Source organism: Robiginitalea sediminis, assembly GCF_002198115.1.
In the GTDB taxonomy this organism is placed as follows: Bacteria; Bacteroidota; Bacteroidia; order Flavobacteriales; family Flavobacteriaceae; genus Robiginitalea; species Robiginitalea sediminis.
The window spans coordinates 57,306-114,302 of sequence record NZ_NGNR01000003.1 but is presented as its reverse complement, the minus strand read 5'-3'; the positions used below and the strand labels follow the sequence as shown (position 1 = coordinate 114,302).

The 56,997-nt window shown below is 56.0% G+C and carries 53 protein-coding genes and 1 tRNA gene (2 of these 54 running past the window's edge); 27 read left to right on the top strand and 27 right to left on the bottom strand.

Translation table 11 applies throughout. The annotated features are described in order from the left end of the window. The 3 genes in view from fusA to rpsL are tightly spaced (at most 21 nt apart) and all read right to left on the bottom strand, a layout consistent with a single transcriptional unit that may run on beyond the window. Positions 1–92: the start of an elongation factor G gene (gene fusA / locus CA832_RS10275; RefSeq protein WP_088341535.1), read on the bottom strand. Its footprint begins 2,038 nt before the window's first position; only the first 92 of its 2,130 coding nucleotides appear in the window; it begins with the start codon at positions 90–92; its stop codon lies beyond the left edge, outside the window. 5 nt (positions 93–97) lie between these two features. Further along, entirely contained in the window at positions 98–574 is a 477-nt protein-coding gene (gene rpsG, locus CA832_RS10270) for a 30S ribosomal protein S7 (protein ID WP_088341534.1), read from the bottom strand. A gap of 21 nt (positions 575–595) precedes the next feature. Then, positions 596–970 carry a 30S ribosomal protein S12 gene (rpsL, locus tag CA832_RS10265; protein ID WP_013305196.1) on the bottom strand — a complete coding sequence of 125 codons (375 nt, stop codon included), beginning with the start codon at positions 968–970 and terminating at the stop codon, positions 596–598. 464 nt (positions 971–1,434) lie between these two features. Here rpsL and CA832_RS10260 point away from each other — a divergent pair, with 464 nt between their 5' ends. From CA832_RS10260 to rlmB, 8 genes are all read left to right on the top strand, one after another. Continuing rightward, the gene (locus tag CA832_RS10260; RefSeq protein WP_088341533.1) at positions 1,435–4,671 is read left to right on the top strand and encodes a SusC/RagA family TonB-linked outer membrane protein; all 3,237 of its coding nucleotides are present in this window, start codon (positions 1,435–1,437) and stop codon (positions 4,669–4,671) included. A gap of 27 nt (positions 4,672–4,698) precedes the next feature. Next, positions 4,699–6,369, top strand: a complete 1,671-nt coding sequence (locus CA832_RS10255; protein WP_088341532.1) for a SusD/RagB family nutrient-binding outer membrane lipoprotein — start codon at positions 4,699–4,701, stop codon at positions 6,367–6,369. Between the two features lie 12 nt (positions 6,370–6,381). Beyond that, positions 6,382–7,344 (top strand): hypothetical protein, encoded by a 963-nt coding sequence (locus CA832_RS10250; RefSeq protein WP_088341531.1) that lies wholly within the window; start codon positions 6,382–6,384, stop codon positions 7,342–7,344. A gap of 165 nt (positions 7,345–7,509) precedes the next feature. Further along, entirely contained in the window at positions 7,510–8,454 is a 945-nt protein-coding gene (locus CA832_RS10245; protein ID WP_088341530.1) for a hypothetical protein, read from the top strand. Positions 8,455–8,614: 160 nt separating this feature from the next. Then, entirely contained in the window at positions 8,615–12,013 is a 3,399-nt protein-coding gene (locus tag CA832_RS10240) for a VCBS repeat-containing protein (protein ID WP_158211917.1), read from the top strand. A gap of 30 nt (positions 12,014–12,043) precedes the next feature. Beyond that, on the top strand, positions 12,044–12,787 hold the full coding sequence (locus CA832_RS10235) for a hypothetical protein (RefSeq protein ID WP_088341528.1): 744 nt from the start codon (positions 12,044–12,046) through the stop codon (positions 12,785–12,787). Between the two features lie 73 nt (positions 12,788–12,860). Beyond that, positions 12,861–14,213, top strand: coding sequence for an aryl-sulfate sulfotransferase (locus CA832_RS10230; RefSeq protein WP_088341527.1), 1,353 nt, complete (start codon positions 12,861–12,863; stop codon positions 14,211–14,213). 56 nt (positions 14,214–14,269) lie between these two features. Next, the gene (gene rlmB / locus CA832_RS10225; protein WP_088341526.1) at positions 14,270–15,007 is read left to right on the top strand and encodes a 23S rRNA (guanosine(2251)-2'-O)-methyltransferase RlmB; all 738 of its coding nucleotides are present in this window, start codon (positions 14,270–14,272) and stop codon (positions 15,005–15,007) included. On the opposite strand, the gene CA832_RS10220 is transcribed toward rlmB, so the two are convergent. Next, positions 15,001–15,741 carry a rhomboid family intramembrane serine protease gene (locus tag CA832_RS10220; protein WP_088341525.1) on the bottom strand — a complete coding sequence of 247 codons (741 nt, stop codon included), beginning with the start codon at positions 15,739–15,741 and terminating at the stop codon, positions 15,001–15,003. The genes rlmB and CA832_RS10220 overlap by 7 nt on opposite strands. 93 nt (positions 15,742–15,834) lie before the next feature. Between CA832_RS10220 and CA832_RS10215 the strand changes: the two genes are divergently transcribed. Next, complete coding sequence (locus tag CA832_RS10215; RefSeq protein ID WP_088341524.1) at positions 15,835–17,112, top strand: replication-associated recombination protein A; 1,278 nt, start codon at positions 15,835–15,837, stop codon at positions 17,110–17,112. Here the strand turns inward: CA832_RS10215 and CA832_RS10210 are convergent. The 6 genes from CA832_RS10210 to radC all read right to left on the bottom strand — a co-directional run bounded on the left by CA832_RS10210 (position 17,109) and on the right by radC (position 22,680). Next, on the bottom strand, positions 17,109–17,921 hold the full coding sequence (locus tag CA832_RS10210; RefSeq protein ID WP_088341523.1) for a hypothetical protein: 813 nt from the start codon (positions 17,919–17,921) through the stop codon (positions 17,109–17,111). The genes CA832_RS10215 and CA832_RS10210 overlap by 4 nt on opposite strands. A 12-nt stretch (positions 17,922–17,933) precedes the next feature. After that, the gene (locus CA832_RS10205; protein ID WP_088341522.1) at positions 17,934–19,379 is read right to left on the bottom strand and encodes a DUF5723 family protein; all 1,446 of its coding nucleotides are present in this window, start codon (positions 19,377–19,379) and stop codon (positions 17,934–17,936) included. After that, the gene (locus tag CA832_RS10200) at positions 19,376–19,924 is read right to left on the bottom strand and encodes a hypothetical protein (protein WP_088341521.1); all 549 of its coding nucleotides are present in this window, start codon (positions 19,922–19,924) and stop codon (positions 19,376–19,378) included. Before CA832_RS10200 ends, CA832_RS10205 begins: the two co-directional genes overlap by 4 nt. A gap of 71 nt (positions 19,925–19,995) precedes the next feature. Beyond that, positions 19,996–20,685 carry a YjjG family noncanonical pyrimidine nucleotidase gene (locus CA832_RS10195; protein WP_088341520.1) on the bottom strand — a complete coding sequence of 230 codons (690 nt, stop codon included), beginning with the start codon at positions 20,683–20,685 and terminating at the stop codon, positions 19,996–19,998. After that, positions 20,678–21,979, bottom strand: coding sequence for a polysaccharide deacetylase family protein (locus CA832_RS10190; RefSeq protein ID WP_233131785.1), 1,302 nt, complete (start codon positions 21,977–21,979; stop codon positions 20,678–20,680). Before CA832_RS10190 ends, CA832_RS10195 begins: the two co-directional genes overlap by 8 nt. Positions 21,980–21,981: 2 nt before the next feature. Next, positions 21,982–22,680 (bottom strand): RadC family protein, encoded by a 699-nt coding sequence (gene radC, locus CA832_RS10185; protein ID WP_088341519.1) that lies wholly within the window; start codon positions 22,678–22,680, stop codon positions 21,982–21,984. A 78-nt stretch (positions 22,681–22,758) separates the two neighbouring features. Between radC and CA832_RS10180 the strand changes: the two genes are divergently transcribed. Next, the gene (locus CA832_RS10180; RefSeq protein WP_088341518.1) at positions 22,759–23,202 is read left to right on the top strand and encodes a DUF1569 domain-containing protein; all 444 of its coding nucleotides are present in this window, start codon (positions 22,759–22,761) and stop codon (positions 23,200–23,202) included. On the opposite strand, the gene CA832_RS10175 is transcribed toward CA832_RS10180, so the two are convergent. Then, entirely contained in the window at positions 23,203–24,558 is a 1,356-nt protein-coding gene (locus tag CA832_RS10175; RefSeq protein WP_088341517.1) for a UDP-N-acetylmuramate--L-alanine ligase, read from the bottom strand. Between the two features lie 123 nt (positions 24,559–24,681). Between CA832_RS10175 and CA832_RS10170 the strand changes: the two genes are divergently transcribed. Together CA832_RS10170 and CA832_RS10165 are read left to right on the top strand one after the other, a co-directional pair. Beyond that, positions 24,682–24,999, top strand: coding sequence for a cupin domain-containing protein (locus CA832_RS10170; RefSeq protein ID WP_088341516.1), 318 nt, complete (start codon positions 24,682–24,684; stop codon positions 24,997–24,999). A gap of 10 nt (positions 25,000–25,009) precedes the next feature. Further along, the gene (locus CA832_RS10165) at positions 25,010–25,795 is read left to right on the top strand and encodes an SDR family oxidoreductase (RefSeq protein ID WP_088341515.1); all 786 of its coding nucleotides are present in this window, start codon (positions 25,010–25,012) and stop codon (positions 25,793–25,795) included. An 85-nt stretch (positions 25,796–25,880) separates the two neighbouring features. Here the strand turns inward: CA832_RS10165 and CA832_RS10160 are convergent, their stop codons facing one another. The 3 genes from CA832_RS10160 to CA832_RS10150 are packed head-to-tail and all read right to left on the bottom strand — an operon-like array spanning position 25,881 to position 28,619. After that, on the bottom strand, positions 25,881–26,408 hold the full coding sequence (locus CA832_RS10160) for a DUF4136 domain-containing protein (RefSeq protein ID WP_088341514.1): 528 nt from the start codon (positions 26,406–26,408) through the stop codon (positions 25,881–25,883). 48 nt (positions 26,409–26,456) lie between these two features. After that, complete coding sequence (obgE, locus tag CA832_RS10155) at positions 26,457–27,458, bottom strand: GTPase ObgE (protein ID WP_088341513.1); 1,002 nt, start codon at positions 27,456–27,458, stop codon at positions 26,457–26,459. A 45-nt stretch (positions 27,459–27,503) separates the two neighbouring features. After that, complete coding sequence (locus CA832_RS10150; protein ID WP_088341512.1) at positions 27,504–28,619, bottom strand: adenylate kinase; 1,116 nt, start codon at positions 28,617–28,619, stop codon at positions 27,504–27,506. A 111-nt stretch (positions 28,620–28,730) separates the two neighbouring features. On the opposite strand from CA832_RS10150, the gene CA832_RS10145 reads away from it, so the two are divergent. Genes CA832_RS10145 through CA832_RS10135 form a run of 3 tightly spaced genes read left to right on the top strand, consistent with a single transcriptional unit; the run spans position 28,731 to position 32,467 of the window. After that, on the top strand, positions 28,731–29,909 hold the full coding sequence (locus CA832_RS10145) for a 5-(carboxyamino)imidazole ribonucleotide synthase (protein ID WP_088341511.1): 1,179 nt from the start codon (positions 28,731–28,733) through the stop codon (positions 29,907–29,909). After that, positions 29,906–30,406, top strand: a complete 501-nt coding sequence (gene purE / locus CA832_RS10140; protein ID WP_088341510.1) for a 5-(carboxyamino)imidazole ribonucleotide mutase — start codon at positions 29,906–29,908, stop codon at positions 30,404–30,406. The genes CA832_RS10145 and purE overlap by 4 nt, the downstream gene beginning before the upstream one ends. A gap of 27 nt (positions 30,407–30,433) precedes the next feature. Beyond that, positions 30,434–32,467, top strand: a complete 2,034-nt coding sequence (locus tag CA832_RS10135) for a M3 family metallopeptidase (protein ID WP_088341509.1) — start codon at positions 30,434–30,436, stop codon at positions 32,465–32,467. A 4-nt stretch (positions 32,468–32,471) separates the two neighbouring features. Here CA832_RS10135 and CA832_RS10130 read toward each other — a convergent pair whose 3' ends face one another. Then, positions 32,472–32,837, bottom strand: coding sequence for a rhodanese-like domain-containing protein (locus CA832_RS10130; RefSeq protein WP_088341508.1), 366 nt, complete (start codon positions 32,835–32,837; stop codon positions 32,472–32,474). 72 nt (positions 32,838–32,909) lie between these two features. Here CA832_RS10130 and CA832_RS10125 point away from each other — a divergent pair, with 72 nt between their 5' ends. Together CA832_RS10125 and CA832_RS10120 are read left to right on the top strand one after the other, a co-directional pair. Then, positions 32,910–33,467: a sigma-70 family RNA polymerase sigma factor gene (locus tag CA832_RS10125; RefSeq protein ID WP_088341948.1), complete on the top strand. Its 558-nt coding sequence runs from the start codon at positions 32,910–32,912 to the stop codon at positions 33,465–33,467. Positions 33,468–33,469: 2 nt separating this feature from the next. Continuing rightward, positions 33,470–33,700: a zf-HC2 domain-containing protein gene (locus CA832_RS10120; protein WP_088341507.1), complete on the top strand. Its 231-nt coding sequence runs from the start codon at positions 33,470–33,472 to the stop codon at positions 33,698–33,700. On the opposite strand, the gene CA832_RS10115 is transcribed toward CA832_RS10120, so the two are convergent. After that, positions 33,697–34,521, bottom strand: a complete 825-nt coding sequence (locus tag CA832_RS10115) for a hypothetical protein (RefSeq protein ID WP_088341506.1) — start codon at positions 34,519–34,521, stop codon at positions 33,697–33,699. The two genes, CA832_RS10120 and CA832_RS10115, sit on opposite strands and share 4 nt — an antisense overlap. Positions 34,522–34,659: 138 nt before the next feature. Between CA832_RS10115 and gcvP the strand changes: the two genes are divergently transcribed. The 3 genes from gcvP to CA832_RS10100 are packed head-to-tail and all read left to right on the top strand — an operon-like array spanning position 34,660 to position 38,923. Further along, a complete protein-coding gene (gene gcvP / locus CA832_RS10110) occupies positions 34,660–37,512 on the top strand; it encodes an aminomethyl-transferring glycine dehydrogenase (protein WP_088341505.1) in 2,853 nt (950 codons plus the stop codon). Between the two features lie 3 nt (positions 37,513–37,515). Next, positions 37,516–38,055 carry a methyltransferase domain-containing protein gene (locus CA832_RS10105; protein WP_088341504.1) on the top strand — a complete coding sequence of 180 codons (540 nt, stop codon included), beginning with the start codon at positions 37,516–37,518 and terminating at the stop codon, positions 38,053–38,055. A 4-nt stretch (positions 38,056–38,059) separates the two neighbouring features. After that, positions 38,060–38,923, top strand: coding sequence for a glycosyltransferase family 2 protein (locus tag CA832_RS10100; protein WP_088341503.1), 864 nt, complete (start codon positions 38,060–38,062; stop codon positions 38,921–38,923). Here CA832_RS10100 and pafA read toward each other — a convergent pair. Further along, the gene (gene pafA, locus CA832_RS10095) at positions 38,915–40,594 is read right to left on the bottom strand and encodes an alkaline phosphatase PafA (RefSeq protein WP_233131784.1); all 1,680 of its coding nucleotides are present in this window, start codon (positions 40,592–40,594) and stop codon (positions 38,915–38,917) included. The two genes, CA832_RS10100 and pafA, sit on opposite strands and share 9 nt — an antisense overlap. Before the next feature lie 118 nt (positions 40,595–40,712). Between pafA and CA832_RS10090 the strand changes: the two genes are divergently transcribed. Together CA832_RS10090 and CA832_RS10085 are read left to right on the top strand one after the other, a co-directional pair. Further along, entirely contained in the window at positions 40,713–41,450 is a 738-nt protein-coding gene (locus CA832_RS10090) for an MlaE family ABC transporter permease (protein ID WP_088341502.1), read from the top strand. Continuing rightward, positions 41,450–42,217, top strand: a complete 768-nt coding sequence (locus tag CA832_RS10085) for an ABC transporter ATP-binding protein (protein WP_088341501.1) — start codon at positions 41,450–41,452, stop codon at positions 42,215–42,217. The genes CA832_RS10090 and CA832_RS10085 overlap by 1 nt, the downstream gene beginning before the upstream one ends. Here the strand turns inward: CA832_RS10085 and CA832_RS10080 are convergent. Genes CA832_RS10080 through CA832_RS10070 form a run of 3 tightly spaced genes read right to left on the bottom strand, consistent with a single transcriptional unit; the run spans position 42,214 to position 45,379 of the window. Next, complete coding sequence (locus CA832_RS10080) at positions 42,214–43,680, bottom strand: DUF389 domain-containing protein (RefSeq protein ID WP_088341500.1); 1,467 nt, start codon at positions 43,678–43,680, stop codon at positions 42,214–42,216. The genes CA832_RS10085 and CA832_RS10080 overlap by 4 nt on opposite strands. Positions 43,681–43,684: 4 nt before the next feature. After that, positions 43,685–44,773, bottom strand: a complete 1,089-nt coding sequence (locus CA832_RS10075; protein WP_088341499.1) for a mannose-1-phosphate guanylyltransferase — start codon at positions 44,771–44,773, stop codon at positions 43,685–43,687. Further along, a complete protein-coding gene (locus CA832_RS10070; RefSeq protein WP_088341498.1) occupies positions 44,774–45,379 on the bottom strand; it encodes a SprT-like domain-containing protein in 606 nt (201 codons plus the stop codon). An 89-nt stretch (positions 45,380–45,468) separates the two neighbouring features. On the opposite strand from CA832_RS10070, the gene CA832_RS10065 reads away from it, so the two are divergent. Next, on the top strand, positions 45,469–45,882 hold the full coding sequence (locus CA832_RS10065; protein ID WP_088341497.1) for a hypothetical protein: 414 nt from the start codon (positions 45,469–45,471) through the stop codon (positions 45,880–45,882). Here CA832_RS10065 and CA832_RS10060 read toward each other — a convergent pair. The 6 genes from CA832_RS10060 to porV form a co-directional block, all read right to left on the bottom strand. Further along, entirely contained in the window at positions 45,872–46,552 is a 681-nt protein-coding gene (locus CA832_RS10060; RefSeq protein WP_088341496.1) for an SDR family NAD(P)-dependent oxidoreductase, read from the bottom strand. The genes CA832_RS10065 and CA832_RS10060 overlap by 11 nt on opposite strands. Then, a complete protein-coding gene (locus CA832_RS10055) occupies positions 46,552–47,538 on the bottom strand; it encodes a M28 family metallopeptidase (protein WP_088341495.1) in 987 nt (328 codons plus the stop codon). Before CA832_RS10055 ends, CA832_RS10060 begins: the two co-directional genes overlap by 1 nt. After that, positions 47,538–49,151, bottom strand: coding sequence for a pyruvate dehydrogenase complex dihydrolipoamide acetyltransferase (locus CA832_RS10050; protein ID WP_088341494.1), 1,614 nt, complete (start codon positions 49,149–49,151; stop codon positions 47,538–47,540). Before CA832_RS10050 ends, CA832_RS10055 begins: the two co-directional genes overlap by 1 nt. 11 nt (positions 49,152–49,162) lie before the next feature. Then, positions 49,163–50,161 (bottom strand): pyruvate dehydrogenase (acetyl-transferring) E1 component subunit alpha, encoded by a 999-nt coding sequence (gene pdhA, locus CA832_RS10045; protein ID WP_088341493.1) that lies wholly within the window; start codon positions 50,159–50,161, stop codon positions 49,163–49,165. Between the two features lie 133 nt (positions 50,162–50,294). After that, a complete protein-coding gene (locus CA832_RS10040) occupies positions 50,295–50,780 on the bottom strand; it encodes a cytidine deaminase (RefSeq protein WP_088341492.1) in 486 nt (161 codons plus the stop codon). An 82-nt stretch (positions 50,781–50,862) separates the two neighbouring features. Next, on the bottom strand, positions 50,863–52,008 hold the full coding sequence (gene porV, locus CA832_RS10035) for a type IX secretion system outer membrane channel protein PorV (RefSeq protein WP_088341491.1): 1,146 nt from the start codon (positions 52,006–52,008) through the stop codon (positions 50,863–50,865). 431 nt (positions 52,009–52,439) lie between these two features. Between porV and gldJ the strand changes: the two genes are divergently transcribed. The 3 genes from gldJ to CA832_RS10020 all read left to right on the top strand — a co-directional run bounded on the left by gldJ (position 52,440) and on the right by CA832_RS10020 (position 56,079). Then, positions 52,440–54,110 carry a gliding motility lipoprotein GldJ gene (gldJ, locus tag CA832_RS10030; RefSeq protein WP_088341490.1) on the top strand — a complete coding sequence of 557 codons (1,671 nt, stop codon included), beginning with the start codon at positions 52,440–52,442 and terminating at the stop codon, positions 54,108–54,110. Positions 54,111–54,171: 61 nt separating this feature from the next. Beyond that, complete coding sequence (locus CA832_RS10025) at positions 54,172–55,449, top strand: UDP-N-acetylmuramoyl-tripeptide--D-alanyl-D-alanine ligase (RefSeq protein WP_088341489.1); 1,278 nt, start codon at positions 54,172–54,174, stop codon at positions 55,447–55,449. A gap of 105 nt (positions 55,450–55,554) precedes the next feature. Continuing rightward, the gene (locus CA832_RS10020; protein WP_143542369.1) at positions 55,555–56,079 is read left to right on the top strand and encodes a hypothetical protein; all 525 of its coding nucleotides are present in this window, start codon (positions 55,555–55,557) and stop codon (positions 56,077–56,079) included. A gap of 333 nt (positions 56,080–56,412) precedes the next feature. Here CA832_RS10020 and CA832_RS10015 read toward each other — a convergent pair. Further along, positions 56,413–56,487 (bottom strand) — tRNA-Val (locus tag CA832_RS10015). A 171-nt stretch (positions 56,488–56,658) separates the two neighbouring features. Here CA832_RS10015 and CA832_RS10010 point away from each other — a divergent pair. Next, positions 56,659–56,997: the 5' portion of an Hsp20/alpha crystallin family protein gene (locus CA832_RS10010; protein WP_088341487.1), read on the top strand. The gene runs 123 nt beyond the window's last position; only the first 339 of its 462 coding nucleotides appear in the window; it begins with the start codon at positions 56,659–56,661; its stop codon lies off the right edge, out of view.

Below are 56,997 nucleotides of genomic sequence, written 5' to 3'. Positions count from 1 at the left end.
TAGAAAAGGATACGCTCTGTTGTGGTGGTTTTTCCGGCATCGATGTGCGCGGCAATCCCGATATTCCTTGTGTATTTTAAATCTCTCGCCATTTCGCTTAGAATCTGTAGTGAGAAAATGCCCGGTTAGCTTCCGCCATCTTGTGGGTATCCACACGCTTTTTAACCGCGGCGCCTTCTTCCTTGGCTGCAGCGATGATCTCCCCGGCCAGTTTCTGGGCCATGGATTTCTCATTCCGTTTGCGGGAGAAGCTGATCAGCCACTTCATAGCTGTGGAAATCTTGCGATCCGGACGGATCTGCATGGGGATCTGGAATGTGGCACCCCCTACGCGGCGGCTGCGCACCTCTACGTGGGGCATCACATTGGAAAGGGCTTCCTTCCAGATTTCGAGGGCGGACTTCTCTTCGTCCGTCTTCTTTTGCTCTACAATGTCCATTGCATCGTAGAAGATCTTGAATGCCAGGGACTTCTTACCGTCCCACATCATCATATTCACAAAGCGCGTTACCAGCTGGTCGTTATACCTCGGGTCCGGTAGCAACGGGCGCTTTTTAGCCTGCTTTTTTCTCATTGCTCTTGCTTAGTCGTAATCTTACTTTTTGGGGCGTTTTGCACCGTACTTAGACCTGCGCTGGGTGCGGCCGGCAACACCTGCCGTATCCAAAGCCCCGCGCACAATGTGGTATCTAACTCCAGGCAAATCCTTCACCCTTCCGCCTCTTACCAATACTATCGAGTGCTCTTGTAAATTGTGACCCTCTCCGGGGATGTACGCGTTCACCTCCTTACCATTGGTAAGACGAACCCGGGCAACCTTCCGCATGGCGGAATTCGGTTTCTTCGGGGTGGTGGTATATACCCGCGTGCACACGCCTCTACGCTGAGGACACGAATCCAAAGCAGCCGATTTACTCTTCTTGGTAATTGTGGCCCTTCCTTTTCGTACTAATTGTGAAATTGTTGGCATATAAATCTTAAAAATATCGGTCTACCCTCGTTTAAGGGCTGGCAAATGTAGTAATTATTCCCTTTAATTCAAATCCATACACATTAATTTTCAGGCAAATTTCGAACAGACTTTTCCAAAGGATCACGTCCGCACCCCGAACCTGTCAGCATGATCTTCAGACGTAGGGTCATGCGATCCACACCCCAACGCATCAGACTCGTTTTCCGACACATTTATACCTTATATATATAGGCGCCAGGAATACGCGGGTAACCATTATAATGCCGAAGCGCCAACCCCCTGCCTCCATTTTGATGATTTCTCAGGCAACGCCGGGGTCAAATACACATCTTATAATCAAACCCACGGACAAATTCGGACATGGCAGAATGCCGGAGTCGGTTAAAGTTTTATAAAAATAAGTTTGGATTATTAACAGTAAATTAGGATTTTCGCAGGTAGCTAATTCAAATAATTTAAAAATGAGAACGAAATTAAATGGAATCTTGACGCTATTATTGGCGTTTGTTGTGCAGATTTCCTTTGCACAAGAAAAGACGATTTCAGGTACGGTTACAGACTCTGACGGTCTGCCGTTGCCTGGTGTAAACATCGTTGTTGAGGGCACCGCCACCGGTACCCAGTCCGATTTCGACGGTAACTATGCCCTGCAAGCCAGCCCCGGACAGGTGTTGGTTTTCACCTACCTGGGTATGAGCGCCGAGCGCCGGACTGTTGGAGCCAGTGATACGGTAAATGTCCAAATGCTGGAGGATGCCCAAGCCCTTGAGGAGGTTGTAGTAACCGCCCAGGGTATTAAAAGGGAAAAGAAAGCACTGGGTTATGCGGTGTCTTCTGTAGGCTCCGAGGAACTGGAGCAACGCGCCGAAGGTGATGTTGCACGGGTCCTGACCGGTAAGGCTTCCGGGGTTCAGATCACCTCTGCGGGTGGTATGTCCGGATCTGGTACCAACATTACCGTCCGGGGTCTCAGCTCCTTTAGCGGAAGTAACCAGGCGCTGTTTATCGTAGACGGGGTTCCGTTTAGTAACGATACCAACGCCCAGGGTAACTTTATCGGTGGTAACACCGGTTCTTCCCGTTTCCTGGACCTCGACCCGAACAACATCGAAAGCGTGGAAGTACTGAAAGGTCTGGCTGCCGCCACCCTCTACGGTACACAAGGTAAGAACGGGGTTATCCTCATCACCACCAAGGCCGGAGCGGCCAGCGGCGGTGCCAAGAAAACAGAGGTAACCGTGGCTCAGTCCTTCTTCCACAACGAGATGGCTTCTGTACCGGATTACCAGGACCAGTACGGTAACGGTTTCGACCAGAGCTTTGGATGGTTCTTCTCCAACTGGGGGCCTAGCTTCGACCGCGACGGCGTTTCCGGATGGGGGAACCAACCCGCCATTGACGACAATGGTACCCTGGAGCACCCCTATTCCACTACATCTGTTGCTTCTACCCGTGCCGCCTTCCCTGAACTGCAGGGTGCCCGCTACGACTGGAGGCCTTACGACAGCGTGGAAGAGTTCTTCCGCCCGGGTTATGTAACCAACACCAACGTGAACATCGCTGGTGGTACTCAGGACGGTAGCACCAACTTCAACGTGAACCTGGGTTACCTGAACGATAAGGGCTTTACTCCCGGTAACTCCCTGAACCGTGTTAACTTCTCCGTTGGTGGACGTTCTCAGCTGACCAATAAAATCACAGTTAGTGCCACTATGAACTATGCGCGCACCGACTACCGCACGCCTCCCATTGCCTCTTCCCGTGGTAACGGTACCGACGGTCTGTCTGTGTACGGTAACGTGTTGTTTACCCCGATCTCTGTGGACCTGATGGGTCTGCCCTTCGAGAACCCCATCGATGGTTCTTCCGTATACTACCGGAATGGTAACGACATCATCAACCCGCGCTGGACGGCCAAGAACGTAACGTACCAGCAGCTGACCAACCGTTTCTACTGGAACGCCCAGTTGAATTACGAACTCAGCGAAAACCTGTCTCTGAGCTGGAGGTCCGGTCTGGATTTCTACAACGAGCGGAACATCAACGGCTCCAACAAAGGAGGGGTTGAATTCAACCAGGCTATCTTTGGTTTCTACCAAACCTATGACAACAACAATACCATCTGGGAACACTTCCTGTCCCTGAACGGTAACTACGACATTTCCGAAAAACTCGGAATGACCTTTACCGTGGGTGCCACTTCCCGTCAGGATTTCTATGACAGGAGCGGTGTGAACAGTACCGGACAGATCGTTTTCGGAGTGAAGCGTCACTTCAACTTCGAGAACCAGACTCCGATCCAGTTCTCCCAGAAGCGTAACATTGTTGGTATCCTCGGACAGGCTACCCTGGATTACGACAATTACCTGTTCGTAAACCTCTCCGCACGTACCGACTGGGTTTCCAACCTGGCTACCGAGAACAACAGCAAGACCTATCCCGGGGTTAGCGTTTCCTTCCTGCCCACCGCCGCCTTCAGCGGCCTGAGCAGCGAGAACGGACTGAACTTCCTCAAGCTGCGTGCCAGCTACGGAACTTCTGCTACCTTCCCCACCGGATACCCGACTATCAACGTAGTTGAGCAAAACACCCTGCGCTACACCGATCCTTTCGGAGGCGGCATCCTGACTACCAACCAGGTAGACAACTTCCGCGCCAACCCGGATCTGAAGCCTGAGCTTCTCGAGGAGTACGAAGTAGGTATTGAAACCCGCCTGTGGCAGAGCCGCATCACCTTGGATGCGACCTACTTCCAGCGTGTGACCAATGACCTTATCGTAACCGAGCCTCTTTCTCCCTCTACCGGATTCAGCTTTACGCAATCCAACATTGGTGAGATCAAGAACGAAGGTTTCGAAGCCGACCTCGGCATCGACCTCTTCCGCGGAGAAGATTTCAGCTGGAACTCACGGGTGAACTTCTTTACGAACAACGAAACGGTTACCGAGCAGGAGCAGGATTTCATCGCCTACGCCGGATCCCTGGCAGTTGGTGGTGGCCTCTTCCGCGGGTCTAACGCCGCTATCGAAGGCGAGTCTCTCGGTACCATCGTAGGTACTGCCATCGGACGCGACGAGCAAGGCAACTTCCTCGTAAACGACGCGGGTAGCTACGTTATCGTTGAACAAGATGCAGACGGAAACGTGCCGATCATCGGGGATGCGATTCCGGATTACACCATGAACTTCATCAACACGCTGCGTTACAAGAACTGGAGCCTGAACTTCCAGCTCAACCACGTGAAAGGTGGGGACATGCTCTCCAGTACTGTTGCAGTACTCTTAGGACGGGGCTTGATCGTAGAAACTGCCGATCGTGAAAACACATACATCCTGCCTGGTGTTCGCCAGTCTACAGGAGAAGCCAACACGATCCAGATCAACAACTCCACGTACTTCTTCAACAACCTGCTCTTCGGACCTACAGAAACCCGTATCTACGATGCGTCTGTAATCCGTCTGCAGGAGGTTTCCCTCGGGTTCTCCTTCCCGAAGAAGTGGCTGGACAAAACCCCGCTGGGATCCCTCTCCCTGACCGCTCAAGGTTTCAACCTGTGGTATGATGCTTACAACATGCCCGACGGAGCGAACTTTGACCCGAACGTACAGGGGGTTGGTATCGGTAACGGTCGTGGATTCGACTTCATTAACGGTCCGAGCTCACGTCGCTATGGTCTCAGCATCAAAGCTTCCTTCTAATAAAAATTGTTAATGACTACTGTAATTATGAAAAGAGTATTAAAATATATTGCGATTTTCGTTATCGTAGGAGGCTTTCTTAATTCCTGCGAAACGACGGAATTGGACTTGCGCGTAAGTCCGAACGACCTGGCGTCTAACCAGGCAGATCCCAATCTGCTGTTGACGTCCATTCAGCTGGCCTACGGTACCAACCAGCAAACGCTGAGCGACCGTAGCGCTGAACTGGTCCGGATCGACTACATGTTCGGCCGGAACTACTTTAACAACTATCCCGGATCTACCCTCGACGGGGTATGGTCCCGCACCTACTCCAGCGGCGGAAACGGCGTGGGAGACTTTACCGGTGTAGGGATGCTGACCAACATCCAGGCCCTGGAAGCCATCGATGCCGAATCCGACATCGATTACAGCTTCCACCTGGGGGTTGCCAAGACCCTATTTGCCCACCAGCTGATGCAGTTGGTAGACTTTATCGGTGAGGCTGCATTCAGCCAGGCTGGTAATGCTACTGAATTCCCTGCTCCCCTACTGGACGGTGGCCAGGATGTCTACAACAGCGCCCTGGCGCTCCTGACCGAAGCTGAAGGCTATCTTACTGGTAATCCAGGTACTCAAGGTGCCGTGGACATCTACTACAACGGAGATGTCAGCAAGTGGCGTAAGCTCATCAACACCATCCGCCTGAAAGCGCACTATACCACTGGTAACATGGCCGCTTTCAACCAGGTAATCGCCGGAGGGAACTTTATCTCCAGCGCCGCGGATGATTTTGAGATCAAGTACGGAACCAGCGAACTGCAGCCCGATGATCGTCACCCCGATTACGCTTCTGACTACACGCCTTCCGGAGCCAACATCTACCAGTCTAACTGGATGATGGAGACTATGCTGAACAACAACGACCCGCGTATCCGCTACTACTTCTACCGCCAGGTAGATGCTACTCCCGGAGCCGATGCAGATCCGAATGAGGAAACCCTGGCCTGTTCCCTGGTTGTTCCTCCGCAGCACTTCCAGGATGGTGGTTTCACCTACTGCAGTGTTCCCAACGGATACTGGGGCCGTACCCACGGTAACGACGAAGGTACTCCTCCCGACAACTTTACCCGTACCGCTGTAGGGGTATATCCTGCCGGAGGTCGTTTCGACGATAGCAGCTTCGGAACCGTAGGTCTTGGTGTAGGTGGTGGTGGTGCCGGTATCGAGCCCATCTTCCTCTCTTCCTATGTGGATTTCTGGAGAGGAGCTATGGCAGCTTCCGATGCGGATCGCGCCAACTTCCTGCGCAGCGGTCTGGAGAAATCCATCGCCAAAGTTCAGGGCTTTGCTGCCCTCGACGGTGGTGCTGACCTCTCCTTCGAGCCGAGTGCTGCCGATGTAACTGCTTACATCGACGGAATTGTAGCCGATTTCAACGCCGCTACCGGAGACGATAAAGAGAACATCTTTGCCGAGCAATACTTCACTACCCTTTTCGGTGGTGCCACAGAAGCTTGGGTTTACTATCGTAAGACGGGCTACCCGACTACCCTGGTTCCCAACTGGGAACCAGATCCGGGACCCTTCCCGCGTACGCTCCTGTACCCTCAGAACGAGGTGATCACAAACCCGAACCTGACACAGAAGCAATCGCTCACGCAGCAGGTATTCTGGGACACTAACCCAGCCAGCCCGGCTTTCCCGGTTGCTAACTAAAAAAGGATTGCAATGAAAGTATTAAGAAAAATAAGTTTACTGATTCTCGCTCCTCTCGCGCTGTTTACAGCGTGTGAGGACGGGGACAAGGTTTTCGACCAGATCGTCGAAGCGGAAGAGCGCGGTGCTGTACTGCGCACCGTAAACCTGATTTCTAACGAACTGCCCATAGGGGTAGCTGGTTCCGGCTTCGCTGCCGAACTGGAAGTTCAGGATCAGGAAGACGGCGCCCTGTTGGAAAGCCTGGATGTATATGTAGGCTTCCGGGACAACACTGTTCCGGATGGCGGTACAGACCTCGATGTTGCCGAAGCCCTCTTTAGCAATATCCCGTCCAGTTCCTTCTCCATCGGAGAATTCGGTTTCCCGCGGACAACCGTGGAAATCGGCCTGGATGAAATGCTTGCCTTCACAGGTGTAACAGAAGCCGACCTGTTCGGTGGAGACCAGTTCACTGTTCGTTTCGAGTTAAACCTCACTGACGGACGCAGCTTCTCCAATGATGACAACTCCGGTACCCTGACCGGTTCCTTCTTCGCCTCCCCCTTCCTTTACACGCCCACTGTGGTGTGCCCGGTAGGTGCTGAGCAATTTGTAGGAACCTATGTTATCTCAGATGTAACCGGCGGCGTTTTCGGAACCGTATGGGGCGATGGCACCGTAGTGGAACTCTCCGTGGGAGAGACTTCTACTCAACGCCAATTCGACGCGGTATATCTTCCGCAGTTCGGAATTGGTAACGGACCTGCCACATTTGCCTTCGACCTGGTTTGCGGCGGGGTTAATGTTCCCGGCGGACAGGGATCAGGCCTTACCTGTGGTAACGGCGGAATCACCTTTGGCCCTCCTGTAGCGGCGGCTATCGGATCTTACGATCCTGCAGACGACAGCTCTTTCACGGTCACCTTCCGCGAGGATGAGATCGATGATTGCGGCGGAGGTGCCGATGTAACGGTAACACTCACTAAGCAGTAATACCGCAGAAACGGGGTTACCTGTTTCACGTTCATTGAATTCTGAAATCATCCGGCGGGACGGCCGCCGAGCCGAACGCCGGATGATTTTTTTTAAGTGATCCTTCGGGATATTTAGTTCAAAATTTCCTGTATTTCACTTGCTAATCTTATAACAACATTCCTTATGAAAAGCAGTATACTACGTTTTTGCCTTGCCGGTTTAGGTTTCCTGGCACTTTCGTCCTGCGAGGATGGGAATACCATTTTCGACGAGGTTGTCGAAAATGAGGAGCGCGGGGCCATCCTGCGTACCATAAACGTCATCTCCGACGAGATTCCGATCGGAAACGACGATTCCTTCTTCGGCGTGGAGCTCGAAATGCAAGATCAGGAAAATGGCCAACTGGTTCAGGCTATAGACGTTTTTATCGGGTTCCGCGACAACACGGTTGCCGACGGGGATCCTGACCTCGATGCCGATGAGGTACTGGCTGCCACGCTCGACGCGTCCACCTTTACTATTGGCCCGTTTGGTCTGCCCCGGGTTACCTATGAGGTTACCCTGCCCGAACTGGTAGCTGCGCTTCCCATTTCCAATGCCGACGTAGACGGTTCGGACCAGTTTACGGTTCGTTTCGAACTGGTACTTGTAGATGGACGGCGTTTCTCCAACGACGATAACTCCGGTACCCTTACCGGTTCCTTCTTCCGTTCCCCCTTCCTCTACACCGCTACGGTTGTATGTCCGCCCAAGGCCCCAACACCGGGAGTCTGGACCATCAATATGACCGATTCCTACGGTGACGGATGGCAAACCACCACTGGTGGTGGCGGTGACGGAATCACCGTTACCCTAAATGATGGCACCGTACTGGAAGTTGGTATGTGCTCGCCTTATGGCAGCGCTGCCGGAACCTTCCTGGGCGACGGGGCTTGTACTCCTAACGACGGATCCAGTGCTACCGGGACTATTACTATCCCTCCTGGAACAGAGTCTGCAGAGTGGTTCTTCCCCGGAGATTTCTACGGAGAAATTGATTTCGAAATCATTACTCCCAACGGAAATGTAGTGGGTGGTTACCAAGGCGTAGATGCCGGGCCCATCACCATCGACTTCTGTAAAGACTAAGGACGCGAATCCTCACGGATTTTCTCCTGGCCAAAAAAAAAAGCCGTTCCAACCCGGAATGGCTTTTTTTATTCCTCATACCCACCCAAGTAGTACCTGCCGGGTTTCCACCCCTCTGATCAAATGATTACCTTTGGGCGTTGATTAAATGCCCAGAACCATGGAGTTTTTACAGTCCATATCCCCCATAACTATAAAGCGCGTAATCCCGTTTCTAAAGGGACTAACCCTTCTCCTTATCTCATGGGGCTGTAATCCAGGATCCTCCGATCAGGATCCCGAATCCACTACCCCTAACCAGGTCGCCCCGGTATTTGAACGGGTAGATCCCGCAACAAGTGGGGTTACCTTCGAAAACCGAATTACCGAGAACGTCGCCACCCTGGAAAACCTGTTCAATTATGATTACTTCTACAATGGAGCTGGTGTAGGCATGGCCGACCTGAACAACGACGGACTCCTGGACCTGTTTTTCTGCGGAAACCAACAGCCCAACCGCTTGTACCTGAACAAAGGCGATATGGTCTTTGAGGATATTTCAGAAGCCGCAGGTATCAACCATGGGAAACAGTGGTCTAACGGCGTCACTTTTGCCGATGTGAATGCCGATGGATGGCTGGATATCTACGTCTCCCAGGGTGGTCCTAACCAGCGCCTGCAACGCAAAAACCTGCTATTCCTGAACGGAAAAGACGGCACCTTTACCGAAGCCGCGGAGGCCCTAGGCCTTGCCGATATGGGTATCAGCACCCAGTCTGCCTTCCTGGACTACGACGGGGACGGGGACCTGGACTGTATCGTGATGAATGAGAACGAATACTACGGGGTAGATCCCTTCCAATTGAAAGAACTCATCCGGCGCAATCCGGAGGCCCCTTACTTCAACAGTTCACACCTCTACCGCAACGACGGGGGTACTTTTACCGATGTTACCCGGGAAGCCAGCATTGAGCGCCCCATCTTCGGTCTGGGCCTCCTGGTGAGCGATATCAACCGGGACGGCCTTACAGATATTTATATCGCGAGTGATTATTACCTCCCGGATGCCCTGTTCATCAACCAGGGTGACGGCACATTTAAGGACGAAGTCCAGGCCTATACCCAACAAATTTCGTATTACGGGATGGGGATCGACATGGCCGACATCAACAACGATGCACTGCAGGACATCTTCGTCCTGGACATGGCCTCCAGCGACCATTACAGGTCCAAAACCCTGATGGCTTCCATGGACACCCAGCGCTTCGACTACCTGGTGAACCAGTCCGGGTACCACTACCAGTACATGTACAACTCCCTCCAATTAAACCAGGGGGGCAACCACTACAGCAATATCGCCCAATTCACAGGCGCGGCCAGTACAGATTGGAGCTGGTCCGTACTGATGGCCGACTACGACCTGGACGCGGACAAGGATATCTACGTGACCAACGGTTACCGCCGCTACGCCCTGGACAATGACCTGCAACAGCGCGTGTTTGCGGCCCGGAAACAATATGGCGACAATGTCCCCCTCCAGGTGAAACAGGAACTGTATAACAGCATGCCTTCCGAAAAACTGCCCAACCTGCTGTTCGAAAACCAGGGAGACCTCTCCTTCCCGGAAAACGGCGCCGAATGGGGACTGGGAGACCTGACCTTCAGCAACGGGGCAGCCCTTGGGGATCTGGACAACGACGGCGACCCGGACCTGGTGGTGAACAATATGGACGAAACGGCATTCATCTATAGAAATACCGCCCGGGAACAAAACCTGGGGAACTACCTCAAAGTACTGGCAAAGGGAGTTCATTCAGAAGCCTTCCCCAGTATAACCATTTACCACAACGGGACCCAACAGCTTATTGAGCCCAGAAGGGTCAGGGGGTACCGTTCCTCCCATGAGCCCGCCGCACATTTCGGACTGGGTGCAGATACCCAGGTAGACAGCCTCCGCGCCGAATGGCCGGATGGCAAAGTAACCTTCCTGACAGGAATCGCAGCCAACCAGACCCTGACCCTGGAGGCCTCCCAGGCTGTAGCGGCTGGAACGCCATCCGAATCCGAACCCCTGTTCGAAGCCCATAATCCGGTGGCCTATGGCCTGGATATGGCACACCAGGAAAACCCCTACGACGACTTTGCCACGGAAATACTACTCCCGTACAAGCAATCGAACTTCGGGCCTTATATGGCCTCGGGAGACGTTAACGGAGACCAGAAGGACGACATTTACTTCGGAGGCGCATCCGGACAGGCCGGGAGCCTGTATCTCAGTACCACATCCGGTTTCCGCAAAGCAAATGTTCCTGCCTTTGATTCCGACCTTACCTTCGAAGACATGGAATCGGTTTTCTTCGACCTGGACTCCGACGGAGACCTGGACCTGTACGTGGTAAGTGGCGGCAATGAATTTGCTTCCGGTTCATCGCTTTACAAGGACCGCATTTACCTGAATGACGGCAGCGGCCGTTTTACCCGGGATACCCGGGAAGGGCACCAGCTGGGCAGCCAGAGCGGGAAAGCCGTTGCTGCACTGGATTACGACCAGGACGGGGATACGGACCTGGTGGTGGGCAACCGGATCCTGGCGCGGAACTACCCCAGGCATGCCCCTTCCCTCCTTTTGGAAAACCGGGATGGCATCCTGGTGGATGTCACCCGGGAAAAGCTCCCGGCCTTTGCAGATTTCGGGATTGTCAATGCCCTGCTGCCCACCGATTTTGACGGAGACGGGAAAACGGACCTGATCGCAGCAGGGGAATGGACCTCGGTTGGCTTATTCCGAAACACCGGTGGGGGTTTTGAAGCCCTGGATGCAGGACAGGCCGGAATCCCGGATAAGGGATGGTGGTTTTCGGTGACCCAAACCGATGCCAATGGGGATGGCAGGCCGGATTACATCTTGGGCAATGTAGGGCGGAACATCAAATTTTCGGCCAGCCCGGAGAAACCCTTCAAGGTTTTTGCCACGGATTTCGATGAGAATGGCACCCACGATATCGTCCTGAGCAAGAAATACCAGGGCGAATACGTGCCGGTGCGCGGACGGGAATGCTCTTCCCAGCAGATGCCCTTTATTGCAGATAAATTCCCTACGTACAGCGAATTTGCCAGCGCTTCCCTCCAGGAAGTATACGGGGATGCCCTGGCCAATAGCTATGAGCGGGAAGCCACAGGCTTTGCCTCTGTTTTGCTGCTCAACCAGGGTAATGGCCGGTTCAGCAGATTGGAACTCCCCGCTGAGGCACAATTGATACCGGTCATGGCTGTTGTCCCCCAGGATGTTAACCAGGACGGTCTGGAAGACCTCATCCTGGGCGGAAACATTTACGAAACGGAAGTGGAGACCCCGCGCCTTGATGCCCTTTCCGGGCTGGTCCTGCTCAGCCGGGGAGACGGACGCTATACCCCCCTTACACAGGACAAAACCGGATTGTATATGCGGGGGAATGTGAAATCTATCCTGCCGCTCCGCATGGGCGGGGATACCTGGCTGCTCACGGGCCGCAACAACGACTCCCCCCTGTTGTGGAAGTTCCGGCCTCTTAGGTCGAATTTAACACCTGCTTTACCCTAATTATTGTATTTTTGGGCCAAAATTGAAACTATGACCACACGAATTCTTACGCTTGCCTCCCTTGTACTGACCACATCCACCGCCGTAGCCCAGTTTTCCGGACAGGTTGCCACCAATATGTCGGCCGGTGGGGCCGCGCAAGGCGCTACAGCCGGTGCCATTTCCACCCTACTGGGGCCGGTAAGTGATGCCAATTCCAAACGCCAGATCAACTGGGAGGAATTCCAGGGATCTCCCTATACCAGCAACAATTTCCTGCCCACCCAGCTGCTGTACAAAAATGAAGATATGGGCACCGTATTCTACCGGTACAATGCCCTGAACGAAGAAATCGAGGTGAAGGAATCCCTCCTGCAGGAAGGTATCCGCGCCCTGGGCCGCGATAAGAACATCGCCATCCTGAACGACGGGAACCCCATGAGCTTCAAGACCTTTATCGACAAGAACAACAATACGCTTAACGGGTACCTGACCACCCTGGTACAGGGAGGAAAATTTACCCTCTACAAGCGTATCCGCGTGAAATACACCGAAGGGGCCCCGGCAGCCAACTCCTTTGTTAAAGCCACCCCCAGCCGTTTTGCGCAGTTCGAGGAATACTACATCCAGGAAGAAGGCGTAAACCGCATAGACGAGCTGAACCAGCGCAAAGGCCAGATTTATAAGCTGGACGCTGCCCGCAAGGATGAGATCAAGGCCTATATGAAGGAAAACAACCTGGACGTTAATGACCAGGCCGACCTGGTGCAGATCGTCCAGTTCCTGAACAGCTAATAAGGGTACCTCCTTCCGGAATTCCCGAGAATATCTGGTCCTCTAAACACTGCACTACAAAATCTCCAACGCTATGAAGAAGTCCCTGCAGGTATGGTTTCTCCTGGCCGGGTTGGTACTGCTTACCCCGGCCTGTTCCGAAGACAGTTTGGAAGACCCGGTTCCTGAGCTTCCCGCCCCGGACGGCGATGGGGACGAGGACGATGGCGACACCCCCCCGGATTTCACCCCGGTGGGAACCGTGGAGGTTTTTAATGCCAGTCTTTTAGACGATAACTACATCCTGGTGAATGATGCGGCAGCCAACCGTGTCTTCCTCATGGACCAACAGGCCCGCCTGTTGTACGAATGGGAACTTACCAACAATATCGGCAATGACGTATTCCTCCTTCCGGATGGCCGCTTGCTGGCATCCCTGGAATCGGATACACCCCAGGTACCTTTCGGCGGAAAGGGTGGCCGGCTGCAATTCGTAGCCCCGGACGGAACGGTCGAGTGGGATTTTGTTTACTCCACCGAGGCTGCCGAAACCCACCACGATGCCGAACTGTTGCCCAACGGTAACATTATAGCCCTCGTTTGGGGAAAACGTTCGGCAGAGGAAGCACTGGCGGCAGGTAGTTCTGCGGGGATGGCGGTCTACCCGGAATCGGTCATAGAAGTAGACCCCGAAACCAGTACTATCGTGTGGGAATGGCATTCCTGGGACCACCTTATCCAGGATTTCGATCCGGAAAAAGCAAATTATGGCGTTGTGGCAGACCACCCGGAACGCATCAACCTGAATTATGTGGTTGAGGCAGAGTCCTGGGAACAGGCCAATGGGGATATCATGCACGCCAATGCCATTGCCTACGATGCGGCTAACGATGCCGTTTTTATCAGTGTGAATTTCTTTTCCGAGGTCTGGGTCATAGACCACAGCACAACCACCGAAGAAGCTGGAGGAAGCACGGGTGGCAATTACGGCAAAGGAGGCGACCTGATCTACCGCTTTGGCAACCCGGCTGCATACGATAACCCCGTCGGGGAGCGGCTATTCTACAACAACCACTACCCCAACCTGTTAAGCGGGGAAGACCAGGGTAAAATGTTGATTTTTTCCAATGGCAACGGCCTGGGGCAGTCTACGGTTTATGAGTTGGAGCTCCCACAAAGCTATTCCCTGCAGGCCAATGCAGACAATGAACCGGAAGTGGTATGGGAATTTACAGACCCCGACCTGTTTTCCGGCAAGGTTTCCGGCGCTGTACCCCTGCCCAATGGGAACATCCTGATCACCGAAGGGGATTTCGGGTATTGGGAAGTGACCCGCGAGAAAGAAGTGGTCTGGAAATTCAATGCCCAGGGCTTCTTCTGGAGGGGGTACCACTACGCCAAGGATGCCCCTGAAATCCAAACCCTGGGGATCAATCCTTCGCTTTAGCAGCCAGAAGCGCTAACTACCTGCGCCGGCGGGGGTTTTTAGACTACCTTTGCCCCATGCAAGAAACCGAATATATCTACGGCATCCGGGCCGTCCTGGAGGCCATCCGTGCCGGGGAGGTCCCGGAGCGCATTTACATGCAGCACGGGCTAAAAGGCACGCTTTTCCGCGAGTTGGAACAGGAGGCGCGCAAACACCGCTTCAACATACAAATGGTGCCCCGGGAACGCCTCAACCGATTCCCCAATGAAAACCATCAGGGGGTAGTGGCCACCGTTTCACCGATTCGGTACCAGGACTACCGGGAACTCATAGAAACGATTGGGCAGCGCACGGAAAACCCGGTTTTCCTCCTCCTTGACGGGGTATCGGATGTCCGGAACCTGGGAGCCATCATCCGCACGGCTGCCTGTGCCGGGGTAGATGCCCTCATCCTGCCGGCCAGCGGCAGCGCCCCCATAAATGCAGATACGGTCAAAACCTCGGCCGGCGGGGTTTTCCACCTCCCGATAGGCCGTACCCCCCACCTGAAAGATGCCGTTTACTACCTGCAGGCCGTGGGCATCCCGGTGCTGGCTGCCACCGAAAAAGCAAAAGATTCCGTGTACGAAAGCGACCTGACCGGGCCCTTTGCCCTGCTTATGGGCTCCGAAGGAAAAGGCATCTCCCCTGCCATTCTCAAGATGACCGACCGCCAGCTCCGCCTTCCTATGAAAGGGGAAATCGCATCCCTGAATGTATCGGTAGCCTGTGGGGTAATCCTCTATGAGATGGTCCGCCAGCGCGGTTACTGAGACTCCCGGGGCTTCTCGCGGTAATGGTAGCGAACCTGTATGCCTTCGCCTTCCCTTTCCCCGGTTTCCGGATCTTCAATGAAATTCCCATCCTTGTCGAAATGCCGCATAAAGGGATCCTCATCTTCCCGGTACTCCGGGTGCTCCCAGGCATATTTGGGGCGGGCCGGAAGGGGGGACCTCAGGGTTACCGCCAGCAGGAACCCCGCAATGGCACCACCCAGGTGGCCTTCCCAGGAAATCCCGTCCTTGATGGGAAAAACATACCAGAGCATCCCTCCATAGAGGAAGACTACTGCCAGCGAAAGGGCTATAAGCCGGTAATGCCTGGAGAACACCCCTTTGAAAAAGATAAACCCGGCCAGCATGTAAATCACCCCGCTGGCCCCGATATGGTTGGAGGGGCGCCCTATGAGCCAGGTGATGGCCCCGGTAATGAGCAACCCCAGCAATAGTGTTTTCCAGGCGATTTTCCGGTAAAAATAAAACAGGGCCGCACTGAGGATGACCAGGGGGATGGAGTTGTGGTAGAGGTGATTGAGGGACCCGTGCACCATGGGGCCGAAAAGGATGCCGCGCAACCCCCGCAGGGTTCGCGGGAATACCCCGTAATGGTTCAGGTTTACCCCAAGGCGAACCTCCGCCAGGTACACCGTCCATATAAGCAACAACAAGGACAGAGGTACTACCAGAACGGCATAGGTAAACCGGAAAGGATCGTGCGTCTGCTTCATAATACCAAGGTAGTATTTAAAACGCTTTCCCGCCGGGTCGTATTGCCTGGCAGATGCATCTGGCCTTCCCCTGAATTGTAGTATTTTTAACCTATGAACCAACCCCTCGCAGAACGGGTACGCCCCCAATCCCTGGAAGACTATATCAGCCAGCAACACCTGGTGGGACCCGAAGGTGCCCTTACCCGGCAGATCCGAAGCGGCCACATCCCCTCTATGATATTCTGGGGGCCTCCAGGGACGGGCAAAACCACCCTGGCGCAGATTATCGCGGGGGAGAGCGAGCGTCCCTTCTATACCCTTTCTGCCATCAACAGCGGGGTAAAAGATGTGCGGGAGGTCATCGACAAAGCCAAACAAAGCGGGGGGTTGTTTACCACCAAGAACCCCATCCTGTTTATAGACGAAATCCACCGCTTCAGCAAAAGTCAGCAGGATTCCCTCCTGGGGGCTGTGGAAAAAGGGTGGATTACCCTTATCGGGGCCACCACGGAGAACCCCAGTTTTGAGGTAATCCCGGCCCTTTTGTCCCGCTGCCAGGTATACACCCTTAACCCTTTTGGGAAGGAAGACCTGGAACGGCTGCTGGCACGTGCTATAGGTAAAGATGCCCAGGTGGCCGCCAGGAAGGTAGACCTTCAGCAGACCTCCGCCCTGCTCCGGTTATCCGGGGGGGATGCCCGCAAATTGCTGAACATCTTCGAACTGGTGGTGGAAGCCTCGGATGCCGACCCGGTTGTCATAACAGATCAGCGCGTGATGGAGCTGGTTCAGCAAAGCCCTGCCCGCTACGACAAAACCGGAGAACAGCATTACGACATCATCTCGGCCTTTATCAAATCCATCCGGGGCAGTGACCCCAATGCAGCGGTTTACTGGCTTGCCCGCATGATAGAAGGGGGGGAAGATGTCAAGTTCATTGCGCGGCGCATGCTTATACTTGCCTCCGAGGATATCGGCCTGGCCAACCCGACCGCCCTGGTCATGGCCAATACCACCTTTCAGGCCGTACAGGTCATCGGGCACCCGGAATCGCGGATTATCCTGAGCCAATGCGCCCTTTATCTGGCTACATCCCCCAAAAGCAATAGCAGTTATACGGCCATAAATGCGGCCCAAATGGCTGTACGGGAACACGGGGACCTATCGGTACCCCTGCCCTTGCGCAATGCCCCTACAAAACTCATGAAAGACCTCGGGTACGGACAGCAGTACGCCTATGCACACGACGGCCCAGGCAATTTCGCAGCCATGGAATTCCTTCCGGAAGAACTTTCCGGAGCTTCCTTCTACCGAAGTGGGGAGAATAGCAGGGAGCAACAAATAAAGGCCTTCCTGCAGGCCCGTTGGAAAGGGAAATACGACCTCTAGAACTTGATATTCAAGGTTTTGCGAACCATCTCGCCTGCCTCGAAGTACTCGTGTACCCACTGGTCTCCTTCCCGGTACACCGTCCCGGCAGAGGCCCCATCCTTAACAGCCATATAGACATCCTTGTCCCGGGCCGAGGCCATCAGCAGCATATGGACTCTGGGGGTACGGTCAACCAGCTGGTACCCGCCTTCAATGGCCTGGGCGTAGAGCAGGTCCGGGTCATTCCCGGCCTTGTCTTTTAGCACCGGGAGTTCCGCAGCAGCATTCTCAGCTGCGGGGGCCGGCTCTGAAACCACTGTTTCCACCGTCTCCTTAACGGACGCTGCGCTCGGATTGGGAGACGCTTCGGCTACTTGTGACTCTGGTGCCGCCTCAGTGGGTGGATCGTACCGGTAGTTGAGCCCGGCAAAGGCCAGGGTGGCCTGCTCTATGGCTTCGCGGTATGCTTCCTTGAAGTCCTTTTCCTTGCTCCTGCCCTCCTCGGATTCCATAAGGACCTGCCCTTCGCAATCGACCACCTGGAGATACAGGCGGGTGGCTAAAAGCCCGGATTTATCTTTCATTTTCACATAGGCAGCACGGCAGGGATGCTCCATAAGCTCCCTGGGTTTGGCATTATCATAAATAACCGGTAGTCCGTACTGCTCCAGGTAGAATTTTACCGTGGTACTGGTCTGGTGTTGGTTCATCTGCTTGAAATCTTCGAATTGCAGGGGAACCACCACGTATTTATAGGCATTGAGTTGGGCGTGCAGGCCCAGGGGGAGGAATAGTAGGGGGAAAACCCAAAGCAGGATCCGTTTCATGACAGCGCTAAATCAGTTGCTGCCCGAAGATAGAATATTTAGGCCGAACTGGAAAGACGCCGTGTGTGAGTCGGCTATGTTGCGGTACCCCAGCAGGTTGTTCCCCATCAGGTAGAGCTGGACCGGGCCGGCCCGGAATTGCAGCCCCAGCCCCAGGTTAGTAAGGCTGTACTTGTCTGCGGTGTAGGTGGCCTTCATTGCCAGCCACCGCCCAACCATTCGCATGTAGAACCCGGTAAGGGCAGCCTGGGGGCCCCGGGGCCGGTTAATGGCAAAGACCTGCGCCCCAAGGGCATTGCGGTAACTTAGTGCAGCAGCGGTACTTCCGGGGGTAATGTCGCAATCGCAGGGCTCCCCGGGCCGGTTGCTGACCGGTTCCCCAAAGTTGTACCGCACCGAACCGTATAACTTAGTGGGCCGGAAACTGAGGTACGTCTTGTTGTTATCCTCGAAGGGTACCAGGGCCTCCACCTCATCCACGAGGTCTTGCCAGAAATCCCGATTGGGGTCGGCCAGCGCTTCGGGGAGGATGATCTCCACCCCTTCTACGGTGGCGCGCCCGTCCAGGGTAAAGGTCTTCGGGTCCGTGCTGTGCAGCATAAAACCCACATCGAGCAAACTCCCGGTAACCACCCACTGATCCGTAAGTTCGTAGGTAAAGCCCGCATCGAATCCCAGGCCGAGGTCCCCTCCCAGGAAAGCCCGTCCGAGGAACGTGGCGGGCAGTTCCCCGGGGTCGCCGTCGGCGGCCTGCCTTAGGGCCTCCAGCCCGGAAGACTGGAACTGCATCTGGGCCGATAAGGTATGTGCCAGCAGGTTGTTTTGGCCGGTATTGGTCACAAAAAAACCGGAATTCCGGGCGCTGTTCACATGGGCAATCCCGGAAAACAGTTTAGCCCTCCCTCCCAGGGTTAGCCTGCGGGAGACCTGCCGGCTGACGCCAAAATGAAAGACCTGGAAAAGTTCTCCCCTGGTCTTGAGGTGGCCGAGGTTAAAGCGCCTGCCCAGTTGGTTGGCATTCCCGTACCAGGCCAATTGCGCCAGGTCCCCGGGCCAGTAGGAAATAAAGTTGGCATCCATATAAATGCCAAAGGAGTAGAAGTTTTCCGGATGGTACTTCCCGCGAAACCCGCCGCTTAGGACCTCCATGCGCACGCTCGCCGTAAACTCGTCCCGGATGGACAACCCGTCTACAGCCCGCTCCCGTACCTTGTCATTGATGTCCAGGCCGTCATCCGCAAAAATATCGTGAACCGTTATCCCGCTGCTGCCAGCCTGGAGGGACAGGCCCGAGAGCACGGGCACCCCGGCATACCAATTGAAGTCTGTTCGGGCACCGGGGTTGAGCAGCAGTGCCTGGGGGATTTCCGTGAAGTCGTACAACAACTCCATGTTCTGGGCCTGTAACGGCCCAAGGCCCAGAAGACCCACCCAGCATGCCCATAGAACGCGTTTCATTTGAGTCGGATGCGGAATTGTGCGCTCGATTGCAGGGTAATCATGGGGTTGGGCAAAGTCGAAACGCTGGAATTGTCCCCGAGGTTTTCGGCGCTTACACGGATAGAAGAGGTATTGCGGATGATGTCAATACTCCGGCCCCCTGGCCCATAGGCGATTTCCCTCACCAGGACGGCTGTGGGCGCCGGGCCAATAGTAAAGGTTTCGGCGTCCAGGGTATTGCCCGCCTCGTCCAGGAACTCTACGGTAAGCTCCAGGGGTTTGCTGGTCGTGTTTTCGACGCGGTAGCGGACACTCCCGTCTACCAGGCGTTCGGATACAAATGCTTCGGCAAAGGCGTCGAAATTAAACGTCTGCTGGACGAAATTCAGGCCGGAAACCTGATTAATGATCCGTTCCGGGGCTTCGATATACAGAAGGCTGGCTTCTACCGTAGGGATTACGGCAAGGTCATCATACTGGCCAAAATCCTGCTTTTCGGAACAGGATACCAGCAGCAGGCAAGCCAGGACGGGAACCAGGGCGGTGCAAAGGGCTCTTTTCATCTCGATACAACACCGAAGCGGCTGAAAGTTAACCGGCTGCGGTTTTGGTTATACGTTCCCTAGTAATAACTCTACAAATACGTTTTTATTTCACGCAGGTGGTAGATCACCGGGCAGTGATCGTGGTGGGGGTCGCCATGTACATTGAGGTGCAGGGCCTGCATGCCTACAGCCTTCGCTCCGAGGATATCGGCCTCCAGGCTGTCCCCAACCATGACGGCAGCGGTAGCTGTGGTCCCGGCAAGGTCCAGGGCGAGCTCAAAGATACGCCGGTCCGGTTTCTTAACCCCCGCCCGTTCCGAGTGTACCACCTGCCCGAAAAAGGTGTCGAGCCCGCAATTGCGGAGCTTGCGCAACTGCACCTGCTCAAAGCCGTTGGTAATGATATGCAGGCGGTAATGCGCGCCCAGGTATTGCAGCGTTTCACGCGCATCGGGGAGCAGGTGGGTGTGGGAGGAAAGCAGTTCGATGTAGCGTTCGGAAAGGGTGTGGATCAGGGCGTCGTTCGCAGGGTAATCCAACCGGGTAAAGACTGTTTTCAGGCGCTGGTATCGCAGGTCCTCTGCACTGATACGGCCTTCCCGGTACATTTTCCAGAAAGCAAGGTTCTGCGGGATATACTCCTTGAGGAATATCTCCAATGGCAGGCGGACCCCTTCTTCTGCAAAAATCCGGGCGTAGGTAAGGGCAGAATTGCGCTCGAAATCCCAGAGGGTGTGGTCCAGGTCGAAAAAGATATCGGTTACCGGGTGTTTAAGCATGGTACTTCTTCAATACGCTGGCATAGAGCTCCATCCAGGCCTCCCCTTGTTGGCCACCCAGCAGTTCGTTGGAAAAAATACAGACCAACTGGCCGTGGACATTTTTAACATCTGAGTAGAGCTGGTCCAGGGCCTCCTGCCGGGCCTGGTCGGAACCCATGCCCAATAGGGCGTAGTCATGGATGGCAAAGGGAACCAACCGGATGGGTTGCTGGGACTCCAGGGCGATGTCATAAAAGTAAAACGGGGTGCAGGTACTGGCGCGGAAGCCCAGGTCATAGCTGTACCCCATGGTATAATCCTCGGTAAATTCCGCTTCGACCAGATCGCGGTAAGTTTGGGGGATTTCCACCCGGTTGTACCGGAGCCTCGAATACTTCACGGGCCGGTTCAGCACCTCGGAAAGGCGGCGCTTTTCTTCCTTCATTACCCGGACATCGCGGGCAGCGGTGTACGACAGCGAAAGGGAGACAATGGAATAGTCGGCTACGGATTTGATCAGGTACCGGAAGGTATTGTTGTTGGTAGATACGTTTTTGTCGTAGGTGGAGTATTCGGCAAACTGGAAAAAATACATGGCCTCCACCGGGTATTTCTTATGCAGGGCAATAAGGCGGTCGTAGTTGTCATACGGATCGGTAGACGGTTTAAACCAAACCCGGATGCGCTCCCATACCCTTTTTAAACGGAAACGCGAAAGATCGAAGAGCAGGCCGCCTGCACCGCGAAAGACCCCCCTTAAGGCATAGCAGTGGGAGGTGGTCACATCAATTAAGGGCGTAAATCGGTATGCCCTGTGGGCTGGCTGCAAATCCGGGAAACGCTCCTGCAGGGCTCCCAGCAACTTCTGGGCCCAAAGGTCTACCAATGGCCTGGAGAGAAAACCGTGGGTATGAGCCAGGCTTTCCCCCGGGGGGTACCGGCCATGCATGTCCTTTACATGCGGCAGGTACTCCTCGTACCGGCTGATCAGGTAAAAGGAAGCTGCAAAAATATCGAATGGGATATTGCTGCGTTCCCCGGCCCTGAAAAAGCAGGGCAGGTCATCCCAATGGCCCATAGCGATCTCCACCTCCCCCACCCCCTGCTCGAACAGGAGTTCATGGCTCCTCACAAAAAACTCGTTTTGAAGGGGCTGGCGGGAGTAGGTCATCTTGGGGCCCTTATGGGCTATAAAATCCTCCACCTTGGTGGTAAACCGGACCTCCACGCCCAGGATACGCGTAAAAACCTGGCGCATGATATAGGTAAACCTGGGGCTTACCTGGTGAGTAAAAATGAGCAGTACTTCCAAAGTCAGATCATTTGTTCATCGGCGAAACTGAAATACTCAGAACCGCTGCATATTAGGTGGTCCAGGACCCTGATATCCATGGTTGCGGCCGCCTTGGCCACCTTCCGCGTAAGGCTCAGGTCTGCCTTGCTTGGCCGGAGCTTCCCGCTGGGGTGGTTGTGGGCCAGGATCAGGGCCACGGCCCCCAGTTCCAGCGCCTTCTTCAGGATAAGCCTGACGTCTACCAGAGTACCCGTTATCCCGCCCTTGCTATGCTGCCAGTAGTACAAAACCCGGTTGGCATTATTCAGGTACAGGACCCAGAATTCCTCATGGGGTAACCAGCAGAGAAAGGGCCGGAGCACCTGAAAGGCATCGGCACTTTCCCGGATGGGGCCCTTTTGTTCCTCCGGCTCCAGGACAAGCCTCCTGCCTATCTCCAGGGCCGCGCTGATGCAAACGGCCCGGGCCGGCCCTACGCCCCGGAACTGCTGCAACCCTTCAGGAGAAAAGGAAGCCAGGGAACGGAAATGCCCCCCGGATGCCTGGAGTATCCTCCCGGCCAGGGCCAGGGCATTATCCCCGGCAGCCCCGGACCCGAGTATTATAGCGAGCAATTCCCGATCTGTAAGTGCCTGCGGGCCAATCCGCAATAAGCGTTCGCGCGGGCGGTCTGCAGGTGCTCCTTCCGGGCTTTGACGATTCTCCAAGGTGCTTCCCATATCAAAAATAGAGAACAATTTGAAACTGCAATCCGAAAGCGGGACGAAAGAAAACCTTATTTTTAAACAAAAAGCCCCATGAAGAATTTGTTTGAACCCACGGCCTGCGAAGAAATTCTGCAGCGCCTAGAGAAGCTGGACGCCGGGAGCCAACCCCAATGGGGCCGGATGACTGCCGGCCAAATGGTCTGGCATTGCCAGATCCCCCTGAAGGTGGCCATAGAAAACCGCGATGGCGATGTCCGGGGTAACCCCCTGGTGCGCTGGTTTTTCAAGAAAAGCCTCTACAACGAAAGGCCCTGGCGCAAAAACCTGCCCACAGCCCCTATAGCCAAGGCAGTGGAACCTAAGGATTTCGATACGGAATACCCGAAATTAGTAGAACTGGTCAAGGAATTCCACGGCCTGAATCACCGGAGCCACTGGAACCCCCATCCGCTCTTCGGGTCCTTTACCCACGACCAGTGGGGGCAACTCGAATACAAGCACCTGGACCACCATTTAAGGCAGTTCGGGGTCTGATCAGGCGTAGCGGGATTTAAGGCGTTCCATGTCGAGGCCACCGTAATTCCCGCTGCTCATGAGCAGCAGTACGGACTCCGGCAGAGGTGCCGCTGCCAATGCCTTCTCCAGGGATTCCGTGTCCGTGTACACCTGTAGACCGGCCTTCCCGAAGGCCTTCCGGATGTCCTCCGGTTCCAGGGGGTCCAGCCCCTTGACTGCCAACGCCTCGGGCACATAAAAAACCATGGCCGTATCGGCGGCATCCAACGTACCCCGGTACGCTTCCAGGAATTGGGCATTCAGGCTGCTGTAGGTGTGGAGTTCCAGGCACGCCAACAGGGGTTGCCCGGGGTATTGCTCGCGCACTGCCCGGGTAGTGGCCTTAACCTTGCTGGGCGCGTGGGCAAAATCCTTGAAGAGTTTGCCGCTACCCGTTTCGGCCAGGAGTTCCAGACGCCGGGAAGCGCCCTTAAAACTCGCAATAGCCTCATAGAATTCGTCCTGGTCTACCCCCATCTGCTGGCAGATCCACATGGCGCCGGCCAGGTTGCTCAGGTTATGGCGACCAAACACCTCCAGCGGCATATCACCTTCCGGGGTTTCCAGGTAGGTTACCCCGCCTTCTGTGCGATAGGGCGGAACCTGGTACGGAAATTTCCGTATGGGAGCCTGGTGGTCTTCCACCAGGGCCTTTACCTCCGGATCTTCCGCATTATAGGTAATACTGCCACCGGGTACAATGCCCTCCAGGAAAATGCGGAACTGCTCCCGGTAAACCTCAAAGGTGGGGAAGACGTTGATGTGGTCCCAGGCTATCCCGCTTATAAGGGCGATATTGGGTTGATACAGATGAAATTTTGGCCGGCGGTCTATGAGGGAGGAAAGGTATTCATCCCCTTCCAGGACCATGAATTCGGCCTCATCGGTCAGGCGTACCATCCTGTCGAACCCCTCCAGCTGTGCCCCGACCATATAATCAACATCGCGGTCCCAGTAATGCATTACATGCAGGATCATGGACGTGATGGTAGTCTTCCCATGGCTCCCGCCTATGACCACCCGGGTCTTGTTCTTGGCTTGTTCGAAAAGGAACTCGGGATAGGAATACACCGGCAGCCCCAGCTGCTGGGCCCGAAGGAGTTCCGGGTTATCCGGCTTGGCGTGCATCCCCAGGATCACAGCATCCAGGGCAGTGGTGATTTTCCCGGGAAACCACCCGAAGGCATCGGGTAAAAGCCCGGCGCGCTCCAACCGGCTTCGGGAAGGCTCAAAAATAACATCATCGCTCCCGGTTACCACAGCCCCTTTGTCGTGAAGGGCCAGGGCCAGGTTGTGCATGGTGCTGCCGCCAATGGCGATAAAATGGATGTTCATGGATAGGTTTTGCGTTGGCCCAAAGATACACAACCCCTGGCGCTCCCACCAACCCTGCAGGTTCCTGGTTTGCGCGAAAGACGTACCTTTGAAGGTATTGCAAAACCTGTAAATAAGGACCCAATGGAGTATCAATTACACCGCATTCCTTCCCGAGAATTCTTTCCCGGGTTTTCCGGCAAAATGGTACATGGCTCCCAGATGAGCCTGGCTTTCTGGGAGGTGGAGGCAGGGGCCGAAGTACCCCAGCACCAGCACCCCCACGAGCAAATCATGCATGTGCAGGAGGGGCGGTTTTCCTTTACCCTTGAGGGCAAAACCCGGGAATACGGCCCGGGGGATATCGTCCTGATTCCATCCGGGGCGGTCCACAGCGGAAAAGCCCTGACCGCCTGCCGGATTATGGATATTTTCAGCCCGGTCCGGGAAGAATACCGCTAAGAGCAAAACCATGGAAATAAACCTGAAAGGACGTCACGCCCTGGTGGGCGGCAGCAGCAAGGGTATCGGAAGGGCCATTGCCCTGCAACTGGCCCGCAGCGGAGCGCGGGTCACCGTAGCCGCCCGCAGCAGCAGTGCCCTGCAGGCAACCGTTGCGGAAATGGAAGCACACCACCCGGCTGGCCACCACCACCTCTGTGTGGATTATTCCGATATTAAAAACTACAAAACCACCATTACGGAGTACCTGAAAGAATCCCCGGCGGATATCGTGGTCAACAACACCCAGGGGCCGCCGGCCGGCACCAGCCTGGAGCAGACCCCGGAATCCTACCAAAAGGCTTTCGAACTCCTGTTCCAAACGGCAGTGACCACTACTGCGGCCGCCCTCCCCCACATGCAGCAGCGCAGGTGGGGTCGCATCATTAACGTGGCTTCTGTCTCCGTTAGGGAACCCCTGGGTTACCTGGCGCTTTCCAATACCATGCGCGCCGCGGTGGTGAGCTGGGGCAAAACCCTGGCCTCAGATACAGGCCGGTATGGGATTACCGTAAATTCCGTACTCACCGGATACTTCGACACCGAGCGCCTTGCGGCCCTTAACGATAAGAAAGCACAACAAATGGGCATTGCCCCGGAAGCGGTTACAGCGCGCCTGAAGGAGCAGGTTCCCCTGGGGCGGCTCGGACGGCCGGAGGAATACGGTTTCCTCGCGGCATTCCTGGCCTCGGACCAGGCGGCATATCTTACCGGGGCGGTCATCCCCCTGGACGGTGGCCTGCTCCGCTCCTACTAGGAAACCCATTGGAGATTCATAAAAAAAGGAACCCGATGGCTCCTTTTTGGCGGGACTGCACAGGGCCCATACATAGGCCTTGGGTTTATTCAGGGGGAAAGCCGGACATCGCTTTTGTGGCGATCTGCAGGAAACGGGCCTCTTTCTGCAACGGGTCTGCCCCTTCCCTAAAGGTATCGGTGGTTACGGCCTGCCAGATGAGGCCATCCGAAGTGGTATCTATGATGTTAAAGGTGATCTGCTGTTTCAGGCCGGAACTGCTCACGGGGATGCCCACGGATATCCCGCCCCCCACATTCCTGCCGGTTCCCCCAAGACCCACTCCTACATTGCTGCGCGAGGGCTCCTGGTACGTTTCGGCCACTACGTCTATCAGGAAATCGGGTTCCTCCGCCTGCCGGTAGCCCTTTTCCCGAAGGACCGTTTCCAGGGCGTCCAGAAGCCGGCGGCTGTCCAGGTCATTCAGACCGGTCTGCATCTCCGGGTAAAACCCATAGGTCTTAAAGCCCGACCAGTCTGCACGGGGCTCATAGTCGTAGCGGACCCGAACCGCGGCACAACCCGCCAATTGCAGGGAAAGGAATACGAGGATGGTAAACCGCAGGGCCTTCATAGGATCTAAAATACGGAATTTCCCAGGGCGGGGGAAGCAGGTGGGCGGTTATTCGTTCAACAACCGCCACAGGCGGTCTTTAAGGCCGGGAATGCCCTGTCCGGAGACCGAGGAGATAAAGAGGAAATCCACTCCCGGGAGGTCCCCCCGCAGCTGTTCCCGCATTTCCTCCATAAGCTCCGCATCGAGCATGTCCGCTTTCGATATGGCCAGCAGCCTTCTCTTGTCCAGCAGCTCCGGGTTGTATTTGCGGAGTTCATTGAGCAGGATATCATATTGAGCAGGGATATCAGCACTATCTGCCGGGATGAGGAACAGCAGGGTGGCATTGCGCTCGATATGCCGCAAAAAATAGTGACCCAGGCCTTTTCCCTCGGAGGCCCCTTCGATGATACCGGGGATGTCTGCCATTACAAAACTGCGGAAGTCCCGGTACTTCACAATCCCCAGGTTGGGCTTCAGGGTGGTGAACTCGTAATCGGCAATTTTGGGTTTGGCCGAGGTAAGGGCAGCCAGCAGGGTCGATTTTCCCGCATTCGGGAACCCCACAAGGCCCACATCTGCCAGCACCTTGAGCTCGAGGGTAATGTCCTGTTCCTCCCCGGGGGTACCCGGCTGGGCATAGCGGGGGGTCTGGTTGGTGGCGGTTTTGAAATGCCAGTTTCCACGTCCTCCCATCCCGCCGCGGGCTAGGATTTCTTCCTGCCCATCCTCAGTGATTTCAAAGAGGACTTCTCCCGTTTCGGTGTTTCGGGCCACCGTCCCCAACGGCACCTCAAGGATAACATCCTCCCCGTCTGCGCCCGTGCTGCGCTGCTTGCCGCCATGTTCGCCGTGACCGGCATGGAAATGACGCTTAAACTTGAAACTCAGAAGGGTCCAGAGGTTTTTGTTTCCCCTTGCGATGACATGCCCCCCGCGGCCTCCGTCGCCCCCGTCCGGTCCGCCCTTGGCCACAAACTTCTCGCGGCGCAGGTGCGCAGACCCCTTCCCCCCGTTCCCGGAACGGAGGTGAATTTTGACGTAATCGACGAAATTGCCTTCAGTCATGTCTTATGGTTTCGGCTGTGGCCAGGCCCAAAGGGGCCGGGTGTATCAGAGCTGGTCGATAACGGCGGCAAGCCTCCCGGTAATCTCCGGGATCTCACCGATACCATTAACGCCGTGGAATTTGCCTTGCTTCTGGTAATACGCCTTCAGCGGGGCGGTCTTGACATTGTACTCTTCAAAACGGTTCCGGATCTTAGATTCGTCCTGGTCATCGCTGCGGCCGCTTACCTTCCCGCGCTCCAGCAGGCGGGCTACCAAGACCTCATCGTCTGCCTCCAGGGCAATGGTGGCATCAATTTTCATGTCCCGGCCTTCCAGGAAGTGGTCCAGGGCTTCGGCCTGGGCCGTGGTCCTCGGGAAACCGTCAAAAATAAACCCGGCAGCATCCGGGTGGGCTTCCACCTCATCCTTGAGCATGTCTATGGTAACCTGGTCCGGTACCAGTTCTCCCTTGTCGATGTAGGACTTGGCCAGGTTGCCCAGGTCGGTACCCCCTTTGATATTCCTGCGGAAGACATCGCCGGTGGAAATGTGCTGGAGGTTGTATTTCTCTTTTAAGAAGGTGGCTTGCGTCCCCTTGCCGGCCCCCGGCTTTCCAAAAAGGACAATGTTGATCATGGGTTGTTTCTTAAGTTGGTAAATATCGCGCAGGTTGCGGCCCTGTTCCCGGTAATCCAGGCCATAGCCAACAATAAAGCGGTCCGGGATTTCCATCCCCACGTAATCGATGGTATACTCGCCATTGTAAATTTCGGACTTGTAGAACAGTGCGGCAATCTTGAAGTCTTTGATGTTGCGCCCGGCAAACAGGTGGACCAGCTCCTGCAGGGTCCTCCCGGTATCCACAATGTCCTCCAGGATAATCACATCCCTGCCCTCCACTTCCTCGGGAAGGTCCAGCAGGGTTTCAACAATCCCCGTGGAGGTGAGCCCCCTGTAGGAACTCAGCTTCACAAAGGTGAGTTCGCACGGGTAGGGATAGTGTTTCATAAAGTCCGAAACAAACATAAAAGCCCCGTTGAGCACCCCTACAAAAACCGGTGTACGGTCCTCGTAGTCGCGCGCAATGGCATCGGCCATCCGGCGCACTGCCGCGAGGATATCCTTTTCGGGGATAGTGGCCTCAAAACGCCTGCCTAAAAGGGTTATGGACTCTTTCATACCTGCTTCAGGCGCGAAGATAGTGTTTTGATTTTTCTTTTACCCGCGGGGTTTCTCCCTTTCTCAGAATTCGCCGTATTTTTGGAGCACGAACCTTCTCGCATACCAAAAATGGCCAAGCAGACCAGCTACTTTTCATCCGATTTTACCCTGGGCATACTGGGCGGGGGGCAACTGGGCAAGATGCTACTCTACGAAACCCGCAAATGGGATGTGACTACCCGTGTCATGGATCCTTCGGCCGAAGCCCCGGCCCGCCTGGCGTGCAATACATTTGTGCAGGGGGACTTAATGGACTACCAGGCCGTTATGGACTTTGGGCGCGGGGTAGACGTGCTTACCATCGAGATCGAAAATGTCAATGTCCAGGCCCTGGAAGACCTGGAGGATACGGGGGTGACCGTATATCCACAGCCCAAAACCCTGAGGACCATCCAGAACAAGGCCACCCAGAAACTCTTTTATACGGACCACGGGATCCCCACGGCCCCTTTCAGCCGGTTTGCCTATACCAGCGAGATCGAAGACAGCCTCAACAACGGAGGCATAGCCTTCCCCTTTGTCTGGAAAAGCGCCCGTTTCGGATACGATGGGCAAGGGGTAAAAATTGTGCGGGACTGGGCAGACCTGGAAGGCCTTCCCAATGTGGAATGTATTGCGGAGTCGCTTATTCCCTTTAAGAACGAACTGGCAGTAATTGTAGCCCGCAACCCCGATGGGGAGGTACGGACATACCCGGTGGTGGAAATGGAATTCCACCCCGAAGCCAACCAGGTGGAATATGTGCTTTGCCCGGCGCGCATCCCTGAAGCCGTGGCGAAAGAAGCGAGGGAAATAGCCCTGAAGGTGAGCCGGAGCCTGGGTCATGTAGGCCTGCTGGCCGTGGAGATGTTCCGCACACAGGAAGACCATATCCTGGTCAATGAGGTTGCCCCCCGCCCGCACAACAGCGGCCACTATAGCATAGAGGGTAGTTTTACCAACCAGTTTGAACAGCACCTGAGGGCCATCCTGGGCCTGCCGCTGGGGCAAACCGACAATAAGGTAGCCACGGTAATGGTCAATCTCGTGGGGGCCGAAGGGTTCCGCGGCCCGGTGTTCTACGAAGGCATAGGGGCCATCCTGGGCATGCCGGGTGTAGTCCCGCATATTTACGGAAAAAAAGAGACCCGGCCCTTTCGCAAAATGGGGCATGTAACCATAGCGGATACCTCCCTGGAATCGGCGCGGAAAACCGCAGAAACCGTTAAATCGAGCATTGTGGTCCGCACCAAAACACAAACATCATGAGCAAAGTAGCCGTCATTATGGGAAGCACCAGCGACCTTCCCGTTATGCAGGATGCCATAGACATCCTAAAGGAACTGAATATCGAAACCGAAGTGGATATCGTATCGGCCCACAGGACTCCGGAGAAAATGGCATCCTTCGCCGCAGGGGCACATACCCGCGGTTTTGCCGCGATTATTGCCGGAGCCGGGGGCGCTGCCCACCTGCCCGGGATGGTGGCTTCCTATACCCCCCTGCCCGTTATCGGGGTCCCGGTAAAGAGCAGTAATTCCATAGACGGCTGGGATTCTGTTCTGAGCATCCTCCAGATGCCCGGGGGCGTCCCGGTGGCTACCGTTGCCCTTAACGGGGCGCGTAATGCAGGTATCCTTGCCGCCCAGATCGTTGGCAGTGCCAACCCGGAAGTGCTCCAGCGCATCATCGCTTTCAAGGAAGGCCTGAAAACAAAAGTAGAAAAGGGCGCCGCCGAAGTGCGGAAACAATTCGGACAGTCCTGAAAAACGGCTAAAACACAACCATACGTTATGAGCAACCCCCTCATGCAGGCCTTTGACCTGGCCCCCTTCAGCGCCCTAAAAACAGAACATTTCCAGCCGGCCTTTGAGGCAGCCCTGGAACAGGCCAGGAAGGAGATAGACAGCATAGCGGCAAACCCCGAATCCCCGGGTTTCGAAAATACCATCGCCGCCCTGGACTTTGCCGGGCAGCACCTGGAGCGGGTAAGCAGCATATTCTTCAACCTGAATGCCGCGGAGACCAACCCGGAAATCCAGGCCCTGGCCCAGGAAATTTCTCCCAAACTGGCCGAATTCGCCAACGACATCACCTTAAACCAGTCCCTTTTCAACAGGGTAAATGCCATATGGGAAAAAAGGGATGCCCTGGACCTGGACCCCGAACAACAGACTCTTTTAGAGCGCAAGTATCGGCATTTCAGCCGCAACGGAGCCCATCTGAACGATTCGGAAAAAACGCGTTTGCGGGAAATCGACAAAGCCCTGTCCAAGCTTAAGCTGGCCTTTGGCGAGCACGTCCTGGAGGAGACCAATTCCTTCCGCATGCACCTTACAGACCCCGAAGACCTGTCCGGTCTGCCGGAAGGCGCACGGGAAACGGCACGCATGGCGGCCGAGGCCCAGGGACTCGAAGGGTGGGTCTTTACCCTGGACTACCCCTCCTACCTGCCCTTTATGAAATATTCCGAGAAACGGGATCTGAGGCGAAAAATGGCTCTGGCTTTCGGGAGTAAGGGGTTTCACGGCGATGCACTGGACAACCGGGAAATTGTCCTGGATATCGCCCGCCTGCGCCATGAACGCGCCCGTTTGCTGGGGTACGACAGCCACGCCCATTTTGTGCTGGAGGAACGCATGGCCAAAACGCCGGGCGCCGTTACGGAGTTTCTGGAGGCATTGCTGGAAAAGGCACTTCCCGCAGCGAAAAGGGAAAAGGAAGAACTGGAAGCCTTCGCGAAGGGGCGGGACGGCATCGACCAGCTGGAAGCCTGGGACAGTGCCTTCTACTCGGAAAAACTGCGGCAGGAACGTTTCCAGCTGGACGACGAAAAGCTCAAACCCTATTTTGAGCTGGACCGGGTCCTGGGCGGCGCTTTTGAGGTTGCCGGCCGGCTCTTCGGGCTTCGGTTTGAGGCAGACACCACCATAGATACCTACCACGAGGAAGTGCGTGCCTACCGGGTTGTGGGTGCCTCCGGGGAACTGGCGGCCATCTTTTATGCAGACTTCCACCCCAGGCCCGGCAAACGGGGCGGGGCGTGGATGACCTCCTACAAACCCCAATACCGGAAGGATGGGGTAAATGAGCGCCCCCACATCAGCATTGTCTGCAACTTTACCCGGGCAACCCGTCAGCAACCCTCCTTATTGACCTTCAACGAGGTCACCACCCTCTTCCACGAATTCGGGCATGCCCTCCACGGGATCCTGGCAGACACCACCTACCCGGGCCTGTCCGGGACCTCCGTCTTCTGGGATTTTGTGGAACTACCCAGCCAGATTATGGAAAACTGGTGCTACCAGCCCGAAGCCCTCGAGCTCTTTGCCAGGCATTACCAAACCGGGGAGGTTCTGCCTATGGAATGGATCGACCGGATACGGGAAAGCGCCAACTTCCTGGAGGGGATGGCTACGGTGCGCCAGTTGAGCTTCGGCTTTCTGGACATGGCCTGGCACGGTAGCGACCCGGGTGGCGTAACAGACGTGAAGGCCTACGAAAGCGAGGCTTTCCAGGCCACACGCCTTTTTCCGGAAAACGCGGAAACCTGCATGAGTACCTCCTTTTCCCACATCTTCCAGGGTGGCTATTCCTCGGGATATTACAGCTATAAATGGGCCGAAGTCCTGGATGCGGATGCCTTTGCCTACTTCAGGGAAGAGGGGATATTCGACCCCGGGGTAGCCCGCAAGTTCCGCGACCACATCCTCTCGCGTGGCGGGACGGAAGACCCCATGGAACTCTACAAACGTTTCAGGGGAAGGGAACCCCGGCTGGAAGCCCTCCTGGAACGGGCCGGCCTGGTAGTCTCAGAAGAAGGATAACCCATCAGGGCTTTTGGGCCGCCTGGTAAGCGTCCCAACCCCCGGTAAGGTCTACTACCGTATATCCGAGAGAATCCAGGTAGCGGGCTGCTTCCCCGCTCCTGCCCCCTACCTTGCAGTACAGGTAAATGGTACCCTCCTTGGGAATATCCTCCCATTTCGATTTGAAATCCGGGGCCAGCCAGTCGATATTCACGGCGCCCTCCAGGTGTCCTTGCCCGAATTCCCCGGGGGTCCGGACATCTACCAGCATATCGGAGGAACCCACCATATCTGTATCAAAAGTGGTGATGGGCATTTTGCCGGATTGCGGCTGGGAGCAGCCTACGGCCAGAAACAGCAGCAGGATGGGCAGACAGTACTTTTTCATGGAAGGGAGTTTGGATTAAAGATAGGAGTATTCTGCTAAAATCCGCTATTTTTGGAAGGCATAATGCCCCTGATGAGCGCACCAGAACTACAGCCAGAACACTGGGTAGACCGCTATGCGGATTACCTTTACCAATACGCGGTGACCCGGGTAGACGACCCCGAGTTGGCTCGTGACCTGGTGCAGGAAACCTTTGTAGCCGGGCTGCAGTCTGCACCCAATTTTAAGGGCCAGGCTGCCGAAAGGACTTGGCTCATTGCCATCCTCAAGCGAAAGGTGATAGACCACTACCGCAAATCCAACACCAAAAAGGGGAAGGCGGAAGTCCGGATGCAATATGGCTCCCAATCCGAAGGGGAAGGAGACTGGCTCGAGGAGAATGCCGCAGACCCAGACAGCCTCCGGGAAAACGATGCTATCGAAAATGCCGAACTGGCCATGGCGATCCAGGAATGCCTCTCCCACTTGCCCGACCAGCAGGCTAGAGTGTTTTCCATGAAAACCATACGCGGCATGAGTACGGAGGACATTTGTAATGAACTGGGCATAAAACCGTCTAACCTATGGGTCATCGTCCACAGGGCGCGAACAGCCCTGATGGGGTGCCTTAACGAATCCTGGTTTAAGTAGTTATGTCGAATTTTTGCAAAGAAGCCGTCGATATCAGCCATAAATGGCAGTATGGGGAAGCCACCTGGAAGCAGCGGTGGCAACTGCGGTTCCACCTATTGATCTGCAAGGCATGTGCAGGCTTTAGCCGGAAAAACAGCAAACTCACCCACCTTTGCCAGGACGCCCACCTCCACCAACTCAGCGAAGCCGAAAAATCGGCCATGAAGAAGCGCCTGAGCCAGGCTAACTAACCGGCAAAAGAAGACCAGGCCACCCAGGTCAGGTACCCGCCAATGGGAATGGTCTCCACCCAGAACGAGGCAAAATAACGACCATTTTCCGGACCGCTCCGGTAGATGGCCAGGGCTACCCAAAAGGCCATAAACCCCTTGCTCATCCATTCGGCCCCGGTGGGGACGTCTTTGAGTGCCGTGAGCAGCAAAAAGACAAAGGCCCCGGCAACTCCCAAAGCCCGTGTGGCAGGCAACCCGAATTTGCGGGGGAGAGTTAACAGGTCCGGCGGGTCCACCGCCATATCCCGTACTTCGAAAGGAACCATCAACAGGCTCACCAGCAGGAGGCGCTGGAAGGCCTCCACCCTGAAATCCCAGGTACCGGACAGGTCCGCTGCAAAAGGAATCCACAGGGTTAACAAGGTCCATACCAGGGCCACCCACAGTATTTTGAACCATCCGAGCCCCCTCAGGCTTTTCATACCGGGATACAGGGGCAGCGCATAGAGCACCGTAAAGACAAATACAAATCCCAGGGGTGCCAGATACGGCAAGGGTATTGCGAACAGGAAATACACCGCCAATAGCGCTGCAAGGACTGTTAACCCGGCCACCCCACCCCTGAGCCTGATCCCGGCCCTGGGTTTGGTCCCCGAAGTCACCGTGGCTTTCAGGACATTGTACCCGGCAATGGACCCAAAAAAGACCAGGGCATAATAGGACCCCGGGACCCTGCCTTCCACTAGGGCTTCTGCGTACGCCAGGAGGGCCACAAGGGCCAGGGAGACGTGGATACTGCCCTGTACATAGAAGGCGAAAATGGCCTGGAGCACGCGCATGGAAACAAAAGTAGGCCAAATGGGCTTTACCTGCTCGTAAGTGGTTAACAACTTTGGGAGTAGGGTGAGAATTTAGGGGTGGGATACCCGGAATTTATACCTTATTTTTGTGGACCTTAAAAGCTGAACGAAACGTCCATGAAAACCGATCAATTCGCATCCCGTCACCTCGGGATCCGGCAAGGCGACCTCCCGGCCATGCTGGAGAAAGTGGGTGTGGAATCCCTGGATCAACTCATCAACGAAACCGTACCAGACGATATCCGACTGAAGCGGCCCCTGGAGCTCAGTGCGCCTCTCACAGAATATGAATTCCTGAGCCACCTCGGCGAGCTGGCAAAGGAGAACACCCTCTTCCGGAATTATATCGGCATGGGGTACCACCCCTGCATCACCCCTTCGGTGATCAAACGCAACATTCTGGAGAACCCGGGTTGGTATACCGCCTATACCCCCTACCAGGCCGAAATTGCACAGGGCCGCCTGGAAGCCCTGCTCAATTACCAGACCATGGTTTGCGAACTCACGGGCATGGAACTGGCAAACGCCTCCCTCCTGGACGAAGCTACTGCCGCAGCAGAGGCCATGACCATGATCTACGACCTGCGGTCGCGCCAGCAGAAAAAATCAGATTGCAACCGGTTTTTCGTAGCCGAAGGGGTACTGCCCCAGACAATGGCCCTGCTGAAGACCCGCGCTATGCCCCTGGGGATAGAACTGGTGGTGGGCAGCGCCGATGAGGCGCCGCTGGACGAATCCTTTTTCGGTGCCCTGTTGCAATACCCGGCAGCCGATGGGGGCCTGATGCCCATCGATGCCTTTATCGCAAAGGCCCATGCCCTGGAGTTGAAGGTGGCCGTGGCGGCCGACCTGCTCAGCCTCTGCCTGTTGGTCCCCCCCGGGGAATTCGGGGCAGACGTGGTGGTGGGGACTACCCAGCGCTTTGGCATCCCCCTGGGGTACGGCGGCCCGCATGCTGCGTATTTCGCCACGCGGGAAGACTACAAGCGAAGCATCCCGGGACGTATTATCGGGCTCAGCAAGGATATGGACGGGAAGCCCGCCCTGCGGATGGCCCTGCAAACCCGGGAACAACATATTAAACGGGATAAGGCAACCTCCAATATCTGTACCGCCCAGGTCCTGCTGGCCGTCATGGCCGGGGCCTACGGGGTGTACCACGGGCCGGAAGGCCTTAAGGCTATTGCCACGCGGGTGCACAAGGGGGCTGCTGCCCTGGCCGGGGCCCTGGAGGAAATTGGGCTTTCACTGAAACACGGGGCCTTTTTCGACACCCTTTGTGTCCAGACCCCTGCAGGACCGGTCCGCCAACAGGCCGAAGCGGCGGGAATGAATTTCTTTTACCCGGATGCTGAGACCGTGTGCCTTTCCATCAATGAAGTTACAAGCGAAGAAGACCTGAATGCCATTGCAGGGGTCTTTGCCGCAGCTGCAGGGGTGCCCGCACCTGCCCTCAGTTCGAAAGGGGAATCCCGTATCCCGGGAGCCCTGCAACGCCAGAGCGGCTATATGCCACAGGAGGTCTTTAACAGGTACCACTCCGAAACCGAGATGATGCGCTACCTGAAGATGCTCGAGCGCAAGGACCTGGCCCTGAACCACAGCATGATTTCCCTGGGTTCCTGCACCATGAAGCTCAACGCCGCTACCGAAATGCTCCCCCTGAGCCTTCCGGAGTGGGCAGACCTCCACCCGTTTGCCCCTGTGGAACAGGCGGCAGGCTACCACAAAATGCTCCGTAAACTGGAGGCGGACCTTTCGGAAATAACCGGATTTGCTGCCACCAGCCTGCAACCCAACTCCGGGGCGCAGGGCGAATATGCAGGGCTGATGCTTATCCGGGCCTACCACGAATCCCGCGGGGAGGGGCACCGGAATATCTGCCTCATCCCGGCCTCGGCTCACGGAACCAACCCGGCATCCGCAGTTATGGCGGGGATGGAAGTGGTGGTGACCAAAACCGATGAGAAAGGGAACATAGACCTGGCGGACCTGGAGGAAAAAGTCCTGACGCACAGCGATTCCCTCGCTGCCCTTATGGTGACCTACCCGTCCACCCACGGGGTGTTTGAATCCACCATCCGCAAGGTAACGGACCTGATCCACCAGCACGGCGGGCAGGTCTATATGGACGGCGCCAACATGAACGCCCAGGTGGGGCTGACTAACCCGGCCACCATCGGGGCAGACGTTTGCCACCTGAATCTCCACAAGACCTTCGCCATCCCGCACGGGGGAGGAGGCCCGGGGGTTGGTCCGGTATGCGTGGCTCCTCAGCTGGTACCCTTCCTGCCCGGAAACCCGGTGATCGCCACAGGAGGTCAGCAGGCGATCCCGGCCATTTCGGCGGCCCCCTGGGGAAGTGCCCTGGTGTGCCTGATCTCCTATGGGTATATCCGGATGCTGGGTGCCCGCGGGCTGCGGCAGGCTACCGAAATCGCCATCCTCAACGCCAACTACATGAAGGAGCGCCTGGAAGCGGCATACCCCATCCTCTACACCGGGGAAAAAGGCAGGGCGGCCCACGAAATGATCATCGATTGCCGGCCCTTTAAAGCCCTGGGGATTGAAGTGTCCGATATTGCCAAACGGCTTATGGATTACGGTTTCCATGCCCCCACGGTTTCCTTCCCGGTAGCGGGCACCATGATGATAGAACCCACCGAGAGCGAGTCCCTGGAAGAACTCGACCGCTTCTGCGATGCCCTGCTCTCGATCCGAGCAGAAATTGACGCCTCCTCGGAAGGGCAGCCCAACCCGATATTGAAAAATGCGCCGCATACCGCAGACCTGGTCTGTTCGGACCACTGGGAGTTCCCCTACGGACGGGAAGCTGCTGCATTCCCCCTCCCCTATATCCGGGAGAACAAATTCTGGCCCAGCGTACGCCGGGTAGACGACGCCTATGGCGACCGGAACCTGATGTGTACCTGTACGCCCCTGGAGGCCTATGCGGAAACCGCCCAGTAGCCTATGTATGCACACTATCCGGAGAAACGCTACCGCAATACCCTCGGGTTTTTAAAGAAACACGTGGGTACCCACCGGAGCATCCTGGACCTGGGGGTGCCCAACCCGTTTTCGGAGATCATGCAGGCGGAAGGGTACACCGTGACCAACACCGGCGGGGAGGACCTGGACCTGGACCTCTGTGCGGTTGCGCAAACCGATGCCGAGGTGGTCACTGCCTTCGAAATCCTGGAACACCTGGTCTCCCCTCTGAATGTCCTGCGGGCCATCCCAGGCGACACCCTTCTGGCCAGCGTACCCCTGCGCCTCTGGTTTGCACCGGCCTACAGGTCCAAAACAGACCCCTGGGACCGGCACTACCACGAATTCGAACCCTGGCAGTTCGACTGGTTGCTGGAGAAAGCCGGGTGGCACATCCAGGATTCCCTTACCTGGTCACACCCCGTGGGGAAAATCGGGTTTAGGCCTCTGCTGAGGCGGTTTACGCCGAGATACTACCTGGTTATGGCCACACGGGACCCGAAAAAAGGCAGCAACCCCTGAGCCCATGGATGGAAAGACCCCCCGCCTTGCTGTCATCATCCCGGCACACAATGAAGCCGGGAACCTGGGGGAGTGTCTGAAATCCTTTGCCCGCCAATCCCGCAAGCCGGATGCCCTTATTGTGGTAGACGACCACAGTACAGACCGTACCGGATCCCTGGCGCAGGCTTTTGCGGAGGGCCATCCCTGGGTACGGGTGGTCCGGCGGAGATCCGGCCCGGAGCACCGGCCCGGGGCCAAGGTGGTGGAGAGTTTTCGCTTTGGCCTGGAAACCCTGGCCGAACCCTTCGACTTCATCGGCAAATTCGACGCCGACATCATCCTGCCGGAAAACTATTTTGAGAAAGTACTGGAGGCCTTCGAGGCAGATCCCTTGCTGGGTATCTGCGGGGGGCACATGTACATACGTTCCGGGGACGACTGGGCCTATGAGCCTATCGCGAACCACGACCATGTGCGCGGCCCCATCAAATGCTACCGCCGTTCCTGCCTGGAGGCCATGGGGGGCCTGCGCCCGTATATAGGCTGGGATACGGCAGATATGATCCTGGCCCGCTACCACGGGTTTTCTACCCGTACCCTGCCGGAATTGGAAGTGCACCACCTCCGCCCCACGGGAGGGGCCTATTCGGCCTCCCATGGCGAAAAACAGGGAGCTTCCTTCTACCACCTCCGATATGGGTGGATCATTGCGGGTATTGCGTCTTTGAAGCTGGCCTGGAAAGCCCGGAACCCCCTTTTGCCCTTGCGCCACCTTAAGGGGTATTTCAGGGCCGCGTCCGGCACTACCGGCCGGCTCCTAAGCCCGGAAGAAGGCCGGTTTGCCCGCCAACTGCGGTGGCGGGGAATTCGCTCCCGTTTAGTCTAAGGCCTCGGGAATAGGTTGGCCGGTAGTCCCGGATGGAAACGAAATCCCAAGTAATGCAGCCAGTGTCGGGGCCACATCCGGGATCACCGTCCTGCGGTGCAGGCTCCCGGGCCGAATGCCCTTGCCATACAGGATAAGCGGTACGTGGGTGTCGTAAATATGGGGGGACCCGTGAGTAGAACCGGTACGGGAATAACTTGCGAACTGGGAGCGGGTCACCAGCAGGACATCTCCGGAACGCCTTGGGTTATATCCGTTCTGCAGGATCATCCCCAGCCCATCGCTATAGGTACCATCCTGCATTTGCTTTGCGGTATAGACACGTTCCACCCCGGGGTAACCCAGCAACTCTTCGGCTAGCCGGCCCTGAACCTCCCCCAGGTCCAGTTCGAGGCTGGTGAGTAGTTCATGGTCCAGGAAAAGCTGGCTGTTGGAAAAATTCTTAACGATATCCTTGGTCCCGTAGGTATACCTGAGGAAGTCATCCAGGTCCTTGCGCAACCCACCCATATCCAGGTAGCCGGCGGGGATGCCCGAATCTTCCAGGTAAGCGGGGACATCTACTGCACCGTGGTCTGCAGTGAGGAATACCGTATACATCCCTTTGCCCACCTTGCGGTCCAGCTGCTTAAGCAGGCGCTCCAGGTCGGCATCCAGGCGCAGATAGGTGTCCTGAATTTCCTTGGAATTCACTCCGAAAAAATGACCTACATAGTCTGTGCTGGAATAACTGATGGCCAGAAAATCCGTAATGGCGTCGGCTCCCAGGTCCTCGGCATCCAGGGCTTCAATGGCAAAATCCGTGGTAAGGCTATTGCCAAAGGGGGTAATCCGCAAGAGGCCATAGTGGCCATTGGATTCCCAGAGCTCCGGGAGTTTATGGGGGAATACCGGGGCTGCCTCCCCGTCTATAAGCCCTTCGTAAGGGACGTTATCCGGGCCGCTTTCCAAATAAGTATTTATGTCCCCGAGCGGCTCCCAGTCTTTTCGGTATTTTGCCGCTGCCCCTGAGGCATTGAAGTCGTTGACCCACCCGGGCAGGCTTTCCATATAATAGGTGCTGCTGATCCAGCGCCCGGATTTCCCACCCTCAAACCAGTACGCGGCGTTGGCAGTATGGCCCCCTGGCAGTACAGCGCCCCTGTCCTTTAAGGCCACCGCAATTACCTTACTGCGCATTTGGTAGTGCAGGCGGAGTTGGTCCGTTATGGTAGTCACCAGCATCCGGTGGGGTGAATTCTTCCCCTCGTCCAAAAGGGAGCCCACAGAGGCCACCGAAGCATCCCCTGCACAATAGACCTCCTCCCCGGAGACTTTATCGTACCAGTCATTGCCGATGATGCCGTGCACCGCAGGGGTGGTACCTGTATATACAGAAGCGTGGCCCGGCCCGGTGCTGGTTGGGGCGTAATTGAAATGGTGGTTGCGGGCCAGAAACCCTTCGCCTACCATACGTTTAAAGCCCCCATCCCCATAGTGGTTCCAGAACCGTGAGAGGTAGTCGAACCGCATCTGGTCCACGACAATTCCCACCACCAGGCGGGGCGAATCTCCAAAAGCTTCCGGGGCGTCCTCCCGGGCGCGTTCCCGGATACTGACCTGGGCGCTAAGGGTCCCCACCAGCCCGAGTATACTGACCCCAAGCAATAGGGCATGGCGTAACGGCATCATTCTCATTCTCGTTTTATTTGGCTGTTAAATTACGGATTCACCCTAAATCCCCCTAGCACCCAGGGTTAAATCCTCGTGAATATTCTTATTTTTAACCCATCCAGTACAGCGGGAGCCTATGAGTTACATGACCTCCATCGGGAGCTATGCCATAATGGTGGTGGAAACCTTCAAAAAGCCCACCAAATGGCATGTGATGCGCACCCTCATCCTGAAGGAAATCGATGAGCTCATTTACGGGTCCATGGGGATCATCATCTTTATCTCCTTCTTTATCGGGGGGGTGGTGGCCATCCAGACGGCCCTGAATATCAGCAACCCGCTCATCCCCAAAAACCTGATCGGGTTCGCTACACGCCAGTCGGTGATCCTGGAGTTTGCCCCAACCTTCACTTCCATTATCATGGCCGGGAAAGTGGGGTCCTATATTACCTCCAGCATCGGCACCATGCGGGTTACCGAACAAATAGACGCCCTGGAAGTCATGGGCGTGAATTCCCTTAATTACCTAGTTTTCCCGAAGATCGTGGCCATGTTCCTCTACCCCTTTGTGGTGGCTATTGCCATGTACATCGGAATCTTTGGGGGTTGGATTGCCGGGGTTTTCGGGGGGTTTTCCTCCAGTGCGGATTTCGTTGAGGGCCTGCAACTGGATTTTATCCCGTACCATGTAACCTATTCTTTCATTAAATCGGTGGTTTTTGCCTTTGTGATTGCCACGGTGCCCTCCTACCACGGGTACTATATGAAGGGCGGTGCGCTGGAGGTGGGTAAGGCGGCTACGGTCTCTTTTGTCTGGACCAGTGTGGTGATCATTGTATTGAACTATATCCTCACCCAACTCATGCTAGGCTGATGATCGAAGTAGGCGACCTGTACAAATCCTTTGGCGACACCGAGGTCCTGAAAGGGATCAGCACCTCCTTCGAGAAGGGAAAGACCAACCTGATTATCGGGCAAAGCGGGTCGGGGAAAACGGTATTCATGAAATGTATGCTGGGCCTGATCAACCCGGATAAGGGATATATTCGCTACGAAGGCCGGGATTATTCGGAAATGGCCCTGGCCGAGAAGCGCAACCTCCGGCAGGAAATGGGGATGGTCTTCCAGGGTAGTGCCCTGTTCGACTCCATGACCGTGGAAGGTAATGTGATGTTCCCGCTGGACATGTTTACCCGCCAGTCGCGCTCGGAAATGCAGGACCGGGTAGATTTTGTCTTAAAACGGGTGAACCTGGTGGATGCCCACAAGAAGTTTCCATCCGAAATCTCCGGGGGGATGCAGAAGCGCGTGGCCATTGCCCGCGCCATTGTAATGAACCCGAAATACCTGTTTTGCGACGAGCCCAACTCCGGGCTGGACCCCAAAACGGCCATCCTGATTGACAACCTCATCCAGGAAATCACCCAGGAATACAACATTACCACCGTCATCAACACCCACGACATGAACTCTGTGATGGAGATCGGCGAGAAAATCGTGTTTTTAAAGGACGGGTGGAAGGCCTGGGAAGGGAGCAATAAGGATATCTTCCGCACCGACAACGAGGCGGTTACGAATTTTGTTTACTCTTCCGAACTCTTTAAAAAGGTACGCCAGATGTACCTGGAAGAACGCAACTAGCGCCCGGCTTCCCTTACCTGTATTTTCGGGTTTTTGAGCCGCACCTGCAGCCAGTTGGCCATTTTCTGGAGGTTTTCCTGCTGCCGCGCGGGCGGCACATCTTCCTTCCAACGCACCTCGAATACCGGGATGGTATCGGTCTTGCTGAAATCGGTCTGCAGGGTGTAGGCAAAGCCCAGCCCGGCCAGGTCCTCGTAGTTGGCGCGGGCTTCGGCCGTGATATCCGCAAAGGGCAGCAGGGCACTTGAAAAGCTCTGCATCTGGGAGAGCTCTTCTTCCAGCAGACGGATGCGTTCATCCTTGTTGAGGAGCTCGACCTTCTTGGCCTCGTAGAGTTCACTCACGTACCGGAACTTCTCCTCCGAATCGTCCTGCCCGCCCTGGACGATTTTCAGTTCGGTATCCTGGAGCTTGGAGTATTGGTTCTTCCGGTTCCGCCAGGATTCAATGACATTTTCAGGGATGGGGTCGTCTCCCATACAGACCAGTTCTATGGAGGACGTCTCATCGTCCTCGTAGAGGATCTGGGAAAGGTTGGGCATGTACCTCCCGTTGCCGGGAAACTCGTAGACCCCGATGGTCTCCGCAATAAATTCGTTGGCCTGGATCCGGTAGCGGGATTCCTGGAAAACCTGATAGAACGTAAGCCCGGCAGGGACCATTACCGCCACGGCTACCAGGGAAGCCATCCGGGCGATAAAACGGCGGCGTTTGGAATTGGCATAGCGCACCATGGGAAAACGCAGGAGTTTGAGCACCAGGAAGGTGGCCAGGGCGATAAAGATGGTGTTAATGATAAACAGGTACATGGCCCCTGCCGCGTAATCCCAGTTGCTGATGGCCAGGCCGAAGCCTACCGTACACAGGGGGGGCATAAGGGCCGTGGCAATCGCTACCCCGAAAATCACGCTGGCAATGGTACCCTTTTTGGCACGGGCGATAACCAGGGCCAGGCCACCAAAAAAGGCGATGAGCACATCCCGGATATCGGGTGCGGTACGGGCCAGCAATTCCGAAGACTCGTCCCGCAGCGGGAAGAATTCGAAGAACAGGTAGGCCGTGAGCACGCTCAGCACCACCATAACGGTAAAGTTCTTCAGCGAACGCCTGAGGGTGTCGATATCGTTGATGGCAATGGACATGCCAATCCCCAGGATGGGTCCCATCAGGGGCGAAATCAACATGGCGCCGATAACTACCGCGGTAGAGTTGGCATTGAGCCCCACCGAGGCGATAAAGATGGAACACACCAGGATCCACGCTGTATGCCCCTTGAAGGTAATGTCTGCAATGATCGCCTCCTTGGCAGCGTCCTGGTCTGTATTGCCTCGGATATCGAGGAGCTCGGAAAGGAACTTCCGGACACTGCCAAGGAGCCCCTTAAAGTCTTTTTTTACCGCTTCCCCGCTGGAGTCCTCTCCCGGAGTGGTCTGTACATTCCCCTGGTCTAATGGCTTTTCCATATGTTTAGATATAAGTATCCCCAAAGGTATCCCCTACCCGGGACACCCACTGTTTTATTTCCTGTTCCCGGTCCCGGGGCATGACCAGCAGCACATCGCCCTGGTCTACAATAATATAGTTGTCCAGGCCCTCTAAAACGGCAATCTTCCCTTCCGGGAGGCGCACCATATTCCCGGCGCTTTCCCGGGTGAGGACCCTCCCCTGTACCACGGCGTTGCCGTCCTCCCGCTTCGGGAGCTTGTCGTACAGGGACCCCCAGGTTCCCAGGTCATTCCAGTCGAACCCGGCCGGGAGCACAAAAACGGCGTCGGATTGCTCCATCACGGCGTAGTCGATGGAGATGTTCTCGGCCTTCGGATATTCGCTCTTGATAAAGGCCTCCTCCTCCGGGGTATTCATCACCCCTTCCCCCACTGCCAATAGGCTGTACTGCTCGGGCTGGTATGTGCGGAAGGCCTCCACAATGGCGGAAGCGCTCCAGGCGAAAATCCCGGCATTCCACAGGAAGTTCCCCTGTTCCAGGAACCCTTTAGCCGTTTGGTAATCAGGCTTTTCCCGGAACTGCATCACCCGCTTCAGGCCCGGGGTGTCCCTAGCAGAAGGATCGTATTCGATATACCCGAACCCCGTATTGGGGAAGGTAGGTGTTATACCCAGGGTGCAAAGGGAATTGGAGGTGCTGCATTGCTCAAAACACGCCAGCACATCCTTTTCGAACGCCGCCTCGTCTTCGATCCAATGGTCGCTGGGGGCTACCAGCATGAGGGCTTCCGGGTTTAACTTCCGGATCTTCAGGGCTGCGTACAGGATACAGGGGGCTGTGTTGCGCATGGCCGGTTCCGGGACCACCTGGTCTGCCTCAATCCCGGGGAGCTGCTGCAGTACCAAGTCTGTATACCGCTCGTTGGTCAGGATATAAATCTGGTTTTCCGGAATAAACCGGGCAAGGCGGGAAAAGGTCTTTTGGAGCAGGGATTGCCCGGTTCCCAGCATGTCGTGGAACTGTTTGGGAAAACCTTGCGTACTGACCGGCCAGAATCGGGAGCCCACGCCCCCGGCCATCAATACCGCGTAATACTGGGTAGCCTTCATTTAAGCTTCTTTGAGGAGTTCTACTTCGGCGTGCGGCTGAAAAAGATACAATTTTCCCGTCGCAACTTCCATGCATTGGTAGCGTTTTATTTTGCGTTCCCCCTTGCGGAACACCCTCCCGTTCTGCAGGCGGAAAACTGCCCCTGCCGGGAGTTCGAAAACAAACTGCGGCCGCTCTGTGGTCGGGTCGTAGGCCTTTAATGCCAGGGACAGGCGGGTATCGGTACTGCTGCTTGCCCTGGGGTTTCGGAAATGGGCAGCCAACAGCGGCAAGAGCCCTTGGGGGAATACCTCCGGCCTCAGAAAGGGAAGCATCAGGTGCTGGAAGGTCTTTTTCCATTGGACCCCATGAGGTTTTATCCGGTACCCGTAACGCTCAAACGCCACCAGATGGGCAATCTCATGGATCAGGGTAATAAGGAACCGGTATGGGTTGGCGGTGGCGTTCACCGTAATCAGGTGGCGGCCGTCCGGGAGGCGGCGGTAATCGCCGTGGCGCGTCTGCCGGCTCCTGACGATTTTAAGGTGTACCCCATGGGTGCGGATCAATTCCATACAGGGGCCAAGAGCCCGTTCCGGGATGTAGGGGGCAAGCGCAGCTTCCATGGGGACAAAAGTAGGTATTTCGACCTGGATTCCGCGGAATACCTCCTGTTTGAAGCAACCCTCTGCCTTTTTGGTTATCTTAGTGACATATGAGATTCGCTGCACCTATTATCGTCCTATTGCTTCTCCTCGGATGCAACAAGGATAAAACCGACCCCATAGACACCGACCGCCTGGAAGGCAAGTGGGTCCTGGCCGAAGTGCTGTTCGACCCGGGGGACGGAAGCGGGGAATTCACCCCAAGCGACGCCGGGTTCAGTATTACCCTCAGGGCAGACAATACCTTTGAGGCCAACTACAACATTTGCCGGGTCTTTGAAGAAGGAGACCGGATGGATGGGGAATTTACGCGGATCGCGGCCGGGGAAATCCTGATTGCCTGCAGCGGGCAACTCACCAACGGGATCCAGGGCAGGATTGAGGATGGCCGGCTCCTTTTCTACTATCCCTGCATTGAGCCCTGTATCTACAGGTTTGTGAAGGTGTCGGACGCTACGGAGTAGAATTGCTTACCTGCAGCACTTTTCCATTGTATAGTGCCTGTCCGTTCAGGGCAAAATGAGCGATATAACCCGCCATTTCCGCAGCTGTTACCGGAGCCTTGTACCCGGGGAAGGCTTCTTCCAGCATTTCGGTTTGCACAGCACCCAGGGCCAGGGCGTTAAAGGCCGGGCCGGTTTCCTTGTATTCCTCAGCCAGCAACTCGGTTAACGTGATTACCGCCCCTTTGCTGGAACTGTATGCGGCGAGGCCCGGGAATTTGGCACTCCCCTGTATACCCCCCATGGAACTGACCACCACCACGTGCCCTTTTGGGTTCAGGTGGGGCAACAGTGCCCGGGTGAGTCGGGCTACCCCAAAGACGTTTACCTGGTAGACCTTCAGAAAATCTTCCGTGGTGGTATCGGCAAAGGGTTTGTTAACCAGGCGGCCAGCGTTGTGGATGAGGGCATCGGCCTGCCCCCAATTACTGGCCACCCATTGGGCGGCTTTTTGGCAGCCCTCCTCACTACCCAGGTCAAAGGCCGGGGCGTGGACGCCCTCCAGGCCCAGTTCCAGGCAGGGTTGGTTGTTGCGGGAGAGGGCCAGGACCCGGTGGCCCTGTCCGGCCAGTTGGCGTACAAGTTCAAAGCCGATGCCCCGGCTGGTACCGGTTACGATTATGGAAGCCATCAGTTCTGTTTTAGTTCCCCGGCAGGGCCATTAGCCACCCCATAGACCACGCGGGTCAGGGCATTTACCAGGCGGGCCATGTGTGCGAAATCCATTTCGTCCGCTTCGTCCCCAGCCTGGTGGTAGTGGTCATAATTGGTAAAGTCGAAAGTGGAATAGGTGTGGGAGGGCACGCCAAAAACTTCGTAAAAAGGATAATTATCGGATCTTTTGAACAGGTTGTATTCCCGGGCCTGGGGCAGGAACCCGACCAGGTTTTCCCCGGCATACCGGTTGCTGACCTCCGCAAGGTTAGACATATCATACCCGGTCAGGTAAAGCTGGTGGTCTTTTCCCTCCATGGGCACCCCCGTCATTTCAAAATTCAGGACTGCATACAGATTTACCCCCTGTTGCTGCAGCCGGTTGGCCAGGTGGCGGGAGCCCAGAAGCCCCCGTTCCTCGGCACTGAAAAATGCGATAAGCACACTCCGGTTGGTCCTGGGGCTGCCCGCGAGGAAGCGGGCCAGTTCCAAAACTGTTGCCGTCCCGGAGGCATTGTCGTTGGCCCCGTTGGCTATCCGGTCGCCGTCCTGCATGGGCAACAGCCCGATATGGTCGTAATGGGCGCCGATCAGGACGATTTCCTCTTTCAGCTCCCGGTCCTTCCCGGGCAGGTAAGCTACAATGTTGTATGCGATCTCCTTACTGTTGGTAAGGGTATCCCGGTAAGACGGGAAATACGGTGGGATGCGCATTTGGCGGAGGTTCTCCTCCAGGTATGCCGCGGCGGAGTCCAACCCCGGAGAACCAGTATCCCGGCCCATGAGGTCGTCGGAAGCCAGGTATCGCATCGAAGTCCCCACCCGGAGCGAATCGCTGGGCGTCCAGGCCTCGGCGGAAACCCTTCCGGCCGACTTGCAGGAAGCCAGGCACACGCAAAACAGGGCTACAGGCATCCAGAATAGGAACCTGTGGGGAGCTGTGCGGTGGGCTCCCGGGCGCATCAGGCCAGCATGGTTACCGGGTGTTCCAGGTACGCCCGAAGGGTTTGAAGGAACTGCGCCCCGGTGGCGCCATCCACCGTGCGGTGGTCGCATGCCAGGGTAATGGTCATGGTATGGCCCACAACGATGTTGCCATTCTTCACTACCGGTTTTTCCACAATTGCCCCTACCGAGAGGATGGCGGAATTGGGCTGGTTTATAATGGAGGTAAACTCCTGTATGCCAAACATCCCAAGGTTGGAAACCGTAAAGGTGCTGCCCTCCATTTCGGCGGGGGCAATTTTCTTGTTTCGGGCCCGTCCTGCCAGGTCTTTGACAGCCGTACCGATCTGGGTGAGGCTCATCTGGTCAGTGAACTTCAGGACCGGAACCACCAGGCCGTCTTCGACTGCCACGGCCACCCCAACATGCACATGTTGGTTGTACCGGGTGGTATCGCCATTCCAGGACGTATTTACCTGCGGGTGCTTCTTAAGGGCCATGGCACAAGCCTTAACCACCATGTCGTTGAAAGAAACCTTGGTGTCGGGCAGCTCGTTGATCCGGGAGCGCGAAGCCATAGCCTCTCCCATATCTACCTCTATGGTCAGGTAATAGTGAGGGGCGGTGAACTTGGATTCCGCCAGGCGCTTGGCAATGACCTTGCGCATCTGGGAATTCTTGACTTCCTCTACCTGCTCGGTACCGGCAGGGGCGGCAGCCATGGGGGACGCAGCCGGGGCAGCCGCTGCAGCAGCCGGTTGGGCCTGCTGGGAGGGCTGGTAATGTTCTATATCCCTTTTAATGATCCTTCCATTGTCTCCGGAACCGGTCACGGTACTCAGGTCAATCCCGCGATCCTCGGCCATACGGCGGGCCAGGGGAGAGACAAAAACTCGGTCCGAGGAAGTTGTTGCGGCAGGGGCCTGTGCCGGGGCGGCCTCCTTCTCCTCCTTGGGCGCAGGGGCAGCGGCGGGCTGGCCTGCAGCTTCTGCTGCCGGGGCAGATCCGGCGCTTAGAACGGCCTGCACATCTGTGCCGGCAGGTCCTATTACGGCGAGGATGGCATCTACCGGGGCAGACTCGCCCTCCCCGATGCCAATATGCAGCAGGGTTCCTGAATAAAAGGATTCAAACTCCATGGTGGCCTTATCGGTTTCAATCTCGGCCAGGATATCCCCTTCTTCCACGGTGTCGCCTACCTTTTTGATCCAGGCAGCTACCGTGCCTTCTTCCATAGTATCGCTCAGACGGGGCATTTTTACGATTTCAACGCCCTCCGGCACAGCGGCCGCAGGGGCCTGTGTGGGAGCCGGAGCTTCCTCCTTGGGTTCAGGCGCAGCCGGGGTACTTTCGCCTCCACCTTCTCCGTTGAGCAGGCCAGAAATGTCTTCTCCCTTTTCGCCTACAATGGCCAAGAGGGCATCCACCGGGGCACCTTCGCCTTCGGGGATCCCGATATGGAGAAGGGTGCCCTCGTAAAAGGACTCAAACTCCATGGTGGCCTTGTCGGTTTCAATCTCGGCCAGGATATCGCCTTCCGAAATGGAATCCCCCACCTGCTTGAGCCATTTGGCTACGTTACCTTCTTCCATGGTATCGCTTAAGCGGGGCATGCGTATGATTTCTGCCATCTGCCTGTATCTTATAATTTATGTTGCAGGAACGGGTAGTCCTCCTGTTCGTAGACCACGTCGTAGAGTTGTTCTATGGGCGGGTAATCCGAATTTTCGGCGAAGGTTTCGCACTCCTTCACCAGGTTCTTTACCCGCTTGTCTATCGCTGCGACCTCTTCGTCCGTAGCGTACTTCTTGTCGCGGATCACATCCAGGACCTGGGTAATGGGGTCTATTTTCTTGTACTCCTCCACTTCCTCCTTGGTCCGGTAGTGCTGGGCGTCGGACATGGAGTGGCCCCGGTAGCGATAGGTTTTCATTTCCAGGAAGGTGGGGCCGCCCCCGCTGCGGGCGCGTTCCACTGCCTTGGAAACCTCCTCGGCCACGATAGCCGGGTCCATCCCGTCCACGGGGCCACATGGCATTTCATATCCCAGACCCAGTTTCCAGATTTCGGTGGAATGAGAGGTACGCGCCACGGAGGTCCCCATGGCGTAGCCGTTGTTCTCACAGATAAAAACCACCGGGAGCTGCCAGAGCATGGCCAGGTTAAACGCCTCGTGGAGGCTACCCTGCCGGACGGCACCATCGCCCATATAACAAAGGGTAACGGAATCCCTGTCAAAGTACTTGTCGGCAAACGCCAGGCCAGCACCAAGCGGGATCTGCCCGCCTACGATGCCATGCCCCCCGTAAAACCGGTACTCCTTGGAGAAAATATGCATGGAGCCCCCCATTCCCTTGGAAGTTCCGGTAACCTTGCCGTAGAGTTCGGCCATAACCTTCCTGGGGTCCACACCCATCCCAATGGGCTGCACATGGTTCCTGTATGCTGTAATCATCCTGTCCTTCTCCAGGTCCATGGCGTGGAGCGAGCCGGCCAGGACTGCTTCCTGCCCGTTGTACAGGTGGAGGAACCCACGGACCTTCTGCTGGATATATACCGCGGCGAGTTTGTCCTCGAACTTCCGCCAGAACAGCATGTCTTCATACCATTTGAGATAGGTCTCTTTGGTGATTTTTTTCATCAATGCCTGTTTAGTCGTTAACCAAAGGGGGGGTAAACTTCGAATCCGCCCCCATGGTGAAGGGCAAAAATACATATTAAATCATTCACGAAAAAATACCTTTCTGGAATGAAATGAGCCCTGTGCAGCGGGGTTACAGGAGGGCATTGGGGCCAAACCCCAGGGGTAGCAGGGCAGCTGTGGAAGGGCATTCAAATACCCGGCCCCCGGAGGCCTGCAGAAGATAGCGGATAGGGGATTGCTGTCGGAACTCGTACTCGTGGATGGACTGGCGGCAATTGCCACAGGGGGCGGCGGGCTCGTCGTCCTGGGCACCTTCCGGGTTTACGTGGATGGCAATACAGCGGATGGCTACCCCCGGGTAACGGGCTCCGGCCTGGAAAACGGCTACCCGCTCCGCACACAGGCCCGAGGGGAAAGAGGCGTTCTCCTGGTTACTGCCAAGGACCACCTCCCCATTATCCATGCGTACGGCAGCCCCCACCCGGAAGCGGCTGTAGGGTGCGTAGGCGGATCGGGCCGCCTGTTCGGCCTGTGCCAACAGCTCCCGGTCCGCTTCGGTAAGGGCCTGCCGGTCCGGGTAGATCAGCATTTCGAAACCAATGTGTTTGCGTTCCATAGGCAAAAGATACGACTTACCCGGCGGAAGCCACAAAAAAACCCGCCATGAGGCGGGTCTGTATTTTGAAACAAAAAAGGGATTAGTCGTTATAGAACTCCTCACCCAGATTGAAGCTAAGGGAGAAGCGAAGGGTGTTCTCCAGGGGGTTTCGCACCTGTGCCGTAGAGAACAGATAGGAAAGGTCTATCTGGATATTGTTATACCGGAACCCCGCCCCAAGGCTGAAGAATTTCCGGAACCCTTTTTCTTCGGATTCGTTAAAGTAACCACCCCGCAGCATGAATTGCTGGCGGAAGCTGTATTCGGCACCCAGGGCCCAGGTCATCTCCTGCAACTCCTCTGAAAAGCCGTCCGGGGCGTCGCCCAGGGATTTAAAGACCCCTTCGAAAAACCCGATACTCTGGTATTCCTGGTTGTCTTCCAGGTCCAGGTCCCCGTCGCCGTCAAAATCCTGGGGCGTTGGCACCAGAAGTTTATTGACCTCAGCCGTCAGGGCCAGGACGTTGTCTGCGTCGAAGATAAAATCGAAGCCTCCGCCCAGGGCCAGGTTGGTGGGGAGAAAGTTTTCCTGCCCGCCGTCGTCGTATTTGATTTTTCCACCGAGGTTGGAAATATTGAAACCGGCCCTCCAGCGTCCGTCGAAGCTGTTATAAGCTTTTTCCGGTCCGCGGTAGTACCCGGCAACATCCACGGCAAAGGTATTGCCGGATTGCACGGCATTGCCCAATTGCGGGATCTCCAGGTTGGAGCTGATGAAGCGACCGGCTACAGCCATCGAGAAAAAGTCCGAAAGTTTCAGGGCGTAGGACCCGTCAATAGCGAGTTCGTTGGGTTTGACCAACTGTCCTTCTTCCTGGAAAGTATTCCGGAGCTCGATCTCCCCCAGCGTGAAATAGCGAAGGGAAACGCCAAAGGCGCTGCGCTCATTTATTTTGTTGTAAAAGCTACCGTTAAGCAGGGCTATATCAGTAATGATACTCTCCAGGTAAGGGGTATAACTGATACCGATGCCCATCTTGCGCTCGGCAAAGGCAAATTTGGCAGGGTTCCATTGCTGGGAAAAGGCGTCGGTGGTGGTGGCCACTCCTATATCCCCCATGGCGGACGAACGGGCATCCGACGCAATGGTCAGGAAGGGCACGGCAGTGGTAATAACGCGTTCGCCTTGCTGCCCCATAGCCTTACCGGCTATAGCCAGCAAAACAAGGATCCATAGTTTTTTCATTTCTACTAGGGCGTTTTAGTGCTTCAAAATTGATAATAAACAAAGAATAACAAAAATTTATCCGATGTATTGTATGCAAACGTCTTTTTCGGTTAAATCTTGTGCCGGCACCCGGTAATTTCGACCACATGCCGGGCAGTCCGCTGCCGCAACCGCTGCGCTTCCCTTTGCCCGCCACCCGGAATGACCTGCAGGGACATTGCCCCGGGCATCTTCAAAAAGGATGGGAACCCTCATACTATTATGGTTTTTTAGCCGTTATCATTGGAAATAACAGTGGCCTGGACATGCCCTGCCAACCGGGGTCCATTTTTTAGGCGCTGTATAAAATATAATGGGCAATTGCCCGTTGTATATGCCGTAAAGCCATAAAAATAAGTGAGCGACCTGGGCCCGATGTCCCCGGTTTTGAACCTAAGTCCTAAATACAGATGAAACACACACGAATCAGCGCATTTCTCTCGGCAATACTCGTTGCCGGTTCTTTTGGCCTTCAGAGCTGCAAGAACTCCTCCGGGGGAGGTTCCAAGAACGTATCCCGGGCCACTGGCTGGAAGATTAATGCCAAGGAAGGAGGTTTCCAGTACAATACGGAATTCAAGGAGCAGGAAACCGCCCCCGGCCTGGTTTTTGTCGAAGGAGGAACATTCACCAAGGGGAAATTGCAGGACGACGTGATGCACGACTGGAACAACACCCCCACCACCCAGCACGTCCAATCCTTCTACATGGATGAAACCGAGGTGACCAACGTGATGTACCTGGAATACCTGGACTACCTCAAAAGTGTTTACCCCCCCGAAAACCCCCAGTATACCAATATCTATGTAGGTGCCCTCCCGGACACCCTGGTATGGCGGAACAGGCTTGGGTTTAACGAGACCATGACCAACAACTACCTGCGCCACCCCGCCTATGCCGAATATCCGGTGGTGGGCGTGAACTGGGTGCAGGCCGTGCAGTTTGCCGAATGGCGTACCGACCGCGTGAACGAAGCCATGCTCGAGCGGGAAGGTTACCTGGCCGACGAAGTAAAATACCGCGCCATGAATGGCGAAATAGGCGGGACTTTCAGTACCGAAGCCTACCTGAACCGTCCGGAATCTGTATACGGCGGCCAGATAGACTCCCTGGTTGGGAAGGCCCAGAAGGACTCCGTACCGGTTTTCGCCACCCGTAGCAGCGGGATTATCATGCCGGAGTACCGCCTGCCCACCGAAACCGAGTGGGAGTACGCCGCACAGGCCCTGGCGGGAAGCCGGGAGTACAACAACTACCGCGGCCGGAAGAAATACCCATGGGAAGGCGATTACACCCGTAATGGCCAGCGCGTGGGACGGGGCGATCAGCTCGCCAACTTCAAGCAGGGCAAAGGAGACTACGGCGGGATTGCCGGGTGGTCCGACGACGGAGCCGATATCACCGCTCCGGTTAAATCCTACAAGCCCAATGACCATGGTCTGTATGACATGGCCGGGAACGTAGCCGAGTGGGTGGCCGATGTATACCGCCCCATTGTAGACGACGAAATCAGCGACTTCAACTACTTCCGCGGAAACGTCTTTATGAAGAAAGCCATTGGCGAAGACGGGAAGGTAGTTGTACTTCGCGACAGCATCAAATACGACACCCTGCCCACTGGGAAGGTGGTTGCCACCAACCTGCCGGGTGAAATCAAGATGGTTCCCGTAGACGAGGAAGAGACCTACCTGCGGACCAACTTCTCCAAGAGCGACAACCGCGGGTACCGCGACGGGGATGCCAGTTCCTCACGCTTTGCCTCCTACTTTGCCGACGAAGAGGAAGAGACCCCGAAAATGTACAACGCACCCGCCCACAAGGTGGAGCGCGATTCTGCCGGCAACCTCATCCGCCAGTACGACGAAAGCAATTCCCGTACCAGCCTGATCAACGACGAGGTGCGGGTATTTAAAGGAGGGTCCTGGAGAGACCGCGCCTACTGGCTGGATCCGGCCCAACGCCGCTACCTGCCGCAGTATATGGCCACCGACTACCTCGGGTTCCGCTGCGCCATGTCCCGCGTGGGGTCTAAATCCAAACTCAAGAACAAAACCGTTCGCGGCAAAAAAGTCCGCAAATAAGGAAACGTAAATCCTGACCTGAAAGCCCCGACATTCGTCGGGGCTTTTTATCTTTACAGGCATGACCACCGAAGTTTTGCACCAGCGCTTCCTGGAAGGGGGGCAGGTAACCACAGACAGCAGGAATATCCCTGAGGGGAGCCTATTCTTCGCCTTAAAAGGAGAGCGGTTTAACGGGAACGAATTTGCGGAAGATGCCCTGGAAAAAGGCGCTTCCTGGGCCGTTGTGGACCAGGAGGAATTCGCAAGCCACCCGCGGGCTATCCTGGTGCCCGATGCCCTGGAAGCCCTGCAGCAGCTTGGCACCTACCACCGGGAATACTGCGGCACCCGGATCGTAGCCCTGACCGGCAGCAACGGGAAAACCACGACCAAGGAACTCATCGCAGCGGTCCTGGGCCGCAAATACGACCTGATAAACACCCGGGGCAACCTGAACAACCACATAGGCGTGCCCTTAACCCTGCTCCGCCTGAAGCCCGAAACCGAAATGGCCGTGGTGGAGATGGGGGCCAACCACCAGGGGGAAATCGACTTCCTCTGCCGCCTGGCCCTCCCGGACTTCGGGTATATTACCAACTTCGGGAAAGCCCACCTGGAAGGGTTCGGGGGGGTGCAGGGGGTCATCAAGGGTAAAAGCGAGATGTACCGACGCCTGATGGAACGGGACAAGACCCTCTTTTTAAACGCAGACGACCCCATACAGGTGGAGAAGCTGTCGGGCTATACCCGCAAGGTGGGTTTCAGTACGTCCAATCCGGCCTACTTCACCATCCGGGACCTGGGCGCCAACCCCTTTGTCTGCCTCGAACTGGATGGGGAACGCATCCATACCCAGCTCATGGGGGGCTATAATTTCACCAATTGCGCCGTGGCGGCCCTGATGGGCAAGTATTTTGGCGTACCTATTGAGGAGATCCGGGCCGCCCTGGAATCCTACGTCCCCTCCAACAACCGCTCCCAACTGGTTCAGAAAGGGGATTTGCAGATTGTACTGGACGCCTACAACGCCAACCCCAGCAGTATGGAAGCCGCACTGGACCAATTTGCCTCCCTGCAAGCCCCTAAAAAAATAGCCATCCTTGGGGATATGTTCGAACTGGGTGAAGACGCCATGGCCGAACATAGGTTTATCGGGCAGAAGGCCATTGACCTGGGCCTGGATGCCCTCTACCTGGTGGGTGCTCACTTCAGTGCCGCGGGCCTGGAAGCGACCTGTTTCCCGGAGTACAAAGGCCTGGCAGACGCCCTGAAGGCAAACCCTCCCAAAGGCCCGGCTACGATCCTGATCAAGGCCTCCAGGGGCATGGCGCTGGAGCGGATTCTGGATATCCTCTGAGCTTTAAGAAATCGGAAAATTTCGGGTAAAGCAAGGCCGATCCCTTGCAGATACGCGAGGAATTTTCCAATTTAAACCCCCGAACGAACGCATCAGGACCTTTGGTTGAATCCCCCACCCCCACTGGCCATTAACCCCGTGTGCCCCCTTTCCTTTTGGGTCGATATCGGCCCGGTATTGCTGCTGAGTACGGGGATACCCCTGTTCATGGTCCTCTTTTATTTTTACCGGATACACCCTCTTTTGGAACGCCACAGGGCACGGAAGTGGCTCCGGCTGCACCGCCCTACCATGCACCGCCTGCTGATCCTGAACTACCTGATGGGTTCCCTAGACCGGAAACTGGGGGCCTGCAGGCACTGCGATGCCGGCCGGCTGCAGTTATGGGAACACGACCGCCGGTTATTGGTGCTGCGGTGTTCCTTTTGCAAACGCAATTACACCCTTACTCACCAGTCCTTCCCGGAAGTGCGGTTCCTGCTCCGGTATATGCCCTCCCTGATGGTTGTGATGCTCCGCATCCGCAAGAATCCGGACGACGTGCTGGGCAGGCGCTTGTTGGAACAGTGTCGCCCGTTTACCACCTTCCTCCGCAGGGACCGCAACAAGCCCAAGGGTAAGAGCGGGTAATTCCGGATCCGGGGCAAGCCGCGTTGGGATGGATTACGCCTGCGGCGTGATCCAGAGTGATCAGCCACGCCTGCAAATAGGGCCGAACGACCGTGGAAGGTCCGGTGGACCCCCTATAGCTATCGGGGCGAGGAGCCAGGTGGTGCGCTGGCCTAGTTGGGATGGATTACGCCAGAGGCGTGATCCAGAGTGATCAGCCACGCCTGCAAATAGAAAACCCGATTCGCGTGCGCGAATCCTGGTTTTCGCATTCCAGGAGAAAGCTCAAACGGGTTTGGCTTTCTCCTGGAATGCGAAAACCCGCGCCTGGCGGCGCGGGTTTTCTGCTTGATGTGGGATATACTGGATTCGAACCAGTGACCTCTGCCCTGTCAAGGCAGCGCTCTAAACCAACTGAGCTAATATCCCGGTTAGGGCGGTGCAAGTTCGGAAATTTTAGGGGTATTTGGAAGCGGTGCAAAAAAAATAACCCAATCGCCCGGGGAAGTCCTTGTACTGACCTGGGTCATTTCGCAGGTGGAGGTGCCGTAGTACATTGGGTCACAAAAGAATTGGAAGTCTAACAAAAACCCAATCGCTATGACACTTGTAAAATTTAAAAGACCTTTTGGAAATCTGCTTCGGCAGGATTTCTTCGACATGGACGACTTTTTCGATTCCCGTATGTGGAAAGGCGGTATGATGGAAACCGACTTCTGGAATGGAAAAACCGTTGAGCCCGCAATGAATATCAAGGAGGCTAAGGACCACTTCGAAATTGAACTGGCCGCCCCCGGATTCGACAAAAAGGATTTCAACGTGACCATTGAGGACGGATACCTGAATATTTCAGCAGAGAAAAAGGTCGCCGAGGAGGAGGAAAAAGAAAACTACTCCCGCAGGGAATTCCGCTACAACGCCTTTGAGCGCGCTTTTGAA

Excerpts from the sequence above, each read along its gene's own strand:
- CA832_RS10240 (WP_158211917.1), top strand. The coding sequence starts at position 8,615 with ATGGAGTTTTTACAGTCCATATCCCCCATAACTATAAAGCGCGTAATC.
- CA832_RS10260 (WP_088341533.1), top strand. The coding sequence starts at position 1,435 with ATGAGAACGAAATTAAATGGAATCTTGACGCTATTATTGGCGTTTGTT.
- obgE (WP_088341513.1), bottom strand. The coding sequence starts at position 27,458 with ATGACTGAAGGCAATTTCGTCGATTACGTCAAAATTCACCTCCGTTCC.
- CA832_RS10230 (WP_088341527.1), top strand. The coding sequence starts at position 12,861 with ATGAAGAAGTCCCTGCAGGTATGGTTTCTCCTGGCCGGGTTGGTACTG.
- CA832_RS10115 (WP_088341506.1), bottom strand. The coding sequence starts at position 34,521 with ATGCGCGTGCTCCAGGCCATTTTCGCCTTCTATGTACAGGGCAGTATC.
- rlmB (WP_088341526.1), top strand. The coding sequence starts at position 14,270 with ATGCAAGAAACCGAATATATCTACGGCATCCGGGCCGTCCTGGAGGCC.
- CA832_RS10130 (WP_088341508.1), bottom strand. The coding sequence starts at position 32,837 with ATGAAAAAGTACTGTCTGCCCATCCTGCTGCTGTTTCTGGCCGTAGGC.
- pafA (WP_233131784.1), bottom strand. The coding sequence starts at position 40,594 with ATGATGCCGTTACGCCATGCCCTATTGCTTGGGGTCAGTATACTCGGG.
- radC (WP_088341519.1), bottom strand. The coding sequence starts at position 22,680 with ATGGGAAGCACCTTGGAGAATCGTCAAAGCCCGGAAGGAGCACCTGCA.
- CA832_RS10070 (WP_088341498.1), bottom strand. The coding sequence starts at position 45,379 with ATGGAAGCTGCGCTTGCCCCCTACATCCCGGAACGGGCTCTTGGCCCC.
- CA832_RS10255 (WP_088341532.1), top strand. The coding sequence starts at position 4,699 with ATGAAAAGAGTATTAAAATATATTGCGATTTTCGTTATCGTAGGAGGC.
- CA832_RS10165 (WP_088341515.1), top strand. The coding sequence starts at position 25,010 with ATGGAAATAAACCTGAAAGGACGTCACGCCCTGGTGGGCGGCAGCAGC.
- gcvP (WP_088341505.1), top strand. The coding sequence starts at position 34,660 with ATGAAAACCGATCAATTCGCATCCCGTCACCTCGGGATCCGGCAAGGC.
- CA832_RS10065 (WP_088341497.1), top strand. The coding sequence starts at position 45,469 with ATGAGATTCGCTGCACCTATTATCGTCCTATTGCTTCTCCTCGGATGC.
- rpsL (WP_013305196.1), bottom strand. The coding sequence starts at position 970 with ATGCCAACAATTTCACAATTAGTACGAAAAGGAAGGGCCACAATTACC.
- CA832_RS10055 (WP_088341495.1), bottom strand. The coding sequence starts at position 47,538 with ATGCGCCCGGGAGCCCACCGCACAGCTCCCCACAGGTTCCTATTCTGG.
- rpsG (WP_088341534.1), bottom strand. The coding sequence starts at position 574 with ATGAGAAAAAAGCAGGCTAAAAAGCGCCCGTTGCTACCGGACCCGAGG.
- CA832_RS10120 (WP_088341507.1), top strand. The coding sequence starts at position 33,470 with ATGTCGAATTTTTGCAAAGAAGCCGTCGATATCAGCCATAAATGGCAG.
- CA832_RS10200 (WP_088341521.1), bottom strand. The coding sequence starts at position 19,924 with ATGAAAAGAGCCCTTTGCACCGCCCTGGTTCCCGTCCTGGCTTGCCTG.
- CA832_RS10250 (WP_088341531.1), top strand. The coding sequence starts at position 6,382 with ATGAAAGTATTAAGAAAAATAAGTTTACTGATTCTCGCTCCTCTCGCG.
- CA832_RS10180 (WP_088341518.1), top strand. The coding sequence starts at position 22,759 with ATGAAGAATTTGTTTGAACCCACGGCCTGCGAAGAAATTCTGCAGCGC.
- CA832_RS10085 (WP_088341501.1), top strand. The coding sequence starts at position 41,450 with ATGATCGAAGTAGGCGACCTGTACAAATCCTTTGGCGACACCGAGGTC.
- CA832_RS10040 (WP_088341492.1), bottom strand. The coding sequence starts at position 50,780 with ATGGAACGCAAACACATTGGTTTCGAAATGCTGATCTACCCGGACCGG.
- CA832_RS10205 (WP_088341522.1), bottom strand. The coding sequence starts at position 19,379 with ATGAAACGCGTTCTATGGGCATGCTGGGTGGGTCTTCTGGGCCTTGGG.
- CA832_RS10060 (WP_088341496.1), bottom strand. The coding sequence starts at position 46,552 with ATGGCTTCCATAATCGTAACCGGTACCAGCCGGGGCATCGGCTTTGAA.
- CA832_RS10025 (WP_088341489.1), top strand. The coding sequence starts at position 54,172 with ATGACCACCGAAGTTTTGCACCAGCGCTTCCTGGAAGGGGGGCAGGTA.
- CA832_RS10075 (WP_088341499.1), bottom strand. The coding sequence starts at position 44,773 with ATGAAGGCTACCCAGTATTACGCGGTATTGATGGCCGGGGGCGTGGGC.
- CA832_RS10105 (WP_088341504.1), top strand. The coding sequence starts at position 37,516 with ATGTATGCACACTATCCGGAGAAACGCTACCGCAATACCCTCGGGTTT.
- CA832_RS10215 (WP_088341524.1), top strand. The coding sequence starts at position 15,835 with ATGAACCAACCCCTCGCAGAACGGGTACGCCCCCAATCCCTGGAAGAC.
- CA832_RS10145 (WP_088341511.1), top strand. The coding sequence starts at position 28,731 with ATGGCCAAGCAGACCAGCTACTTTTCATCCGATTTTACCCTGGGCATA.
- pdhA (WP_088341493.1), bottom strand. The coding sequence starts at position 50,161 with ATGAAAAAAATCACCAAAGAGACCTATCTCAAATGGTATGAAGACATG.
- CA832_RS10175 (WP_088341517.1), bottom strand. The coding sequence starts at position 24,558 with ATGAACATCCATTTTATCGCCATTGGCGGCAGCACCATGCACAACCTG.
- gldJ (WP_088341490.1), top strand. The coding sequence starts at position 52,440 with ATGAAACACACACGAATCAGCGCATTTCTCTCGGCAATACTCGTTGCC.
- CA832_RS10125 (WP_088341948.1), top strand. The coding sequence starts at position 32,910 with ATGAGCGCACCAGAACTACAGCCAGAACACTGGGTAGACCGCTATGCG.
- CA832_RS10050 (WP_088341494.1), bottom strand. The coding sequence starts at position 49,151 with ATGGCAGAAATCATACGCATGCCCCGCTTAAGCGATACCATGGAAGAA.
- CA832_RS10170 (WP_088341516.1), top strand. The coding sequence starts at position 24,682 with ATGGAGTATCAATTACACCGCATTCCTTCCCGAGAATTCTTTCCCGGG.
- CA832_RS10210 (WP_088341523.1), bottom strand. The coding sequence starts at position 17,921 with ATGAAACGGATCCTGCTTTGGGTTTTCCCCCTACTATTCCTCCCCCTG.
- CA832_RS10150 (WP_088341512.1), bottom strand. The coding sequence starts at position 28,619 with ATGAAAGAGTCCATAACCCTTTTAGGCAGGCGTTTTGAGGCCACTATC.
- CA832_RS10160 (WP_088341514.1), bottom strand. The coding sequence starts at position 26,408 with ATGAAGGCCCTGCGGTTTACCATCCTCGTATTCCTTTCCCTGCAATTG.
- porV (WP_088341491.1), bottom strand. The coding sequence starts at position 52,008 with ATGAAAAAACTATGGATCCTTGTTTTGCTGGCTATAGCCGGTAAGGCT.
- CA832_RS10220 (WP_088341525.1), bottom strand. The coding sequence starts at position 15,741 with ATGAAGCAGACGCACGATCCTTTCCGGTTTACCTATGCCGTTCTGGTA.
- CA832_RS10135 (WP_088341509.1), top strand. The coding sequence starts at position 30,434 with ATGAGCAACCCCCTCATGCAGGCCTTTGACCTGGCCCCCTTCAGCGCC.
- CA832_RS10090 (WP_088341502.1), top strand. The coding sequence starts at position 40,713 with ATGAGTTACATGACCTCCATCGGGAGCTATGCCATAATGGTGGTGGAA.
- CA832_RS10195 (WP_088341520.1), bottom strand. The coding sequence starts at position 20,685 with ATGCTTAAACACCCGGTAACCGATATCTTTTTCGACCTGGACCACACC.
- CA832_RS10245 (WP_088341530.1), top strand. The coding sequence starts at position 7,510 with ATGAAAAGCAGTATACTACGTTTTTGCCTTGCCGGTTTAGGTTTCCTG.
- purE (WP_088341510.1), top strand. The coding sequence starts at position 29,906 with ATGAGCAAAGTAGCCGTCATTATGGGAAGCACCAGCGACCTTCCCGTT.
- CA832_RS10080 (WP_088341500.1), bottom strand. The coding sequence starts at position 43,680 with ATGGAAAAGCCATTAGACCAGGGGAATGTACAGACCACTCCGGGAGAG.
- CA832_RS10100 (WP_088341503.1), top strand. The coding sequence starts at position 38,060 with ATGGATGGAAAGACCCCCCGCCTTGCTGTCATCATCCCGGCACACAAT.
- CA832_RS10235 (WP_088341528.1), top strand. The coding sequence starts at position 12,044 with ATGACCACACGAATTCTTACGCTTGCCTCCCTTGTACTGACCACATCC.